A 57671-nucleotide genomic window follows, 5' to 3' on the forward strand; every position below is an offset into this window, starting at 1 on the left:
GACTTCGAGCGGATTAAAGGGTTTGGCAACGTAATCGTCGCCCCCAACAGCGAATCCGGTTAATTTGTCATAATCGGTTGTTTTGGCCGTCAGAAACAGGATGGGCGCATCGGTGACCTGCCGTAGGAAAGGACAGATTTCCAGTCCGCTTTTGCCAGGAAGCATGATGTCGAGCACGATGCAATGATACGTCTTGTTGTTGCAGGCCTCAATGGCAGCTTCGCCTGTTGTAACGGTATCAATATCGAGAAACTGCTCTTTGAGCAGAACGGTTTTGAGCATATGCAGAATAGCCTGTTCATCGTCCACAAGCAGTAATGAGACGTTATCCATAGTTTAAAAATGACCTCCTGATCACTTCCGATGTGTTTATTGTTAATCATACCATCCAAGAGGGCTGTATAGCGTACGAGCTATCTTAACGGAATCTTAATTATGCAGCCTCAGAAGGCATGGCAAGTTTAACTACATGTAAGTTGGGGTTAGACGAAGGATAAGACTCATTCTGTACACTTAACTGGAAAGTATAACGATTAGTAGAAGGGATGTTGAGAATGAACAGAGAAAATCATCTGAAATCAGAACAAAATACACATTCGAAATTACAGCATAGAAGAAGTTGGAAGGTGCTTGCGATTACCCTTGGAGCTTGTGTGATATTGTCTGCTTGCGGCAACAGCAACTCCATTACTTCCGACGAGGCGGAGCAGCAGTCAGCCGAACAGGCGTCCAATAATGAAGCGAGCGAGAACTCCAATCAGGAGCAGAACTCAAGTTCAGAGGTGAGCACGATGGTTACACCCGACAATTTCATAGATACGTTGATGAACGGTTCAAAGGATGCAATCTATAGTCAGTTTTCTCCGGAATTGAAGGGAACGTTAACGTTGGAACAATTCAAGGAAGCTGCTAACCAGTTTCTGGAGGGTGTGGAATCTTGGGAGCTAGTGGTAGATGCCGAAATGAATCAAATAACCGAGCATAGCTGGAAGGATCAAACTGGAACGAAAGGTGTTCAAGTGTATTTTTCTGAAGAAAATCAGATTGAGGGTCTCTTAATTCAGCCATTAGAAACTTATCAGGACACGGATGCCAAATTCACCAAAACAGAGTTCCAATTCCCCATGAAGGGGAAATGGTATGTGTTCTGGGGAGGCAATGATGTGTTGTCCAACTATCACTATGCGCATGAAACCCAGCGCTACGCCCTGGATATTGTTCGAACACAGAATAATTCAAGTTATCAAGGTGAGGCAACGGCAAACGAAAACTACTATGCTTTTGGTGAACCACTCTATGCTGCTGCGGACGGAACAGTCGTCGAAATCAAAAACGATATTCCGGACAATGTACCGGGTGTCATGAATCCGGAAGAGCCGGCGGGTAACTATGTGGTGATTGACCATGGAAATGGTGAATACAGCATCACAGGACATATCAAGGAAGGCAGTGTTTCGGTCAAAAAAGGGGATAAGCTCAAGCAAGGAGACCCTATCGGTGAGCTTGGTAATTCGGGGAACTCCAGTGAAGCCCATCTGCATTTCCAGGTATCGGACGGCCCGGATCTGTTCACATCTCGCTCAATTAACATTCGCTGGGCAGACCAGAGCCAACAGTTCACTCGTGGGAACACAATTCAAGGACTGGCAGAGTAATTTCCTGACAGAATGTTAGGGATGACGAAAACTTCGCTTCTCCGTTATAATATCTTCTATAATTAGAGGTTTGATCTGGAATGATGGAGGAGTAGCGATGAAGCTGGAAGATGTGCAGATTGAATATGCGCGCCTCGAGGACTTGCCGAGGATTGTGGAAATTTATAATTCCACCATTGAGAGCCGCATGGTGACAGCGGATTTGGAGCCGGTAACGGTGGAGCAACGTGTTCCGTGGTTTGAGGAACATTCACCGGATTATCGTCCGCTTTGGGTGATGAAGCAGGCAGGACAGGTAGTAGCTTGGGCAAGTCTCAGCTCGTTCTATGGACGCCCTGCGTATAATGGAACGGTGGAAGTTAGTGTATACGTGGATCGGCAATGCCGCGGGATTGGGGCTGGCGGACGTTTGCTCGAAACTGTATTTGCGGCGTGTCCCGCGCTTGGAATTACGACGATTCTCGGATTTGTCTTTGGGCATAATGAACCGAGTCTGGGGTTATTGCGCAAGCATGGTTTTGAACAGTGGGGGTATTATCCCGAAGTGGCTGTGCTGGATGGTATGAATAGAGATCTGGCGATTTTGGGTAAAAAAATATAAGTGCTGTGCTTATTTGTGAGATAAGAACGCTGAAAACCTCCAACCTAGGTTATAGGATTGGAGGTTTTTGTCGTTCAACTATATTCATCGCTATGTGAACGTGGAGGTTGGGTTTATACGCCAAGCTGATGCTTAATTCCTTGAATCTGTCCCAGATGGCGTTCCTCATGATAACTTGCAAAGTCAATCCATTGGGTAAGATCCATCTCACCGAATACGGGATGAGAAAAGGACTTGCTGCGCAGCAGGTCAGGGTCATGGTCCAATGCAAAGTGGTTAAGCGCTTGGTGGGATTCGTCCAGATCACTGCGTACGTCTGTGAGTGCTTCGGGCGCTGCTGGAGGCTGAAGATGGGGCGGTGCCTCAATGGAGCGGCTACGGTCCAATGTTAGTTCATAAGGTTTTTTGTCCACAGATACGGTCTGTTCCTTCTCTAGCGCAAGACGCGCTTGTTTCCCAATGACATGTTCCATCAGATTCAAATGACGCAGTACTTGCATGATACTCCATTGTTGGGGTGAAGGTTTTCGGTTCAGTTGTTCTTCTTCGAGTCCCGAGACGCTTTCCCAGATTTGGTTGCGTATATCGTCATTGCGAGTAAACATCGTGCAATCCTCTCCTTATATGGGTTCTATGATGCTAATAGTCTGTGTATGTCCATTACCCAAAATGTGGATGCTTATTCTATAAGCATAAAGAATGAGAGGGATGAATGCGAAACGTAGGCATGATTAACCTTGTTAGATGTAATTTGTACAAAATAAAAAAAAGCCGTTCATCTATGAACGGTTCATTTCAATAATTGTCAAATCCAAAAAAAGATTGACGGGCAGACCCCGGCAAACTATAATCGGTAACAAGTAACTTGATATGTGAGGAGTCCTGACATGATATGTTAGTAATCGATGAGGTGTATCACCATACAGCATTGCAAATATCATCGTCCGATTTATTGTACCTTATCGAACGACTGAAGGTCAAAAAAGAAAGTGAGATCCAAACGCTCAAGCAGAAGATCGAACAGTTCGAACAAAAGCGTCGAGCGGAAGAGGTCGCTTATCAATCGTTGTCAACCGTACGCAAATGGTTCGCGGGACGCCCCGCATCCCATCATCAGGCGGTGGAATATATGGTTCAGGTGAAGGAACGTTTTCGCAAGATGGAACAAATTCGTAGACGCATACGTGAATTGGATCAGATCGCAGAACGAATTAAGCATCCGGACAGCATTGAGCGGGACGAGATTGAGCTTGCGCCCGATACAATCCGTGAGCTCATACAGCTTAGTGAAACGGAGGATGTACAAGCATGACTTTGGAGACGTTAAGCACCGGAATCGATACGGTCTGGGTCGTACTGAGTGCAGCGATGATTTTATTGATGGAGGGTGGATTCGCCCTGCTTGAGGCTGGCTTTGTGCGTTATAAAAATAGTGTGAACATTATTATGAAGGTTTTTGCTGATATTACGATCGGAACGTTGCTGTTCTATGCGATCGGTTTTGGACTGATGTATGGTTCGGACGTTAGCGGTTTTGCCGGAGTAACGGGCTTTTTCCTGAACGGGGATTTGTCGCATCTGGATGTACCGGTATCTCTTGAGACATTCTGGTTGTTCCAGGCTGCCTTTACCATTGCCGTTATTTCCATCGTTTCAGGAGCAGTGGCAGAGCGGATCAACTTCCGTGCTTACCTCCTGTATATCATATTGATGACGGCGATCATCTATCCGATTGGTGGACACTGGGCATGGGGCGGCGGCTGGCTTAGTCAGCTGGGAATGCAGGACTTTGCCGGTTCAGCTGTCATCCATGCATTAGGGGGATTCTCGGCACTGGCTGCTGCAATTATCATTGGTCCGCGTAAAGGAAAGTACACGCCACTTGGCGTAAGTGCCATTGCGCTTCCGAGTAATCTGCCGCTCGCATCTGTAGGTGCATTTCTGTTATGGTTCGGCTGGTTTGGCTTTAATGCCGGCAGTACGCTGAGTGCGACGGATGTAAGAATCGGTCACATTGCAATTGTTACGATGCTATCTGCGGCATCGGGGGGTGCGGTTACGTTACTGTACACCTTGTTCCGCTTCAATCGCTCAGATGCGCCATCGGTCATTAACGGTTCGCTTGCGGGACTGGTCGGAATTACAGCGGGCTGTGCTTTTGTTGCTGATGTAGCAGCCATATTCATTGGGGCAGTATCCGGTTTATTGATGATGGCTGCCACCAACTGGCTGGACCGTCGGCAGATTGATGATCCGGTCGGTGCTTTCCCGGTGCATGCCGCATCCGGAATGTGGGGAACGATTGCTGTAGGTTTGTTTGCCACGGATGGTGGATTATTCATGGGCGGCGGCTGGAGATTGCTGGGAGTTCAGGCACTTGGACTTACAGCTCTGGTCATCTGGGGATTCGCCATGACTTGGATCGGATTAAAGCTGATTGGAAAAATTGTACCTGTACGTTCGACGGAAGAAGAGGAAGATTTGGGTCTGGATATTAGCTATCATGGTGTGATGGCAGCCCATCAGGCCCATGAATTCCTGGATGGTGAGGAGCATATGCGCGCTTACCAGGAATAGTCTTCTGATCCAAATCGTTGAAATGGAATAAAGGATAAGGAAGGAGACTGACAGAGCATGTCAGTCTCTTTTTTTGCTAGAAGCAGGGAAAGACGTCCGGACGGAAGAATATACAGGTGTGAACCTGAATATGTCTCAGCATAGGTGTATTGTCAAAAGGGGAGGATCTATATGATTAAGCCAGAACAATGTGAACGTCTAACCAGAAAAGCCCGTAAAACACTTGAGGAATATGGTTTGGGAGTCGCTGCCGATCTGTTGTTATCTTCAAGTCGCTGGGGAATTCGCCTCGATGTATCCACAATGGACGAATATCGCAGAACAGGAAACTCACGTGTAGGTGGACACCCGGATTTGCCGAGTCGCATGGCGTGGCCGGTAACACAAGAAGGAGTTCCGATGACTTTCCTAGCCCAGTTGAACCTGGTGGATTTGTCACCGTATACGCCGAATGATGGACGCGGGACTTTGCCAGAACGGGGAATGTTATACTTTTTCGTTGGTACGGATGAATCGGCCTGTCCCATTGAACATCGTGTGATTTTTGAGCCAAGTGCCCATAACCTGATAAGGCGAGAGCCAGAAGGGGATACCGCGCTGGATGGGGCCCCGTTTGTCGCACATTCGGTGACCGTACTGCCTAATCTTGAGTTTCCTACATATGCATATATTGATGCCAACGCGCTGAACGAGCTCTCGCCTCCGCGGCATGAGACCGATGAGACTGAGTCAGAAGTGGATCTGTATGACCGATACCTTGAATTCGAGTCGAGCTGGAATCATCCGAGTACGCTGAATTGGGGTGGGATGTTTGGATATCCTGACGGGCAGCATCCGGATGCCGAGCATCGGGCCTTGTTACAGATCGCACTGGGAGAAGAGTACAGTTATAACGAGCAGGAATGTGAGAAGAAGCTGACCAAGTATTACGGCGGAGATGAGGATCGGACATGGCAGGAACTATCCGATACACTGCTGCTGTTGAAGATAGATACGCATGATGCCATTGGTTTCCAATGGTGGGATTGCGGAGAACTGCAATTTTTCATTCGTAAATCTGACTTGGAGGCTGGACGATTCGAGCAAACGTATTGTTCGTTATACTCAAGTTGAGCGAAGATTTGAAATTAAATAGGCAACAAAATGTCCTGAATCCCGTCTATATGAAGGAGGAAGGACTTTTTTGTTCGTAAATTGTTATATAAATTGAACTAAAGAATATTTACACTGCACACTCCGATGACAGAACAACCTTCCGATCGCTGTTATCCCCAGATTTTTTTGATACCTTTTATAAAGGGGAAATCCGGGGATAAAGGCGAACGCGTTGCTTCTTCAGGTCCTTTCTGTCTTCTCCGTTTTGTGTAAATGTTTTGTTCAATTTATATAGATTTGGGGTATATATTAAGGAGGGGTATCTTGGTTGATAACCGATCATATGTTCTGTATAATGGGATGAAAAGGAAGTGTATCTGTTGATTCAATCTGCGTTCAAACATATTGATGTGGCAGTAACATCGTTAATTGATATATGTGATCAGCTGTCTGAAGAAGATTTGGCTTTGACGCCAATTGAGGGCAAACGGCCTGTTGGTGAACTATTGTCCCATCTGTCTGTGATCTGCCGAGCGGATGTCTATATTTCCGAAGGTGCATCGGAAGAAGAGATGGCTCAATTCTATGAGGAGAACCAGGTGAATTCGCTCGGTGAGATCAAACAGGCTTTGATTGATAACCAGATGTATCTGTACCAAAGATACAGGCAATATAACACCGAAGAATTGCTGCATGTGACAGACTCGTACTGGGGAGCTTCCTATAGTCGGCTGGAGTGGTTGCTTGAGATTATGGGACATGTGTATCATCATAGGGGACAATTGTATACGATGTTAACCCTGACGGGTAAGGAGCCCAAATCAGTGCTTTTTAAATAGAAAGGTATTATTCAATACGAGACATACGATAATGATAAGAACGGATAGAATACATATAAGTACGTGTTCAAAAAGAACGGTTTTCAGTCCAACAATACTACAAGCTATACTTAAAACATCGGAGAATTCCAGTGTCTTCTGTGGTATGAATTCAGCAGATGAGGCCAAAAGAGATACATGGGATGATGATCAAGTTTGAACGTGTGCTTGAGGATCATGATATTTTCGCAGACGTATACCTCGGTGGTATAATTTGAGCAGGTAAGGAATTGTGGAAGAGAGAGGAATAATGCCGTGGCCCAGCCAGCAACCATTCTGCTTGTGGATGACGAGCAGGAGATTATTAAACTGATGGAAATCTATTTTGGCAACGAGGGTTATCGGATCCTCACTGCGAATGATGGTCTTGAAGCGTTGGAACAATTGAAGAAAGAACCGATTGATCTCATTATTCTGGATGTCATGATGCCGAATATGGACGGAATTGAAGCTTGTATGAAAATTCGGGAAGAGCAGAAAATGCCGATTATCATGCTGTCCGCCAAAAGTATGGATATGGATAAAATCACAGGGCTAAGCATCGGTGCTGATGATTACGTGACCAAGCCGTTTAACCCGCTTGAACTTGTCGCACGGGCGAAATCCCAGCTGCGCAGGTATCATACCTTCAATGAAGGGCGGGAGAATAAAGAGCACGAGTGGGTTATTGATGATCTGATCATTAATACCGATACACATGAAGTTTGGGTAGATGAGCAACCGGTTCGTCTGACTCCGCGTGAATTTGCTGTTCTCGAATTACTGGCTCGTCACCAAGGCTCAGTACTCAGTATGGAACAGATCTATCGTCAAGTCTGGAAAGAAGAATTCATGGAGTCGAACAATACCGTTATGGTGCATATTCGCAAGATTCGTGAGAAGATTGAACTCGACAGCAAACATCCCAAGTTCATTCAGACGGTATGGGGTGTGGGCTACAAGATGATCAAACCGCAATGAGCATGAATCTTCATGCATGCATACTCGTTAGGATTTCATGTGACATGAACAACACAGGCAGGGAGTTTCTACAATGAATGCTAAGTTGATTAATACAGTCCGATGGAAATTTATCTATGCATTTCTGCTGAGTGGCATATTAACTGCAGTTATTTTGTACGGGGGCAGTCAGGTGGGACAGACTATCCTCGAAGCTCAGACGTATCCGGATTATTCAATACCCGCTCAAGGAATCAGGTGGTTGGTAAATAATATCGGTTCGGTGCCTTTGATGATTGTGGTAGGCGTGCTCGGTTTTGTACTGTTTTTTTTCCTGTTCTCTCGCAAGGTGATGCGGGTTCTGGATGAAATTACGGCAGGAATTCAGGAAGTTGCCAAAGGAGAGCTATCCCATCGCATCGAAGTGAAGACCTCGGATGAATTTGGCGTGGTTGCTGCAAGCATTAATCAGATGGCTGAACAATTGCAGTTGTCGCTTCAGGAAGAGCGTAATGCGGTTGCTGCCAAAAATGATCTGATTACCGGCATATCTCATGATCTGAGAACACCGCTCACATCTATTTTGGGATTTCTGGAGTACATCGAGAAGGATCGGTACCAAGATGAGATTGAGATGCGCTATTATGTTAGCATTGCCTATGAGAAATCCCTGACTCTTCGCAAGCTGATTGATGACTTGTTCGAATATACGCGTGTAAGTGGTGGGAGCCTTCCGTTGTCTTTACAAGCGTTGAATTTGAATTCGTTTCTGATGCAACTGGCTGAAGAGTTTGCTCCCATGCTGGAGGAAGCGGGTATGGAGTATAAGATCATCGGTGGGCAAGAACCACTATGGATTCAGGCGGCTCCAGGGGAGCTTGTACGAGCGTATGAGAATCTGTTCAGCAATGCCATCCGGTATGGTTCGCAAGGCAAACTAATGGAGATTGGGCTGGCCCTTGAAGGTAAAGAGGCCGTTGTTCGCATTAGTAATTATGGCGAACCGATTCCGACACAGGATCTGCCGCATTTATTCGATCGATTCTATCGTGTGGATAAATCCCGTTCCCGGGATACGGGTGGCACTGGTCTTGGTCTGGCAATTGCCAAATCGATGATTGAATTGCATCGAGGAAGTATCGTTGCCTACAGTGAAAACGGCAGAACGGATTTTGTTACCCGATTCCCTATGGTTGCTGCTCCGCCAAGTCATTATTCAGAGGAGTAAAAATTAAGAATTTGGTAAGAAGTTAACTACTTCTTCATTAAGAAATATTCGGTATTCTACCTTTATTACCCTATGTATAGAGGAGGATGCCGAATATGAAGTCTCGATTCAATACCTTAAGACTCAGATACATATACATTGGAGGAGCAAGCGCGTTACTCAGCGCAGCGCTCCTTTTTGTCGTTTATCACGTGCTACGCTTTGCCCACAATCACGTCCTTTCAGATGCAGCTTGGATCACTCGTATGATGAACTGGGGAATAAACCACATCGGCACAAGGCCGCTCTTTATCTTCATTGGTGGAGCCTTGTTTGCGATCTTTTTCTGGATTCGATCCCAGAAGATTGCGGAGGATCTCAGTCAACTTACACGCGGATCAGCAGAACTTGCAAAGGGGCAGATTCCTCACCGTATTGATGTATTGAGTGGTGGTGAACTACGACTAATTGCTGACAACCTGAATGGGATTGCGTTTCTTATGAATAAGGAAGGGTTGAATGCATCAGACCCAGAAGATGGGTGGGCAGAGACAGGGAAAGTGTCAACTGAGAATAATCGATCTGGCCTTATAGAACGTATGGAAGAAAATTTGGAAAATGATCCGTCCCAAGTAACATCCACCCGATCCATGTTGCCAATAAAACTTACTCTCTACGGTATTCAATCTTCTCTGGATGAGATCATCCAAGGGCGCTGCCGGGACGAGGTGGAGGTTCAGCACTGGGTCAAGTTGGCGTATGAACAGACAATGCTGCTGGGACATGCCATGGAGATTACAGACCGGAATGAACCAGTACGCGGAGATTCCAGTGAACGGGTTCGTAGGGATGCCGAATGTTGAAGCACGGGAGCAAGCGATGGGTGTATACCGTTTTTGATGCAGCAGTGTTTGTAGTTCTGATGTTGACCGTCTTCTATCTCTATCTGTTTTCTTATGGCGAACGAATGCTTCGCAATCATCCAGAGGCCATGCAGGTGGCCTCTTCCACTATTATTACAAATGCAGAGGGGAGAGAAATATCGAGGTTGCATACGATGACCAAAGGATATTCCGAATATGCAGACCTGAACGCAATGCCGAATTTATTGAAAATGGCTTTTCTGGTTACAGAAGATCGACGTTTTTACAACCATGATGGACTGGATTATATCGGACTCGGGAGAGCCATCGTGCAAGACATCATACATATGGATCTGAGTCAGGGAGGAAGCACCATCACGCAGCAATTGGCAAGAAATCTGTACTTGAACGGGGATAAGACATTAACCCGAAAGGTGAATGAGATATCGATTGCGATGGCTCTGGAGAAAAAGTTCAATAAGGATGAAATTCTGGAAATGTATCTGAATCAGATCTACATGGGACGTCAGCAGTATGGGGTAAAAGCGGCAGCTTGGCGATATTTTGGAATTAAAGATATGCACCAGTTGGAACTATGGCAGATCGCTACATTGGCAGGTATGCCCAAAGGTCCATCCATATACAATCCGGTAGATCATCAGGACCTTTCCAAACAGAGGCGTTCCGTGATCCTTGGCCTCATGCATGAACAGGGAATAATTACGCGAAAACAGATGCTCGAAGCCCGTAACGTCAATTACACGCCTCCTGACACTGTGTTGAGCGTAACAGCTACATCGGGCTTGAGCGAACCCGCATATGTGTCTGCCGTGGATGCTGTGATTCAGGAGGCTTCTCGGCTCACAGGCAAGAGTGAAGCAGAGATTCAAGCGGCAGGCTGGGTTATTCAAACCGGGTTGGATCGGCAGGCGCAACTTGGAATGGAAGAAACATTTGCAGATTCTACACGATTTCCCGATGATCGCCAAGATAAGCAGGTTCAGGCGAGTATGGTCATTATCGACCAGCATAACGGTGAAGTGAAAGCGATGATGGGAGGGCGTAATCCCTTGAAAGGGGGCATCAACCGGGCGATTATGGATGCAAGGCAGCCGGGTTCTTCTTTTAAACCAATTATTGCATTTGGTCCTGCGTTGGAGTCGGGGAAGTTCAAGCCAGAGAGTATACTACCGGATAAACGTATGCAATATGGTAGCTATCAACCTTCCAATCTCGGTGGACGTTACAGCGGTTCAGTATCCCTGTCCCAAGCGCTGCAAAAGTCTATCAATGCCCCAGCCGTATGGCTGCTTCATGAGACCGGACTGAACTACGCACATGAGTTTGCCGCAAGGCTCGGTATAGAACTAGGGAAAGAAGACCTGAATCTCTCGATTGCCTTGGGAGGTGTGCATCAGGGGGTGTCACCAATGAAGATGGCCCAGGCCTACACCGTGTTTGCGAATAACGGTAAGCTGAATACTGCCCATCTGATACGTAAGATTACAGATTCCCATGGACGAACAATATATGCTCGTAAATCAGAAAATAAGCAGGTAATCTCCTCAAGCACGGCGAATGCCATGACCAGAATGCTGCAAAATGTAGTCAGTCAGGGAACCGGAAGTCGGGCACAACTGGGTCAGCACAAGGTAGCGGGCAAAACCGGAACAACGCAGGCTGCATTACCTGGTGTGAGTAGAGAGGCCAATCGGGATATATGGTTTGTTGGCTACACGGGTAACTGGACTGCGGCAGTCTGGATGGGATTTGATCATACGGATGCAGAACATTATATGAGGTCAGGAAGTGGTGTTGCAGCGGAGTTATTCGCATCGGTGATGAAACGTGCTACGCAATAGAATGTAAGCGGGCGAGAGAGACCATAGTCCAGGCGGTAATTTCCTTCTCTTGGATAACACAGAATATAGATTTTAATGTATAATATGTTTTTTTGTATAACTTAAATGTAAAAGGAGGATGAAATGGGCCGTAAATACAGTAACTCGGATACAGATACGGATATGAACTCGCTGCAACCCAAAACTGGGATTAGACCGGAACGGCCTGGTATCTCCGGATTGGGTGGATGGCTTATTTTAATCCAGATCAGTCTTTGGCTTGCGCTGGTGTTTCTCATCTCGGATGTATCGCAGGTGAATGTCATCATGGACCCTGCCAGATGGGAAGAAGGCCGTGGTGTCGATCCTCAGATCTACGCGGAGATGATCCGTCCACTCCTGTGGTTTGGCTTCATAAGCAGCAGCATTCTATTGATGATCGTTATCGTGAATCTCGTTCTTTTATATAAACGGAAGAGACAGTTTCCACGTATGATGATGGTGATGTACCTGATGAATGTGATCATAAGCATCGTGACGTGGATTCTGATTGCGCGCAATGAAATCCCAAGAGAACAGCATGTGCTTGATGCAACTCCGGCTTTTCAGTTGATTGTACGATCCATTCTGACGTGCTGTATCTTCATTCCGTATTTTCTAAAGTCAATTCGGGTAAAGAATACGTTTGTGAAGTAACTTGCTTCGCTAGTGACACGGTAGAAACCAAACGAAAAGGCCCATGGCATACCAAGCATTGAGCTTGTATACCGTGGGCTTTTTTTGCGACTAAGATAGGGAAGGTACTTGGAAGGTTCATTTGGATGATGATTTTGTCCGTAGTGATCCGGGAATTCGGCGTATCATCTGGTTTAATACCTCGGACAACACAAGGCCTACGGCAATAGCGCCGGATAACATGAGTGCCTTGGCGGCCATCTCCATGGCGGAACTGTAGTCATTTTGCACAAAACTTCGCATCGCATTATATGCCAGTCCACCAGGAACCAGAGGAATGATGCCTGCGACGCTGAAGATGATAACGGGTGCACGAAACATGCGAGAGAATACCTGGCTGATGACACCAACGGCGATGGTCGCTGCAAGTGTAGCAGGAACCGCATCCGCTGCATATTCGAGCACGATATAGATAATCCAGCCGATCATACCGACAAATCCACCGTGGAGCAGCATGCGACGTGGTGCGTTGAAGATGATCCCAAACGCGGCTGAAGCGACAAAACTAGTCAAGGCTTGTTCAATAAAATGGAGCATATCCTGTATTCCTCCGTCTTACATAAAAAGTGAAAATACAACTGCAATGCCGGTACCTATGGCAAAAGCAGTCAGAAATGCCTCGGCTCCCTTGGATAATCCGGATACGAGATGCCCTGCCATCAGATCGCGTACAGCATTGGTAATCAGTAGCCCAGGAACCAGCGGCATAACCGAACCAATAATGATTTTGTCCCGTTCATGACCTACTCCCATGTAGATGAGGAAAAAAGCGAGTAGGCCAATGACGAAGGATGCTGTAAGCTCCGCAAAGAATTTGACCCGTACCAATCGGTGAAAGGCAATAACTGCCGCATAACCTATACCACCACAGATCAACGCCGGAAGAAAGTCACTCCAGCCCCCGCCAAACATAATGGTAAAACAACCACTGGACAGCGCTGCAGCCGCAAGCTGCACAGCCGTTGAATAGGAGGAGGGCTTGCCTTCGATCTGTACCAACAGATCATGGGCTTCCTGCACAGTGAGTTCCCCTTGTCCGATGCGGCGGGAGACTGCGTTCACCTCAGATACCTTGTCCAGATCCGTCGTACGCTCGGAAATGCGAATCAGCTTGGCGGGTTCGGTCGCATCGACAGAGAAGAAGATACCTGTTGGTACAACGTAACTGTGCGAATGGGGTAAACCCAGCGCTGCCGCCATGCGTTTCATCGTATCTTCCACACGGTAAGTTTCACCACCGCTTTGCAGCATGATTTTGCCTGCGAGCAGACAGATTGCGATCACGCGGGATTGTTCAGTAGGGTTGTTGCCAATCATACCCGTCTCGGTCTGAGATACGGGTGATGAATCATGACGTATGTATTCCAACCGGATCAAGCTCCGTTTCATTTGAGATAAGGCGTGGTGCCGACACCATTGTATCATATTTCACACGCCCGCAAGGAATCATACCGCACTGACGCTATGACGATAAAAAAGCTTCGTTCCCAAGACCTAAAGGTCACAGGAGCGAAGCTTCTTGAAGCGGGTTCGGATATAGACGCATAATACCAGCTACATTAACAGTGTAATAACTAACAACTCATACAGCACAAGTGGCAAAATCGTTGGTCCAAACAAGGCGCGCGGCTCAGGATATCCATGCATCGGGGTAACCTGAAGATACAAAATTCCCCGGTCTGCACTAATGATGACACCTTCCCATACCTGCCCATCGATATTCTGGACTTGTACCTTCTTGCCTACATGCTGCCGGGCTGTATGATGAAGCATATTCCGCACACTTTGCACGGATTGAAGCATCGGTTGATTGGCTTGATACACGACACGCGTGGACGGCGTGGATGTGGATTCAGACATGATGCACAACCCTTCCTCAAAATAAGTTCATACTTCAAGGTATGCATCTGCCTACAAAAGGTGATTACACAAACGCCATCTCCAGGTTCCCGCGTCCATTTTCATAAGTCACTTTGCCTAGTGCTCCATTCACAAAGGTGAGCTGGGGCGGAATATGGCCGAGATCCACATCGTACAGTACAGGGACATCCAGATCCCCAAGCGCGGAGGATAGGGCATCGGTGAAATTGAAATCCGCTGTATCGGAATAACCCGCAGGTCGACCGATCATGAAACCTTTCACACCTGCAAACCAGCCAGCCTGTTTCATTTGCCACAGATGACGGTAGATATCCCCCGCGTTCATCTCACAGCTCTCCAAGTACCAGATGGTACCTTCGACTGCACAGTATTGCTCCAGATAGGATGCAACAGGTGCATACGGCGTGCCAATCAGACTGGAGATCGTATCCATGCAGCCGCCGATCAGCCGACCGGAGAACGACACAGAGGTATCTGCATCTTCCGAGTGGCCGAGCTGTTTCCAACGCGAAGGTGTATCCAGGTTGAATCCCGGTAGTTCCGGTTTCCAAGCTGATTGATAATGCGTGGAAGACGATTGTGTGATCTGTTCATCGTGTTTCGTCTGTAAAACATCAATCCAGCGCGCAGTCACGGGATCAATGGCGTTTGATCTTAAATCCACATAATTGGTGCCATGCGCTGTCGCTGTTCCTGTGAGCAGGGTGTAGGCAAACAGGAAGGTACTGATATCCGAATAACCCATGACCCATTTGGGCGGCAACGATTTTAAGACTTCCCAATTTATCAGGGGCAGGATATCCATCAGGAATTCTCCACCCCATGGAGGGATAATAGCTTGAATATTTGGATTGCTGAAAAATTGATTCATCTCTTCCGCGCGATCCTCTTTGGAGGCACTCACACATTTGGTGTTGTGGCGGAGCGACGGGCTTTCCTGCACGCCAAAACCAAGGCGCTCCATATTGCGTTTGCTCTCCTCAAGATAATGGTGCAGAGATTCGCCTACACCGCTGGAGGGTGCTGCCACACCGATAAGGTCTCCCGCAGCGAGTGGCTGCGGATAACGGATGGAACGTTGATTCATTGTGGAAACACCCTTTCTTGTGAATATTGCTCATCTTCATGAATATTTCCATTATATAGATTAATCCGATTATTGAAAGCACGTTGTGTTCAGATTAAGGGTTCACAGGAATCTCCAATGAGAATGGTGATTTGATTTTCATCGGATAGGTGGAAATGTGCATTTGGATTTTCCCCTGCATCTTGGCTCCATTTTCGACAGTAGAAGAAACAATCGTGTGACTGTCATCCGTTCCCTCCCCACTACTCCAACTGGAGCCAGGAACCTCATATGATTTCCCTGCACTGTCTGTAACATTTCCGAAAGAGAGAACGAACCCACCGTCCATACTACCAGCAACAGAAAAGTCGATAATTAGATCTTTGCCTTCGACCTTGCTGCCAAGCATCTTCAATCCAAGAGGGCCACCTGTAATCTGGTGTGACTTCAGATCAAGGGAAAGATCCAGATCCTTTTTATCCAATCCGGAGAAGCCAGATCCTTGTAAGGTCAGCTTTTTCGGTATGGAGAAGTACATGCTTTCGAAGTAAATGGAGCGTTCATCCCCACCTGTCGAGGTATCCGTTCTCCACGCGCGACCTTGTTCGTCGACCAGTTGAAGATCGCTCAGGCCAAATACCTTCTTGGTATTCTTTGGATCAAAATTCACATCAAGTACAAGACGGGTTGGATACAGAGTAGCCTCTTTCACATCAATACGCTGCCCATCCACCGTTAACGTCTGATTCACAGGAATGACTTTTTTCATGCCTTTGGTAAGATTTTTGTCTACCGGGAACGTCACTTTCCACTTTTCAGAACCTGCTGTATCTCTTGGCTTAAACACAACACTCAGCTCTTCGGGCGGAGAGGCTCCATCCGAGAAGATCACATCAATCATATTCTCATATACATTCTCGTCTGAAGTAGATTTAGGTGAGGAATAACCAAATGCAACAGGAAGATCTTTACCGTTCTCATCCAGCAAATCAATGTCATAGTTGAATTTCTCTGGATCTTTCATGCCTTTCATCGTGTAAAAAATAACCATACGTGACTCGTCTGTGATAATGCCTTCAACGGTCACGGAAGCACCATCATGCTCGTCGGTTACCCCGACCTTCTGTAAGAGGGACTTATCGATCGCCATCATTAATCCTTTGTCCTGGCGAATCATGCTCACAATGCCTTCCATGCCAGGCAATTGCTCCACGAAGGACGCAAAAGCGGGAGAGACACGGATACATCCCGTAAACAGCAGGATGAGGGCAGCTGCTGAGATGGAGCTCATATACCAACGCAGCCGGGACTTTCGCTTACGAGCCGCCTGGCGGATTCCGGACTGCACAGCCTGATAGGTGGCATCGGGCACAGGCATGGTTTCGTACTCCGTCTTGCGAGCATTCAGACGTTCTTCCAATGCGTCGAATGATTTTTGTTCATCCGTCATGAGGATGCATCTCCTTTCGTTTCAAGTTGATCACGGAGCTGTCCGAGTGCCCGATGTAATCGGGATTTTACGGTTCCGGTCGGGATTTCGAGAATATCGGCGACTTCTGTTAAGGAGAAACCTTCGAAATAACTCAGGATAATAATCTGTTTGCAATCCCGATCAAGGGTGGATACAGCGGCCGCAAGATCGGGATCCGCAGGACGATCCCAGCTGCTGGATTCATGGATCTCGGTGACGGGACTGAACCGACTTTTGCGTTTGCGTTCGTCCGCGCAGTAGTTGAGCAGTATGCGGATGAGCCACGTACCGAAGTAGGAGGGTTCTTTTAATTTTTTGAGTTTGCGGAACGCCCTGAAGGTGGATTCCTGAATTGCTTCCAGCGCATCACCTTCGTTGTGCAGATACGCATAGGCGATACGGTACAGTTGGCTCTGATGCAATTCCATTAAGGCTGCAAAAGCCTCGGCATCCCCTTTTTGTGCGGCGATGGTGAGCTGAGTAGGGGTCACATGGCTCCTCCTTTCATGGATATGTTGAGTATTAGACCGTGTAAGGCATGAAACGGTTCTTATTTTCTGAGAAAAATATGTATGTACCTGATTTCTGATTTCTATAGAAGTTGAACTATATTTACACGAGAACGTAGAGGACTGAAATAACCTGAAGAAGCGGAGCGTTCGCCTTTATCGCCAGATTTTCACCTTTGTAAAAGTGAATAAAAAAAATCTGGGGATAACAGCGATCGGAAGGTTGTTCTGTCATCGAAGTGGCAAGTGTAAATATTCTTTAGCTCAACTTATATAGCCTTCCGATAGAGGTAGTAATCGAACAAGAAATAACCGTCAGACCTTCTTTTTGTACTCCAAAAAGAGTCCTGACGGTTACTCACGGTATTGCTCACGTTATCTAATCATTGTTGCTACTGCGCTGCAACGGCAGCACGCAGGCACGAAGCTGTAAATGTGTTGCCACGTTCAAGTGCAATGTCCAATGCGGTTTGGCCTGATGAGTTCAATGCACTCGGATCGGCACCATGTTGGAGTAACATCTCGATGAGTTCAGTCTGATCCGTATGAAATGCCGCCGAGTGCAGCGCATGTTGTCCATCACTATCCAGAATACTCGTGGATGCCCCGTGTTCGAGCAAAAGGTGAATAACTTCTGGCGAACGTTCTCCCGCAAGTGCGGCATGCAGTGCAGTATTGGATGGAATAAAGGAAATTTTGGAATGAGAAATGGCGTTAACATCGGCACTGTGCTCCAGAAGAACACGAACTGCTCCTGCTTGTCCATAATGAGAGGCATATCCCAGTGGCGTGAGGCCATCTTGATTTTCAGTATTGGCGAGTTCCGGGTCAGCATCAAGCAGTGATTTCAGTTTCTCAACATGGCCGTCCTGTACCGCCTGGAATAGATCATTCATCTGTTCTGCATGAATCATAGCGAATACCTCCATCCGATGGAATATTAGAATTATAGGGATTCATTATATAGCTTCTTTGCAGCCTCCAGCCCAGGTACGGCAAAGCAGGCGAGTGGAGAGGGTAGATCGTTCAATGGGAACCAGCCGATCTCACCAATGGCGCCGCCTTCTTCCAGATTACGAGCATGACCGCCAATCACCTTGGTGGAATAGAGAACAGATATCCAATGTTCCTTCTGCTCTGGCTGGATCGTCTCCGCCGTGCAGAGCAGGCTGTCGATGGCGATATCCAGATTCACTTCCTCCTTGATTTCACGGATAACAGCAGTTTCCAGTGATTCATAGGGATCGACTTTCCCGCCTGGAATACTCCATGTGTGCTGTTCGGGCTGGCGGTTCCGCCAGGCGAGAAGCACTTCGCCCCGTTCATTCAGGATGACCGCACCTACACCGATGCGAGGCGTAATTTCAGATTCACCTTTTGGACCTAAGCGTAACTCCGAGATGGATAGCGCAGCTTGTTCGGTCGCATGACGCTGCGAGAAGCCACCCGCTGTCATTTCCCCAGATTCAGAAGTACGAGTGGACTGGAATGACAATGGCAGCTGAGATTGTACCGACCATTCTTCCGCAAGAATACTCATCGAGATCAGGTCATAGTGCATGCCATCCCGCAAAACTGCAGAACGCTGGCGACCCTCTTCCCGAAATCCGGCTTTTAGGTACGCACGTCTAGCGGCTTCATTGTATTCAATGACTTCCAGCGAAATCCGGTTCAGGTTCAATTCGTGGAAGCCATACCGAAGAATCAGAGCCAGGGCGTCGCTGCCGTATCCTTTACCCCGATCATTTTCTTCGCCGATACCAATAGCCAGACGAGCAGACCGATTGTTCCATTCGATCCGATAGAGCGCGGTGAAGCCAATGAATCGATTCCCATCCAGTGTACGTAAAGCAAATTCAAAACCGTTGTCTCGGCGGACAGACGAAGAACCCGTTTCATCCGGCGTTAACGGAATAGCGATATCAGTATCCATGTTGCGCAAATATTCATAATCGTCTGTGAAGCGGGAGAGACGCATGCAATCTTCCGGGCATGGAGCCGCGAGCCTCACTTTGGAACCTTGAAAACCATTTAAATGACGTGGAGCCATGTTGCACCTCTTTTGTTCGATATGAAATCAATCGTTTCTCCCCATTATACTACGAACAGGAGCGGATACCGAAAAATGGTACCAAACGAGCTACACCCAGGGGGAAAGACCATAAAAAAAAGCAGCCATCGCGGGCTGCTGTACATTCATTATTTCAAATCATTCAGTAAATTTTTCATTTTTTTGTAGTGTCCACTGACCCGATCAACCATGTAGTTATACATGAGCTGATTCTCCGAAAGATTCGCCATTTCCTTGTCAATATCAACGTTATTGTTGTTATTGTTCATGGCTGTTTCGTTGTTCTCGACAATTCGGTACTGTACGATGGAAGAATGGGGATCACTGATAGGAAAGTGTTTGTCATGAGTCCGTTTCATGGCGAGCTGATCTGTTTTGCCATTTTCAACGATACGTCTAAGCTCTTCCTGAAACTCTACCGTTTTCTTTTTGTAGTTAGGCGTGTCTGCATTAGCAATGTTATTGGTGATGGCATTGTGTTGTGCAGTCAGTGCTTGTAACAGTGATTCATTACGTCTTGTCGTATTCGTTTCGATCACGGGCTCAGTCTCCTTCACTGTAGATTGATACAGTTACTTCTATAATAAGAAATAAAGTTGCACACTGTCAACATAACAAAGAAAAAGACAAGCCCATGCCGGAGGTCCCCTGAATAAAAGAACCCTGCCTTCATGATAACTTGTCTTAGACTTTGCCCTCATGGATCAGCCAATGAACAGCTGCTTAAGAGGGACGATTGATGTTTTTGCCGTAATAGATCTCATCCATCTCCAGCTTCAGCCACTCGGTAATCTCCTGTTGTTCCTTCTTGCTCAGCTTATCCTTGGTGTACCCAAACAGATAATTGTCGAGATCGAATTCCCTCAGTTTACACTTGGTATGAAAAATGTTCTCCTGATAGACGTTCACGTCAATCATATCGAAGCTGCTCTTGATCTCGTCCGGAATATAATTCTGAATCGAGCCAATCTCATGGTCAATGAACAACTTGCGTCCGCTCGTATCCCGCGTGAAACCACGTACTCGGTAATCCATCGTCATAATGTCCGTATCGAAGGAGTGGATCAGATAATTCAGCGCCTTGAGCGGTGAGATCTCACCGCAGGTGGAGACATCGATGTCCGCACGGAAGGTACTGATGCCTTCACTGGGGTGGAACTCAGGATAGGTGTGTACGGTGATATGGCTTTTATCCAGCTGCATAACGACGTTATCTGGCAGAGGGCCGGGAGATTCATCGAGTGATTCCTCGGGGATCTCCACGATTGGACCTTCCGAGACCAGCATCGTCACACTCGCACCTTGAGGCACGTAATCCTGCTGCGCAACATTTAACACATGAGCTCCAATGATATCGGAGACGTTGTTCAGAATTTTACTCAGCCGGGCGGCGTTATACTGTTCATCAATATATTCAATGTAAGCTTCGCGTTCGTCTTTGGTTTTGGTATAACAAATATCATACATATTGAAACTCAACGACTTGGTCAGGTTGTTAAATCCATGCAGTTGAATGCGCTGCTCTGGCGTAATTGTCATGGTTGCAGTTCCCCTTATCCCATACGACATATCATCGCAGTTATAATACTACTTATACCCAACCTGCCTCGAAAAAAAACATATGTACGTCATTCAAAATACGTTTACCCTCTGATAAAAGCTATGCATGAATGGACATCAGATGATCTACATTTTTTCAAAATGAAGAATCGTCGAATTCGGCAATATCGTTCATGCGCTCATCCTCAGCTACCGATTGGATATCCTCTGAAGTGACACTGATAATCGTATAGTCCTCGTTCTGCTGTTTCTTCACGGCTTTTTCCTTGATAAAACGGGGACTGCCTTCCCCGGCATCTTCGTCATAGACGAGCAGAAGCCCGTCGCTTTTGCGTAGCAACAGGTCATCCCGTGCAGTGAACTGCCACGGCCCGATATAAGGTTGATTGCTAATCGCACCGTAATAGTCCACACCCGAGAGGATGGAACGGTAATACTCCTGCTTGTCTTCTTTCCATTGTTCCTCCGGGTTCTGAAAGGCGGTGATGATCGACAGTTTCAGATGTGGATACGTCTCCTTCAGATCAATCACCACTTCGCAGGCCCACAGGTCCACACCGTATTGTCCTGGCGTCAGCACCCATTCCAGACCATCCTCGACAAGGGGAGTGAGGCGGGAGGAGATGGCCTTTTTGATAAAAGGAATACCTTCATGCTTCTGTCCAAAAATCTGCAATTCATGTGCTCGGTAACCGGTGATTAACAGGTTTTTCAGTTTCCGTTCCTCCTTTCAGACGTGATCAATCGATTCTATATCAATATGCAGTTATTTCGCGGGTGGCGCATCTGCACGGAACGGATACAGGAATGGTTTCGGAATATCCGTCTCGAATGACATCAGTTCATCGGTTGTGGGATGAATAAATGAGAGTAAACGTGCATGAAGTCCGAGACGGCCGAGGTCTCTTGTGCGTGCGCCGTATTTTCTGTCACCGGCAATTGGATGTCCGAGATCTTCCATGTGCACCCGAATCTGATTTTTACGCCCTGTCTCCAGACGCACTTCCAGCAGGGAGAACTCCCGGTTCGACTTCAGACGTTTATAGTGTGTAATGGCATGTTGTCCATCATTCGGACGCGAGCTGGAGTACATTTTCAGCGTTTTGGTTTCCTTCAGCCAGGAAGAGATGGTACCTTCTTCTTTCGCTACGGTTCCTTCAACAAGGGCAACGTAGACGCGGTCCTGCACGTTTTCTTTCCAGTTGTTTTGCAGCTTCTGTTGTACCTCTTCACTTTTGGCAAACATCATGACACCCGACGTATCCCGATCCAGACGATGGACGACAAAAATCCGATTCAGCGGATTGGTGCGGCGCACATGCTCTGTCAGTTGGCGATAAGCCGTCAGATCATCCGTCTTGTCGGCGGCAATGGACAACAGTCCGGCTTCCTTACGGATCACAATGATATCATCGTCTTCATGCAAAATGTTAATACCCGTCAAGGACGGAGCAGCGACTGCGCCTTCTTTTCTAATATATACAATCTGACCTGGCGTCAGCGCTTCATTAAACTTGGTTACGACCTTCTGATCCACGGATACCTGTCCACGACCCAAAATGGATTTTACCGCATTACGTCCCGACTTCAGATGTTGCAGCAAGAAATTCAGCAATTCGTCCGGTTCGGTTACTTTGTACTGGCGTGGTGGTTCCTGCTTGCGATAATAGGAATTGCCCGGGCGTTTAGAAGCACTGGCGTTTTTGGATTTGTTGCCTCCGGCTTTCTTGGGAGCGGCCGACGATTTCGCGGCTAATGGCTTCTTGTTCTCCTCCGTATTGCGTGATGCGGAAGCACCTGATGTTTTTGCAGATGAGAAGCTAGACTTGCCGGAACGTGCTGTGGATGAACCAGCATATGATTTCCCCTTGGCCGAGGCCGATGTTTTGCCCGTTGGACGTTTGCGTTTATTCATGAATAGTAATCTCCTTCTGAACAGCCTGTACCGCTTGTGTGCATACGATCCGTTCATTTCGTTATGCAGTTCAATATACCACTAACAGTCGACAAATAAAAATAGGTTCATGGAAACTGCTATACATCCAATCCGAAGAGTTGTGAGATTCATAGGATATGGTATCCCATAGCATTGGAGGTGTTACTCATGGGCGTGTTTCTCGATATGAGAACTTCGATGAACTCGGGAACCGTAGGACAGCCCGGTTTATCTTTAGGTCCATCCCCGGAAGCATTCGGCACGATTGGTCTTCAGACCCAGGGTGTGGCGAATCCCATTATTACGTTGAACGGGACGGTAGGCGTTACGGGAGAACTGGGAGATACCTTTGTGGTGGAGCTGGTACGGGGATTCCTATATGATCCCTTCTATATCATCTACCGTGCTGAAGGTACGATTGGACAGAACGGCGGTGCCGAATTTCATTCGTTCACAGCGCAGGATCTGTCTGCACCACCAGCACTGGAAAGTGTGTATACTTCGTTTATCTCGGGAGTGTCCACAGCAGTAAGAACCGGGCCGGAGATATTATACGGTATTGCAGCCACTGGCTAGTTGTGAAAGACCTAATGTGAACTTTGGCAGAGTGCTTTCAGATCGCTTCGCCCAAGGCAGAGTTCGTTTCATACCCCAGAAACCCAGAGGTACAAGGCAACGTAGCGATAGGTTTCGACTAGCGCTCAGCATGAAACCCCCGGCTCAAGAAGTCGGGGGTTTTTGTCATACAAAGCATCTGTACATCTCAATGTAGCTCACTCATCTGAAGGAGATGTCCGTGTGGATCAGTTGGCACGACCCTTCAGAATGATGTTGTTGGCTTTGCCAAAGTCGATGGCGACTTTACCGGCGAGAGCAGCTGTTCGCTCAGCAAGAATAACCGCGTTGACGCCGCAGGAGAAGAGAGCGACATCAAAGGTATCTTGATTCGTCTGAATCCACTCAAGCGTGTCCTGCATCTGATCATAGCTGTCGAAGGGAAGTGCATTCACAAGGTTTAGATGATATGGCTCCCGTTCGAGCGTGGCACGCAGTGCCTCAATCTCTCGGGTAACGAGTAACACGCGCTTGCCTGCAAGCATCTGCCAGAAACGCGGATTCTGCGCCAGCTCCCGATTGACACAGGCATGACAAGTCAGTGGAGGAGAGATGCCAAAGTGAGCAAACACCATATCGGTCAGGGGTCTTTTGAGATAATCCGGAGCGTTAATGGTGCTGTCACCGCGGGGAAGAATGCCGACGATATCGGCCCGTTGCAATGATGCCGCGACTTCATCTCGTAGCTGCGGGTTGGGAAGGCTCAGTCCTTTTTGTCCTAAATTGGCTTTGATGGCCCAACGCTCCTGAAGGACCTGTTCTGTGGGCCATACGGTTTCTTGAGACATGACGATATTCTCGCCATCGCCGACTCGCACGAGAGAGAGAGGACGCTGTTCAAGAAGCGCCGCTTCAAGCTGATCAAGCACACCTTCCATTTCAAGATAGATCGAATTCATTCGAGTGGTTGCCCCCTTTGAAAATTGAACTGCTCTATTCTATGTTGCGGCGCCAGTAACGATATGTACGTTCGACCCGCAGGGCACCATCTTCAGGTGTATATCAATCTATTTCGTTGAAAGGTAGTACATCTGTCGTTACCGCTTCTATCAGCGATTCATATGTTATAGAGTGCTGGGTTGGCAAGCGGGATGTTTCTCGTAAGCAATCAGTCAGGTAGAAGAGGTTTTCGTAGAAGACGGTATCATCACGCTGAAAAAGGTCTGTATCCGGTAACCGGAATTTGCAGCGTTCATGAGGAGGAATGTTATGTCCAGGAAAGTTGTGATTGAGATTAACTTCAACAATTACGGGATGGACCCGCAGCGATTGACGCGGGAATGGCTGGAGCGTCGGGTGAGCATCTTCCGCACGTTCACATTGCATTGCCTGAAGGCACAGACGAATCAGGATTTTCTAACTGTGGTGAAGCTATCCAAGGAATCGGGGGACTTGATGCAGGAGATTCTGGCAGGTCAGGAGCCGCTTCCTTCCAATATTCGTTTTGGAACCAATATCGAGAGTGTGCGTGCCATTCTGGCGTTTGCCAAAGGTGCGGAGCAACTCTATATTGCCCGTCTGGATTCGGATGATCTGTATCATAAGACTTTTGTACAACAGCTCTATGATATTCAGCCACAGCCGCAGACGATGGCCCTAATTAACCAGAACGGATATCTGTGGGATAGCGTGAATAACGAGATGGCGCCAGCATTTCACCGTTCTCCGCAATTCTATGTCTATTTATATCAAACGGCCGAGTATGCAGCGGGGTACCGGGTCAAGCTTCCGGGCAGAGGTACACATGGCAATGTCATCGAACTGCCGCATGAGCTGCTTGCTCCGCGCAATTATGTCAACATCGTGCATTCCAATAATACTTCAGTCAAACGAGTACCGCCCAACGACCGGTTAAACCGGGATGAGATGGCACAGGTATTACGCGACTTTATGATCTGAGTTGGGAGGAATTCATCCATGATTCAAGGACAAACGATTCTAATCACCGGAGGAACAGGCTCCTGGGGTCAAAAGCTGACTGAGGTGCTGCTGGAGCAGGACCCGGCTGAGATTCGTCTTCTGTCACGTAATGAATACGCCCAGATTGCGATGCAGCGTGAGTTCAATCATGACCCGCGTCTGAGATTCATCATTGGGGATATCCGGGATTATCGGGCAGTGGAAGATGCGTGCAAAGGCGTGCATGTACTCTTTCATCTGGCTGCGTTGAAGCATGTTCCAGTCTGTGAGGACCAGCCGGATGAAGCGTTCAAGACCAATGTGATCGGGACGCAGAACATTATTCGGGCTGCGATCCGTATGCAGGTGCCCAAAGTCATTGATGTGTCCACCGATAAGGCGGTAGATCCGATTAACGTATATGGCATGACGAAGGCTTTGGGTGAAAAAATGATGATCCGTGCCAACTGGCTGAGTGAAAGCACCCGGTTTGTCTGCATCCGCGGCGGCAATGTGCTTGGAACCAGCGGCAGTGTCGTGCCTTTGTTTCGTCGCCAGATCGATGAAGGCAAGAGCCCGACTATTACGGACAAAGGCATGACCCGCTTTTTCCTGACGCGTACCGAAGCCATACATCTACTGCTTAAGGCGGCTGAGGCGGCGGTAGGCGGGGAGACGTTTGTGATGAAAATGAAAGCTTGCAAGATGACGGAACTGGCCTCCGTCATGTTGGAACAGGCAGGTCGTCCATCCTTTGACTATAAGGTGACAGGCATACGTCCAGGCGAGAAATTGCATGAAGTGCTCATTTCGCCCTATGAAGCGCCGCGCACGTATCAATACGATGCACAGTATTATGTCATCCTGCCGGAGCATCAGGACAAAGGACTGACTGATCAGTACAGTAGTCTGCCTCGTGTGAACTTCTCCGAGTATCGTTCGGACAGTGCCATGATGAACAAGCCAGCGATTGCCCGCTTCTTGCGTGCAGGCGGCTATATCGACTAGGGCGTGTCTCAAAACTCGTTTGGAGTTTTCAGATACGCCCACCGAAGGGAGGTGGAGCGTTTGGAGGTGGAAGGAATGGGAGAGAATCATCAGCACGAGCAGCACGGGGGAAAAGAAGGGGAGCGGCGACATAATACACTGCAACACATCAATGACCGCTCCCTCAAAGCTGTTGTCGTCGGTCTTGGTTATGTAGGTTTACCCATGGCTGTGGAGATGGCACAGGCAGGTTATCAGGTACACGGTATCGATATCGATACCTCCAAGGTAGCCAAGCTGCGTGCCGGGCATTCGTATGTCATCGGTATAGAAGATGAGGTTGTACAGTCTCTGATGCAGAAAGGGTTGTTCACGGCAAGTACCGATTATGCAGTGATTGCGCAAGCCAATGTCATTGTCATCTGTGTGCCCACTCCGCTGACTGCTGAGCATCAACCGGATATCTCGTATATCTCTGCGGCGGTGGATGGCATGACTCCGTATTTGCAGGAAGGCAGCCTGGTTATTCTGGAAAGCACGACCTATCCGGGCACGACGGAAGAACGCGTGAAACAACCGATTGAAGCGGCAAACGGCTGGCGAGCTGGAGAACAGTTCTACGTCTGTTATTCTCCAGAGCGGGTAGATCCGGGCAGTGTGAATTATGGAGTGAAAAATACCCCGAAGATTATTGGCGGTTCCACACCCGCCTGTTTGAATTATGGTAAACAGTTCTACGGCTCGTTTCTCAACGAGGTTGTTCCGGTCAGTTCAACGACGGTAGCAGAGACGGCAAAGCTGTTCGAAAATACATTTCGCAGTGTGAACATTGCACTGGTGAATGAGTTGACTCCTGCTTGTGAACAGATGGGGGTAAACATCTGGGAGGTGCTGGGTGCGGCGGCCACCAAGCCATTTGGTTACATGCCATTCTATCCCGGTCCCGGCATCGGCGGACATTGTATTCCAATCGATCCGATCTATCTGTCCTGGGCGGCAAACCGCCAGGGATCGGAGCTGCAATTCATCCAGCTGGCGGATGCAACCAATCGGCAAATGCCAGAGAAAGTGGTGAAGCGTGCAGGGGAGCTGCTGAAGCAGAATGGTGTATCTGTTCAGGGAGCGCGTGTTGTTCTGGCGGGTATGGCTTATAAAAAAGACATTGACGACCTGCGCGAATCACCTGCGCTGGACGTTTACCGGCTGCTGAGCGCAGCGGGCGCAGATGTCGTTTTCACCGATCCAATGGTGCCTGTCTTCCGTAAAGATGACGGTACGATGCTCCAGTCTCGGCCTGCTGTGCCGGAATTGTGGACATGGGCTGATCTGGTAATCATCACGACGGATCATACGGGATTCGATTATCAGGAGATGGCGGATCATGCGAAGCTGATTTACGATACACGCAATGCAACCGCCGGATGTCACGGGGGGAATATTGTGGTGCTGGGCCAACCTGTTGAGCGTGAGGCGAAGAGAGTTTACGAGCAACAGGAACGAGTAGAAGGGTCCGGGCAAAAAGAGGAAGTCAAGGTGGCAGTCGAGGGCGCCGTAACTCGCCGTGAAGCTGCGATCGATCCCGACGAGGATCAGGGAGATGCCCATGGCAAATCATGATCGTGTAAGCGAACGCTATTACGGCGAGATTAATTCGGAAGATTCTCATGAAGCGACGAGAACGCGTATTCACTGGATGTGCCGTGAGGCAACAGGCAAACGCATCTTGGACGTCGGGTGCAGTCAGGGCATTACATCCATTCTGCTGGCACGTGAAGGATTTCGTGTCACTGGCATTGATCTGGAGGAAGAGAGTATCCGGTATGCCCAAGGCGAGCTTGCCAAAGAATCCCGGCCGGTTCGAAACAATGTGGATTTTCGGATGCTGGACATTACGCAATGGAAAGTCAGAACTACTTTTGACACGGTGCTGCTTGGAGAAGTGCTGGAGCATTTTGCTCATCCAGAGACGTTATTGATCCAGATTCATCGGCTGTTGCAGGAAGATGGGACGCTGGTTGTGACCGTGCCGTATGGCTATCATCCGTTCTATGATCACAAGCAGACGTTCTATGCAGGAAGCCTGGCGATGTGTCTAATGCCATATTTCGAAGTCTTGAAACTGGAAGTTCATCATAAATATCTATGTTGCGTAGCCCGCAGATGGCGAAGAACTCAGGTGCATATGTCGCCAACGTTGGATCAGCTGATGGAGTGGATGAAGCTGGATCATGCGCATTTTGCTGAGGTGGAACAACAGCATCTACGGGTAATGAAACAGCGCAAGAAGGCGCTGGACAGTGCGGTGGAGCAGGTGAAACGGTTTCGTCGTCAGGAGAGTGGGGGCTCGCTTTAGAGTAGAGGGATGGGGGTCTCGAAAGTCTCCCTTCTACGCGCCTCAGAGCCCTTAACACAAAGCACTTATTAGATCACTTATCAGAATATTTAAATGGAGCATTTCTATTCCAAACTGCTGATAAGTGTGACGACAGAGTAACTCTATGTTCTAACGAATCTCACACGCCTTATTTTGGTGATTTGGGAGAGGGGAAAAATGTAACGAATCTCAGCGACGCTATTTCATCCGAAAGCTGCGATAAACGACGAATGGTTGCCTAAAATGTGAGAATAGCGCGCCTCAGATTCGTTACATTTTCCAATTGGCTGAAATGCACCAAATAGCGTCACCTCAGTTCGTTAGCCACGGTGAAAATGATAAGTATTCTTTACTGAACTTTGAGAATGGTGGTACCTGTACCACTACTAAGTTCCAAATACCAAATGCTAGTACTTTGCTCGAAGTACCTAGTCAAAGAAAGAATAAAACCGTTATGAAAATTCGCAATACGCGTACGACAGGAAGGGGCTCAAAACGTGATCACCATCAGTCTGTGCATGATTGTGAAGAACGAGGAACGCACGCTTGCGCGCTGTCTTGATTCGGTTGCCGGCATCGCGGACGAGATCGTCATTGTGGATACCGGTTCATCAGATCATACGATGGACATCGCTGCGCAGTATACCGACCAGGTCTACACGTATGAATGGAAGGAAGACTTTGCCGCAGCGCGGAGTGAGTCATTCGCCAAAGCCACGCAGGAGTATATCCTGTGGCTGGATGCGGACGATGTGCTGCTGCCATCGGAACGGGCGAAGCTTGCGGTGTTGAAGCAGCAGTTGTCGTCTGAGGGGGAGACGGCGGCTGTGATCTTGAACTACACGCTGGCCGAGGGGCCGGAGGGGAGTCCGCTCGTGACGGACCGACGCCTTCGCCTGGTCAAGCGGGATGCCGGGTGCCGCTGGCATGGCCGACTGCACGAGCAGCTCAGCTTCCCGCCGAGCGGGGTTATTACGGCAGACATTGCCGTCACGCACCGCCGCGAAGCGGGACATCATTCGGCGCGAAACGTGCGCATTCTGCGCAAATGGATCGCCGAAGAGGGCGTAGCCCAAGGTCGCCTGCTATTTTATTATGCAGGCGAATGTTATGACCGCAAGCAGTATGCGGCGGCGGCACGCGGGTACGCAAAGCTGCTGGAACAGCCAAGCGGATACCGCGAGGATCGCCTGATTGCCTGCGCGCGGCTGGCGGAATGTTATGAACGACTGGGTGAGCCGGGCCGTAAGCTCGGTGCATTGCTGCAGTCGTTCCAGTATGATCTGCCACATGCCGACTTCTGCTGTGCCATCGCGGCCTGTTTTCATGAGCGGCAGGAACCCGTCTCGGCGATCTACTGGTATATGCAGGCGGTAGACGTGAGCAGCCGCGATCCGGGTCTGCGCCCAGTACCAGAGGCCTGCCGCACCTGGCTACCACATGCCCGTCTTTCCCTATGCTATGCCCATCTGGGAAACTGGGAGCACGCACTCATGCATAACACCAGAGCACGTGAGTACTTGCCAAACGATCCCGGGTTGCTTGCCAATCGTCAAAAACTCGAAGTGGTGATACGCAAAGAGATGAAGGAGCGGGAAGAACGTGGTGAAGTGTCACCGCGTAAGTAGGGAGACGAACTGGGACAGATGAGGATAGAAGAGTTTGAAGCGGGGTTAGGAAATAGGGGAAATAGATTGAAGTAGAAGTGAAATAACAAAAAAAACTAATTCGTTGCTGGTAGGATGCGATAGGGCAGGTCAGTGAAAATAAGCGTTAGTGGAAATAGAGTGTAAGGCACAATTGCGAGCAGAAGCAGAAGCAATTGTTAGTGTGAACGAGCATGTACAGACCATAATTTATTATAACCAGATAAAGGGAATATGTAGAACAAGAGCAGAGCAGCCCCGCCCCGCTTGCCGAGGAAGTTGGTGAGCGGGGCTTGCTTTATGTTATGTACTTCACACTGCTTGTACCGTGTGAGGCTTCTGAAGCATGAATGCAGTGAGTACGACGCACACATCACAATGATCATCGATGTAGTCAGGGCGTCATTTTAACCGCTAAACTGCTTTAATTTTCGGGTGCCAGACATCGCACAGACTGATCTTTCATCCGTAAACTTTTGCACGCCCAGCCCCGTCCATCATATATTTCCTGATCAATGTTGAGGGTAATGGTCTCATCCGTGTACTCATTCCAGTTTTCAATTCGGAGTGTGTTTTCACTTTCCCATTCGAGATGATTATTTCCGTGGTGCTCGGCACGATAGATCGTTTTTACTGTGGAGTCCTCAGGGGCATTCGTCTTCTTCACATCAACCCACATCGTAACCCCACCTGCCGCACCACCATAGGGCACACCATAAATCTCGGCGGTATATTCACCATTCCGCGAAGTCATGGAATAGCTCAATTCTCCTTTCTCAGAACGGTCAAACGTGGAAAAGTATGGACGGAGCCAGAAATACAAGAATAAGGCAACAAACAATACAAGAATCAACAATGTAAATGTAGTGAGAATTGGGTGTCTACGTATCCAAGGTTTGCGAGAATCTGTATGGGATGAACTTGAATTTGCTTGAGTCTTTAAATCCATAAGGTTGAACCTCCAATGGTAGCTTACAGAGAAGTTTGCTTTGCAGGAATATATATGTCCATTTCTCCGTAGTGGTCCTGAGCCAGACTGCCATCAATTCTTTCAAAATAGTATGGATCGCTCTTCTCATACCCCGAATGGCTCTGCCAATATTCATCAATAAATGTCCAGACACTGTCCAAGTGATCTATGTTGATCAGACTTGGATGGAAATCACAGACGAATTTGAATACAGCATACTGGTTGGCCGGGACCTCAATTCCGTCCAGTTCTTCAGGGATATGATCTAAACTGTTTACTTCTACAGAGGGCTGGTATGTACTGTAATCCTCGTTAATCTCATTGGTAAATCCAATATATACGTTGGGTTGCAACACGTTAGGGATCGAATGAAAGTGTTTTTCAAAAAAGTCGTTGCCTGCTGAATTAGCTTCATAGTGTTCTTCATTGTCTGCATACCGAATATGGGATCGCTGCCCAATGAGTTTTATAGCCGGTTTTCGTACATATGTTGGTTTGAAAATATATCCATACGGAAGCATCGTGATCATGGACGAAGTCATGCGGGCTGTGAATTCAAGGTCTCCAGATCCCTGTTTGCGATATTGCAGGGGGGTGATACCAAAGGTTTGTTTGAAAGCACGTATGTAGGATTGTTCATGTTCGAACCCGTAATGTCCGCTGATATCGATAATCTTCCAATTCAGGTTCACCAATTGTTCCAGGCTGCGTGCCAGCTTGCGTGAACGAATGTATTCTCCAGGCAATTGTCCGCTTACATGTTTGAACATGCGATGCAGGTGGAACTTCGATATATGCGTCACAGATGCCAGATGATCCAGCGTTAACTTGTCTTGGATATGGTCTTCTATGTAGTCGAACAGCTTATCCAATGTGCCTAGCAGATCGTGTTGCATATCAATCTCCCTACTTCTGATAGTACTTACAGCAATAAATGTTCATTTTTTCCTTATCACCGATGATATCATAACCAAGTACATAATTTAATGACAAGATTGGAGAAACCATCCATGTTTGCTGACAAAAGAACTTATACAACGTTAGGCATGTTAACTCGATTATGGATATTAACGGGCAAGTACCGTATGTTCATCATTCTGTTACTTTTCGCCGCATGTATGGTCTCCCTGATTGAGGTCGGTTATTTGGAATCGATCCGAAGACTGGTCAAAGGCGCGACTGAAGCACAGTTTTCGTTACTCTACTCAGGTTTGATTATAGGCGTTAGCATTGTCGTATTACGATTAATTGTAACCGCATTCATGACGAGGGTCGAGACGTTATTTCAGCAAAAGACACTATTGTCTATGCAGTCTCTATTGCTCAAGTCCCTTGGCATCACAGAGACGCGGGATCTGGCAAACTATCATACGGGGGATCTATCTTCCAGGGTTTGGACTTCTGCCAAGGAAGCACAGAAAGGGATAAATCAACACGGCATTGAACTTGCAAAAAATGTGATACAACTTATTCTTGCTTTTGCTTATTTCAGCTGGGTCAACCTGCCATTATCATTGGCTATTATTGCATTCACATTGATCTATCCTCTTGTAACGGTAGGACTGGGTAGACGTCTGCAACGACAACATGATCAGTTGAATGCCAGTACGGCGTCAAGAGATGAGATGCTGACTGAAATCATTCAAGCCCCTGTGGAGATCCGAAGCTACGGACTCGGGGGTTATGTGCACCATCATTTTAAAGATCGAATGGATCGAGTGTTCAGACATACGATGTCTGTATCTATGTTACAACGTCTTTCGGAGGCAGCCGGACGGGTCTCGACGTATGGTGGCATGATTCTGATTCTTTATCTAGGCGGCATGCAGATGTTGAATGGACATATGGATGTGGGAGGTTTGGCGGCTTTTCTGGTGGCGAGCAGTCAGTTAACTCGTCCGATTGAGTCGCTGTCCGGGTTGTGGAATGATTTTATCGGTTCAGCTTCTCATGCGTCCAGAGTCTTTGAAGTTCTGGATCTGGAGAAAAAGAACACGCTTGCTGATACTAGTACCAATGCATATGTACAACGATCCGAACCGGGTTCAGGTGAACTTGTGAAGCAATCTAAACCGACTGGCATTAAGGTACAGCACGTGTCTTACAGGTATGCAGAGCAAGAAGAAGTGCTAACGGATATTTCTTTTGTAGCCACGAAAGGAAAGCTTACTGTAATTACTGGGCCAAGTGGATGTGGAAAGACCACGTTATTGAAATTAATAACCGGATTAGATACACCTGTGACTGGTTCGATCCAGGTAATGAATCAGAAGAATTCATCAAATGATATGCAAGAAGTTAAAGCAGAGCATCTCAATCAGGTGTATGTTCCGCAACAAGCCTTTATTTTCACAGGTACAGTGGAAGAGAATATTGTTTTTGGACAAGAGGGGATATCTGCCGATCAAGTAGAAGTTGCGGCCCACATGACGCATGCACATGACGCGATTATGCGTCAATCGCTCGGCTATGGGACAGAGCTTCAGCCGCAAGGCGGGACGATGTCGGGTGGTGAGCTTCAGCGTATTAGTTTAGCCAGAGCGATGCTGAGGAACCCGGATATTCTATTGTTGGATGAACCGACGTCATCTCAAGACCCGTGGCATGAGCAACGATTGAATGATCTCTTTGCCCGAATCACTGCTGACAAAGGCACAACGGTTATTGCAGTTACTCATCGATTATCGCTGATCAAACGGGCAGATCAGGTCATCTATATTCAGAAGGGACGCGTCGAAGATACGGGGACTCATCGTGAATTGCTGGATCGTCCAAACGGATATCGAAGTTATATTGCGGAGCAGGATACGGAAGTGGAGGAACAGCATGAGTAACAAGATTGAAGATACAGCATATGCCAATGAAGTTAAAATGAAGAGCACTCATGAGAAAAGTGGAGCATATGAGATAAATGAAAATAATGAAAATGAAAAGTCTGAAATAGAAGCTCATCATCAGATGAACGAAAGTGATGTTCCAGATGACCCAAAACAAGCTGTATCATTGACGACGGTATGGTCCGTTATTTTTCGCTGGATGAAGCCTTATGGATTAGCTGTAGCGATCTTGCTCATTTTTATCGCAGCAGATGCGGTCTTTGATTGGGGACTTGCCTTTGTACAAGGATTCTTCGTGGATGCTATTCATGATGGGGGACAGGAGAAGTTAAACGCTACGGCGATGATCTTTATCGCCATTCTGGCAGGGTTTATTGTATTACTCGCGATGCATCGTTACGTGCTGGTATGGCTCAAGGAATCGATGCAACGGGATATGTCCATGGATCTGTTGAAACTGTTAAACCGGATGCCCTATTCCTGGGTGCGCAGACAGAAGTCCGGGGATGTGATGCTTCGCATCAAGGAAGACACCAAGCATGGTGCAGAAGTTGTTGAGGCTATTGCAGAGGGTGTTACGGTTGTATTCATCATTGCTCTATCGCTGGGATACTTGTACAGAGCAGATGCATGGGTTGCGGTTATTGCCTTGGTAAGTGCAGGGGCAATCTGGTTCACGGCGAGGTTGTATGATCAGCGAATTGTACATCTGTCCGTTGAGGTCGAATCCCGGGAAGGCGAGTCCCAAGAACAGATCCAACAGTATGTTGAAGGGATACCGGTGATTCAGATGTATGATGCTTCACCGTGGTTTCTCGCTCGTTTTCGGACACAACAGCAATCACTGAATCGTGTTCAGGCTAAGTTACAGATGACCCTGAGCATGTCGGATAATGTGGCGATGGCGGTGTTTGGTCTGGCTCAATTGGCAGCGTTGTTCCTTATTGCTTTGTCAGCAGCTAGGGGAACTTTATCTCCGGGCATGGTTGTTGCAAGTAGTCTGCTGTTTGAACTGGTGGTGTGGCCAGTACTCGGCTTGTCCAGCCAGTGGAGTCAGATGCAAGCCAGCGTGGGTGCATTTGGACGTATCTCTGCATGGTTGAAATTGGCGGAGAACAAGAAGACAGCATCCAATACTAAGCACGAGGAGTTTGCACAGGGAATTTGTAACCAAGATCAAGGGAGTACACAAAAAGGGGCACATAAAGAGAACGAAATGGCTATGCTACGTCTTCAACAGGTTACGGTAAAAGATGAAGACAGTGGTCGGAAGATTCTGGATCAGATTACGCTTAATCTCGTTCCTGGTGAACTGGTTGCGGTAGTTGGCGCCAGTGGTGCAGGCAAATCTACACTGTGCCAAGTGTGTGCAGGGCTGATCGAGCCAACAAATGGAAACGTATTGCTGGGTGATAAACATGTTGCAGAGTATATAGAGATGGATGATCAATCCAAACTGACGTATATGCCGCAGACACCAACTTTTTTCACAGGAACGATTGAAGACAATATCCGTCTGAGTTCAGACGTTACATTGGACAAGGTAAAGCTTGCGGCAGGGCAGGCAGGTTTGCATGAATATATCGAGGCACAGGAAGGACAATATGCGGCGATGTTGCAAGAGAAAGGGGCCAATCTATCCGGAGGCCAGCAACAGCGACTATCGCTTGCCAGACTCTTTATGAGATCATCCGATCTGTATATTCTGGACGAACCTACGTCATCCCTGGATATTCAGACAGAACAGAACGTAATGAATCACTTGCTGAACTTTATGAAAGGCAGAAAAGGGTTACTCGTCACACATCGGATGGAAGTTGCTCGTCAGTGTTCTCGCATCCTTGTGATGGAGCATGGCCGAATTGCCGAGGATGGAACGCATGAACAGCTGATGCAGAGGAAAGGATTGTATTATCGCATGAATGCAAAAGGCGGTGATACAACATGAATGAATCTGGGGTTAAGAAAATAAGGGATACGCTGGAGTTCTTGAGTCAGGATCGGGAAGCACGTCGTTTGTATGAAGAGCGGCAGAAGTATTTGCATGATGAAGCTTCCATGATTGAATGGGCTACGGAAAAGGGCATAGCAAAGGGGTTAGTGGAAGGGGAAAAAAGAAAGGCGATTGAGATTGCAAAAAACATGCTCTCATTTGGAATTGAAGTTTCAATTATTGCCGAAACAAGTGGTCTAACTGTGTCTGAAGTTGAGGCGTTGAAAGATTAGAAATACCACCAGTGTGAAAAAGTTTTTGTATGACTTAATAGTTTTGTCAAAATTAATGCAATCGTTTTGTCCAACTAGGGCAGGACGGTTGTTTTTATTTTGATGAAGAAGCTTCAAACGTTTTACAGTAAAACGCGGTTGCTCATTCGGGGCTGGGCCGTTAAACTAAAGGGAGCGGCGTTTGCTTGACGGACAAGTCATGAGAACGCCATTTTGTTGTCAAGGATGCGGTATATGTGCCGCTTTCGGATCTCAGAATCGGATCGGACCAAGCTGGTGGAAGAACACCGGTGATAAGTAAGGAGTCTTTACATGAGTGTGCAAACACCTACATTAGAAGAAGCGCAGGGTCTCCTGCAAAAATATTATGGCTACCCCGACTTCCGTGAGGGACAGAAAAAAATTGTAGCCAGCCTGCTCGAACGTGAAGATACGCTCGGCATTATGCCAACTGGGGGCGGTAAGTCGATCTGTTATCAGATCCCCGCTCTGTTATATTCGGGACTGACACTTGTGGTCTCCCCGTTGATCTCATTAATGAAGGACCAGGTCGATGCGTTGACGACCGCCGGAATTGCTGCCGCGTATATTAATAGTACGTTAAGCGGCAAAGAAGTGAATGATCGCATCCGCGCGGCGCAGCGCGGTGAGTTGAAGCTGCTCTATGTCGCGCCTGAGCGACTGGAGCTGGATTGGTTCCGCGAGGAGATGGGCTATTTGCCGATCTCGTGCGTTGCCGTGGATGAGGCCCACTGTGTATCGCAGTGGGGGCATGATTTTCGGACAAGCTACCTGGCGGTAGCGCCGTTTGTGGATAGTTTGCCGGAGCGGCCGGTGGTTGCGGCCTTTACGGCTACAGCGACGCCCGAGGTCATGGGCGATATTCTGCGGCTGCTGCGTTTGCAGGACCCGCAGACATATGTGACCGGACTTGGGCGGGATAATCTGGCGTTTAGCGTGCTGCGTGGCGAGAGCAAAAAGGATTTTGTTCTGAATTATGCTCGCGAGCATGCCAGCGAGCCAGGTATTATATACGCCGCGACCCGTAAGGACGTGGACGATCTGCATCAGCGTTTGTTGCAGGCGGGATTGCCCGCAGGACGCTACCATGCCGGGATGACGGACGATGAACGGTCCCAGAGCCAGGAAGCTTTTTTGTACGATGATATCCGAGTGATGGTGGCGACCAATGCGTTCGGCATGGGGATTGATAAATCGAACGTGCGTTACGTGATTCATAACAGCATGCCGAAGAACATGGAGGCATATGTGCAGGAAGCCGGACGTGCGGGACGGGACGGAGAGCCAAGCCAGTGCATTCTGCTGTTCGGTGCACAGGACATTATCACCCAGAAGTTCCTGATTGAACAGAATCCGATGGACGGCGACCGCAAACAGAACGATTACCGGAAGCTGCAGCAGATGGTGGATTACTGTTACACGACGCGTTGTCTGCGCAGTGCGCAGCTGGATTATTTCGGTGAGGTGCATGACGATACACCGTGCGGTACTTGCAGTTCCTGTACGGACGACCGCGAGTTGGTTGACATGACGATTGATGCACAGAAAATATTCAGCTGCATTCACCGCATGCGTGAACGATACGGTGTATCACTGGTTGCTTCGGTGCTCAAAGGCTCTCGTGCGAAAAAGGTACTCGATTACGGCTTCAACTCTCTGCCAACCTATGGCGTGATGGGCAATCGGACAGAGCGTGAGATCTCGGAGATCATCAACGTGATGGTATCGGAAGGATATCTGATGCTGTCCGAGGGACAGTATCCGGTCGTTCGTTTGCAGCCATTAGCGGTAGAAGTGCTGAAAGGTCAACGTGAAGTGATGCAACGTGTGGTCCGCAAGACAGCGGCAACGGCTTCGGGTACGAACTACGGCGGACGTCGTGGACGCGATGCGATGCCATCTGCGGTCAACGAGACGGTATTCGAACAGCTGCGTCTGATCCGGCGTGATCTGGCGGCGAAAGAGCATGTACCATCGTACATTATTTTCAATGATGCGACCCTGCGTGAGATGAGTGTGGTATGTCCACAGACAGAACGTGACATGCTGGATATCAAAGGGGTCGGTGAGGTCAAGTACCGCAAGTACGGACTGCCGTTCCTGGAGTTTTTCCAGAAGCAATCAGGAGAAGAAGTGGATACGGATGATGATGCGTTTTACGAGTATGAGTAGGTAAATATGAGTGAGTATGAGTTGATTGTGAGCGAGCTTGGCTGGTTGGGATTGAGTGAGAATTTTTTTACATTCGCCATTTCAAGTCTTTGAAGTTCATGACACGTAAAGCTTAATTGATCCAACGTTGATAGTTATCATCATGCAAGTCGATGGTTCGTCCATGATACGGGGGAAGCGTTCGGTAGAGGTTCGAGGCTAAAGCCTAAAGTTTAAAGGCTCAAGGCAGTAAAATGTGGATATCTATTGTGGATGGAATGCAAATGAGGTCTTTTACAGGGTGAAGTTGAGTTTGAAGTTGATTTTTGTGTCTCTGGTATGCGGACAAAAGATGGTGAATTGTCTTTCAAAAGGTGGACATTGGCGTTAGAAAGGGTTGATCGTATCACATACAGCATGTAGTTTTATTGTATGTGTTTTGTGCTATATGTTGTGGTTTTCGTTTGGCGGGGTGTATATGTCGTTTTGAAAAGAGTGTCCACTCTTTGAAAGACAAAAGTTGGATATGTCCATGAGAGATGGAATGGCTAGTTCAAAAGAGGTTTAGATGAACAGCATCCGGGGCAGGATGGCTGTGCAGCTTTCCTTTTACCAAAAAAATATGGTCTGGGTGTCCAGGCAAAGGTTGTGAACCATGAAGGTTATTCTTTCTACATTAAATGCAAAGTACATCCATACCTCCTTGGCCTTGCGGTGTCTGAAGGCGTACAGTGAGAAGGATTTTGATATTGACCTGGCGGAGTATACGATCAAGGACCCGGTGATGAATATTGTGTCTGATCTGTATCAGCGCGGCGCGGACGTGATTGGTTTCTCGTGTTACATCTGGAACATTGAAGAGACGATAAAGGTCATTGATAATCTGAAAAAGGTTATGCCGAACGTGAAAATTCTGCTGGGCGGGCCGGAAGTGTCCTACGACACGGAATATTGGATGAACCGCATTCCAAATGTGGATTTCATCGTGATGGGTGAAGGGGAAGAGACGCTGCATCAGCTCTTGACGGAGCTGGAAGGAAGCAAGAAATTCCACTTTGTCTATGGACTGGCGTATCGCAAAGGGGAAGAGGTCATTCTCATGCCAGGACGCCCGAAAGCGGATCTGAACGATCTGCCGTCACCGCATCGATTTGATGAGGATATCCCGGAGCTTGGGAAACGGGTTGTTTATTTTGAGACCAGTCGGGGCTGTCCGTTCAGTTGTCAGTTCTGTCTGTCCAGTATTGAGGTCGGCGTGCGGTATTACGATATTGAGCGGACGAAGTCGGACATTCTGTACCTGATTGAGAAGGGCGCAAAGCTGATCAAGTTTGTGGACCGGACGTTTAACATCAAGCGGGATTATGCGCTCGAAATGTTCAAATTCCTGATCGAGAATCATCAGGGGACGGTGTTCCAGTTTGAAATTACGGCAGATATTATGCGTCCCGAGGTACTGGACTATCTGGCTGAGAATGCGCCGCCAGGCACATTCCGCTTCGAAATTGGGGTTCAGTCCACGAATGATCCGACAAATGAACTGGTGAAACGTCGCCAGAACTTTACGAAGCTGAGCCGCACGGTAAACAAGGTTAAAGCCAGCGGCAAAATCGACCAGCATCTGGATCTCATTGCCGGACTGCCGGAGGAAGATTACAATACGTTCCGCAAGACGTTTAACGATGTGTTTGCCCTAGGGCCAGAAGAGCTTCAGCTCGGATTCCTCAAAATGCTGCGTGGTACAGGTCTGCGTCTGGATGCGGAGAAGTACAACTATACGTACATGGATCACGCGCCGTATGAGATTCTGGGCAGTGATGTGCTGCCGTTCAGTGACATCGTACGCCTGAAGCGGCTGGAGGATGTACTGGAGAAATACTGGAACGCACACCGGATGGACCACACGCTGAAGTACCTGATGGAGCAGGAGTTCAACTCGCCGTTTGATTTCTTCCAGGCGTTTGGGGATTATTGGGAAGGTCAGGGGTGGCAGAAGATTGGTCACCAACTGGAGGATCTGTTTACCCGTCTGCACAGCTTCCTGGAGTCACGGAACACACCGCATATGGATATCGTGCTCGGCCTGATGAAACTGGACTATTTCCTCGGTCACAAATACAAACCACGCAAAATCTGGTGGGAAGATCCGCTCCAGAAAGACCAGTGGGCGGGTTATATGAAAACGTTGGCTGAACGTCCTGAAGACGTTCGTCTGCCACGTGTTGCCGGTGCCGCTGGCACGGCATGGTTGGAAAGTAGCGGCACGGGTGCGAGTGCCGCTGGGGTAAGTTCGGCTGCTGCCGGGGAAGACTCTGCCGCAGATGCGGCGGGTGTGATTGGCAGCGAAGCCGGGGGTGCAGCGTCACTCACTTCGGGCGACGCAACAGGGTCCGCCGCGGATGGAGCGGCGGACATGGTGGACGGCAACGCTTCGCGTGCGTTGCCGATGACCTCGGCCATGACCGCACAGACGGTCATGGGTGCCCGTGCTTTCGCCGACCTTGGTCTCGGCGAAAAGGAACTGCAGAAGCACACCGTATTGGATGTGCTTCCGTTCCGGCTTGAGCGTGTGCTAGCTGGCGCCAGCCCGCTTGCCGCGAAAGGCCAGACGCTGCTGGTCGTTGTGTACCAGCAGCATGAAGGGCAGCAGGCGCAGTATTACACGCTGCCGCTGGGAGAAGAAGCCGCTGCCATGTAGGTGCAGCGGCCTGACACAAGCTGTATGGCCTATCGGCATCATTCAGCAGGAAGATGTGCCGCGTCTTTACGGTCCGTGGCACGTTTGGGGCAGGCATCACCGCTATGTGCGGGGGATGCCTGACTTGATGAGCACCGCGCTATTGACCGCGGTGCTTCTCCATGAGGTGCTGCCCATTGGGCGCAGCACCTCATCCTTACGCGGCTTGTCATTGCACAAGTCGCGCTCCGTACTACCTTTTACAACAGCATATATGTTCCGAAAGCATCGGAAGGACGTCTGATTCCCTAGGGGATGAAGAAGGGCCTTCCTTTTTGTTTTTCAGAATGATAGCAATAGCATAACCAATCCAATCGAAGGAGAGTTTCCTATGAATGAACATGCTACTACCACAGAGACGATTACCATAACAAAAGGTTCCGCTGAATTACTGCACATCTACATCCCGTATAACCCTGCATATATTGAGCGCATTCGTCGGATCAAGGGCAGAAGGTGGGAATCCCAAAAAAAGTGTGGATTATTTTTTACACCATAGCTGCTATACAGGAGTTCATGAATCAATTTGATCCAGTTGATGTCCAGATTGCCCCGGAGTTGTGGGTGGAAAGCGAAGATTTACAGCATTGGAAAACTAGCAAGGGAAGTAATGTATGGAGTAAAGAGTCACTACAGAAGGCATTAACATTACGAGGATACAGCAGTAAAACAATTAGAGCGTATTCATGTACTCCATCATCCTACAGATATCCAGTATATTCGTCCCAAAAAGCAGATAAAATTACCTAAAGTCATGTCAGAAAAAGAAGTTTCTCAATTGCTTAAATCTGTTGTGCAGGAATACACTACGGAGTATAGACCCAATCGTTGGTTATTTCCGGGACAAGCTTCTGATCGGCATCTTACCGAGCGCAGCGTACAGAAGGTTTTTGAAGAAGCTAGACAACGCGCAGGCATTGTAAAAAAGGTTAGTATTCATGCCTTAAGGCACTCCTTCGCTACGCATTTACTGGAAAACGGAACAGACTTGCGCTACATTCAGGAGCTACTCGGTCATACGAGTGCACGAACAACTCAGCGATATACGCATGTGAGTATGAAAAATATCCAGCGTATTCAGAGTCCGCTGGATCGTTTGGATCTGGGAGAGTGAGTTCTCCTATAAATCTACCTTTTTCACCAAATTCTTCTTCGCAAATACCACAGCATCGGTTATCATAGACGTAGTTCGGATATCAGGCAAGATTTGTGGTATTTACGAAGTGCATAAATTAGATGTTATGTGAAACCACTCGAAAGCAAAGGAATAATAAAATGATAAAAATGAGTGAAAATGAATGTTCAAAGCCTCTTAAAATCATAATAGGAGCATCTTCACAAGCCTATCCAGACTGGATTCAAACTCAAGAAGAAGAATTGAATCTACTGGATCGAGCTGATTGGGAAGAAAGCTTTAAGTCAAGAAAGATTAGAACTATCCTTGCAGAACATGTATGGGAGCATTTGTCTTACGAAGAAGGCGTGGAAGCAGCAAAGATTTGTTATGATTTTCTTGAACCAGAAGGATATATTCGATGTGCAGTACCGGATGCTTTTTTTAGAAATGAAGAGTACCAGAATATTGTTCAGATCGGTGGACCCGGCCCAAAAGAACATCCAGCTGCAAGTCATAAGATTGTACATAATTATAAGACCATTACAAGCATGTTCGAAGAAGCAGGATTCAAGATTAAGTTACTGGAATACTGTGACGAAAGTGGAGAATTTCATTTTAATAACTGGAATCCTGAAGATGGTTTCATTTATAGATCTTTTCAATTTGATCACCGAAACAACAATGATGAATTGGGATTCGTCTCACTGATAGTAGATGCAGTCAAAGAAATGTCGGAGTAAGTCGAAGAAGAAAGTGGCATCACATAACATCATATTCGCGCTGCGGACATTCGTCCTGGGTCTGGCATTCGCCAGACACTCGACATGCGTCGAGTCGTGAATACGGGAACGTTAGCTGAAGTAACTGAGAGAACAAGGAGTGATATTGAATGACAGATAAGGCGATTTTCAATGAATTAATTCAAGAAGGAGAGATGATAAATCCGTACTTTGGACAAATATTAGAAAATGGAATCGATTTTGTACCTTACATAGGAAAGTTAATTCAGACAGTCAAAATTAATCGACTAATTCGCAGATTTAAAGAGCATGACAAAAAAATTAATTTCATATCGCACCTTGCAGCAGATTCTGTATTATCATCGGAATATATAAGTCAAAGGATTTTCCCAATTATCTTTTCAGATTTGTTTGAAGAACATGAAGATGCAAAAATAAATTTAATACTTAATGGCTTTGAAAATGTTTTTATTGAAGAGAATAAGAACGAATCAGTGATAATTAACTTTTATGATATGTTAAGAAATTTAAGATACTTGGATTTGAAGAGGTTATTTTATTTGGCAGGATTGACTGAAGAAACTATTACTTTTGTCCAAGAAAGTGACGTACATGGTTTGATACGAAATATAGATAGAAGACTAGAGAATAATGGATTACTAAATATAAAGAAAACATGGAAAGACATTGGTGATAGTGATTCAGATAAAGATAGAGATGATGTTGAAATTTCACTTTATGGAAATAAATTCTTGAAATTCATACTTGAAGGGGATGGGCTAAAGTAAATTCAATGAAGTCAGTTAAATCAGCTAACATAATATTCAAGCAGCGGCTCCTTTGGAGCCTTGGTCTGCGGGATGGATTCCAGAGAGGGATTTCAGCAGACAACCCCTTCGGGGTTCGTTAATACAGGAACGTTAGGCGAAAGATAACGATCATTAAAAGAGAGGTACTCTTATGACGATAAGATTTGAGAAGAAATTTAAACTTGAAGACGTAATCAATAAAGAGAAAGAGTATCATCTTTGGATAATATCAATGGGTATTGCAAGACAAGATTTGTATTTCGATATCGGACAAATGAAAAGAATCATTGATTCTGGTAATCAAGAAGGATTGTTTTATTTTACGAAGTTATCAATTTCACATGTGAATGAAGTAATCGCGCTATTAAAAAGTGCATCTGAGAAGTACCATGAAGTTTTTTCACAGTTCACTAGAATTGATAACTTTTTAAAAGAATATAATGAGTTGTTAGAATTATGCGAAGGTAATGATAATAATTCTTTTTTTAAGAGAGTATTATCCGAAGCAAGAAATAATTATTTTCATTATAACAAAGGTAATTGGAATGACAGAAAAAAAGAGTATGATTTTGAAAGTACTAAGAAAATTCTTGAGTCGTTATATAGAGAAAAATTTTTTACCGGATTTAAGATTGGAGATTCAATAGGAGAAAATGACTTTTATTTTGCAGATGATATACAAATTAACTGGTTATTTAAACTTGGAAAGGAATATCAATTAAATGAATCAGATCTACTAGAAAAAATTAGTGAAATAACATCGAAGACTATGAGGGTTTTGACAATAGTAATAGATGATTTTTTTATTAATAAGACTAGTAAAGACATTGGATTTAATATTCGCTATCGAAGATAAAATGTTAGATTATTCGAAGAAGTGTTATCCATCGCCTAACATAATATTCACGCTGCGGCTCCTTGTGGAGCCTTGGTCTGCAAGTTGAATTTCGAAGAGGAATTTCAGCAGACAACCCCTTCGGGGTTCATGAATACAACAACGTTAGGCGAAATTCTTTAAATCAAATATGTTAAATCATCAAAATAGAAACTTGGAGGTGCAAGTAAGAAAAATGCCTAATTACTTAGAATATCAAAAGTCAATTGCCAAAGAATTCAAAGCGCACGAGTTACGTGTTCGTCACCTTATCGACGATGCTAATTGGGCAGAAGAAGGACGATATAAAGAAATCATATTAATGAATTATTTAAAAAGGATTCTTCCCAAAAACCTCTCTGTAGGAACTGGATTCGTAAGAAACAAAAATCGCATAACTAAGCAGATAGATCTCATAATTTATGAGAATAATATACCACCTATTTTTTCAGAGGGAGATTTTATTGTTACAACTCCAGAAAATGTGATAGGTATTATTGAAGTTAAGAGTTCTATAGAACCTTCCAAGTTGTTAGAAATAGTCGATAAGGCTAATGAGAACGGTCTTATTATTTCTAATGGCCGTGACATTTCAATATTTAATGGGATTTTTGCATATAGCGAAGTTAAAAGAAAAGATCAAGCTTATCAAAGTTACATAAAAAAGTTTTTTAATAATAAAATCGTACAACGTGATCACTTTAATGAAATTTTTCCGAAAACTCTAAAAGTCTGTGTTAATAATATTTGCTTAGGAGATAGAAGGTTTGTTAAATTGTGGCCGTTTAAAGAGGAATATGATGAGTTCTTTGCAGAATATAGTTTTTATAAATTACCAAGTGGATTAGGTATATCTTATTTTTTATCTAATTTACAAGAGTTTATTTTACGTAGACAACTCGGAAATTATAGTGATCCTTTAGAACCGCATTATAAAGATGTTTATTATCCTCTCCCAGAAGGCAAAGAAGTTCATAAGATCTATTTTGAAAAGTTTAAAGTATTATAAAAATAACTACGAAAATCGCCTAACAAAATATTCACGCTACGGGTATACGCCCTGGGTCCAGCATTCGCTAGACACTCGACATGCGTCGAGTCGTGAATAGGAACGTTATCCGAAAAACTTACAATACTACATTTGAGGATAGAGGTGTAAGTATATTCTTTTTACAGATGTCAGGATTCCCAGGATCAGGAAAGTCGACATTAGCAAGACAGATTAGCCTAGCAACTGGAGCTGTCATTGTCGATCATGACATTTCCAAAACAGCAATTTTAAAATCGTTATCATCATAAGGAAACACGATGGAAGGTAAAATAATAGGACAACTATCCTATGATGTAGATTGGTCGTTGGTGGATTTTCATTTATGGAATGGACACAGTGTCATTATGGATAGTCCTTGTTTGTACAGAAATTTATTAGAAACCGGACTTTAATTAGCGAGAAAACACAAAAAGAGATATAAGTATGTGGAATGTTATATAGAAGACATTGAAATAATAAGAAATCAATTAAAAAATCGAGAAAGACTTCTGAGCCAAATCGAAGCACCATCATCAGAAGAAGGATTTTATAAGACTATAAAAACAGTAAAAAAGTAGATTCATCGAAACCAATCTCAGATTACTTTCCAAAAGTACTTGAATATATAAATGAATGAAAATAAAAGTATAGATAATGAAAGTAAATTCAAGGTGGTAAGTCCATTGGATAACAAAGCATTAACGCATCGGGACATCCGTCCCTTGGTCAGCAGAGGTATTGGCAGAGAAGTAGATCCTGCTGACAACCCTGCGAGCCTAAGTCTGACGACCCGTTGCGCTTCGCTCCACTTAAGGCTTTCGGGTTCGTGAATGCAAGAACGTTAGATGAAATTAGTTACGATTAAGTAATAAATAATAAGGTTCAATTAGAAGAATAAAGGAGAATAAAATGCCAGTGAAACGAGGAAAAAACTTTAGAAGTGGTGATCTTGCGGAACAATTGGGAATATATATGATTCAATCATTGGCTTTGGTAGCTCCAATACCGCGCACGGAAGACGTTGGAATAGACGTTGTAGCAACTTTATTGAGAGATGATAATAAATACTCATATGTTGCTGAGGATTCATTTTATATTCAAATTAAATCATCTACAGTAAACAAAGTTGAATATGAAGAAGAAGGTGTTAAATGGCTGTATGATTTAAAACTTCCCTTTTTTATAGCAACTGTAGATAGAGAAATATCCATGATAAAGTTGTATTCTACAAAAAGGATTTTCGATGCTTTTGCAATTAACAAAGATAGAAGGAAAATAAATATTATTTTAGAAGAAGAAGAAAAAGTTAAAATATATGATTTTGTAGATAGTAATATTGAAGATATATATACTGGCGCACCAATAATTGAATGGTCGGTAAATGAATTAATGACTGATGAAAAGGAAGTTAGAGAACGGTTCTATATAATTCTAAAAGAACATATAAGAATTATACAAGAAAGTATGGAATTGCATGAGATTGGTTTAGGATCAACTTACTTATGGGAAACTAATAAGTTACCTTCATTTTTTAGCTGGAAAGGTAGTACGAATGCAAATATTGATTTTGAGGTAATTGCAGATAGAATGATGAATTATTTAAATAAAGTATTAGATATAAGCACTGTTGTTGGAACTAGAATTGTATTTGATGAAGTCAAGTCGACTTTAGAATTTTATGAATCTATATATGAGAATTATGAAAGTGTTCGACAGCAAAGTGATAAGTTAAATCGTGACTAACATTATCTAACAGAAAATTACCAAAATAGATGAGAAGCGCCACTTCACTGCCGAAACGTTAGGCGAAACCTCATAGTAGATAGTAAATAGAGGAGAATATAATAATGAATTATACTCTTATTCGTATGAATGAAGTTTTTCCACATGATAGCGATGTTGCTAAGTGGATAGTTGGACTGGCAATCATACATAACGACTTTGTATTTCTCAAGAGAAAATTATTTAAAACTTCAGATGACATTTCAGACTGGATTTTTGAAACAACATCTGTTCTTAAAATTTTTACTGCCTCCTTAAGAGAGGCTATCTTCTACTTAGAAGAGTCTGAAAAATTAGAAGAGGTAAGAGTTTATATCAATTCCCTACCCCGGTATATGATTCAGAAATATGAAATTCTCAAGAAGCTATTTAGAACCGGTGAGAAAGCAGAGTTATTGCAAAGATTATCAAATACAAGAAACATAACTTATCATTACACTAAACCTCAAAGAAAAGAGTTGTCAGAAGCATTAGAAGCATCAAGTAATGAGATTTTAGCATATGAAGAGAACAATCAAAAGTTTTTATTTGCAGAACATATAAAGAATACGATTTGATTAAGATCATTGTTTTCATCTAATGAACTTAAGTTAGAAAAAGAGCTACCCATTGAAGAGCTAATTATGAGTATTAGAGAATCGATTGAATTACTCATTGATTTTTCTAGCGAAGTAAGTAAACACTATTTAAAAGCATTTTGTAAGTAATTCATTGAGGCATCGCCTAACATAATATTCACACTGCGGGCATACGCCCTTGATCCGGCATTCGCCGGACACTCAGCATATGCTGAGTCGTGAATACAGGAACGTTATAAGAAATCGGTGCAAAGAGTAAACCCATAATTAATGCAAATACATAGGAGTAAATCTATGAATTACAAATATAGTCTATTCAACGAGGATGGCAGTTTAATTATCGGACATTGCGATAATATTGCTGGATTATTAGAAACGAACATTAGTGAAACTGCGGATGAGGATTACTACGATCTCAGTTTTATTAATTTTCATTTCAGCGCTGACTTTAAACAGATTTGCTCAAACGGAAAGTATCCCATAAGTAATATATACATACTTATTTTAGATCATTGTGGTAATAAGATAGGTGATTATTATTTTGTATTGAATACTCAGATAGTATTTACCTCTTCAGATTTAAAAGATGGGCGAGATGTTAATATTGCTGGTTATCTTCCAATTGCTCTTTCTATGGAAATTCTAAGACTCTGGGATCTTGGTAGAGAGTTAAAACAAAAGAATATTTGGTCTCAATTTACTAACCACCAGCGCGAGATCTGGATGGAGATAATCAGAAATCGCGATAATTGTTGTAAAATCTCCAGTAATATTCAGGACATTAATCAAACGTATTATGTTGATGGCCGACATATCATAGATAAGATTTCTTTTTATTTCGCGCTGGGTGAATCCATCAATGGCCCTGGAGGTTATTTCGGCGGATGTCTGGACAGCTTGTCAGATTGCTTGTGCGGAGATTTTGGTGTGAAACCACCTTTTACGATTGAAATCAATGGATTCGCTGATAAATGCGAAATAATTGAGAATATTTTAGAATTGCTTAACGAACATAATGTTACAATCAAACTTTAAAACAAAAAAAGTGATTTTTTGAAAGTTAATCGAAGAAGACACCGATATCTTATAACATAATATTCACGCTGCGGCTCCGATGGAGCCTTGGTCTGCTTGAAGGAATGCGGAGAAGCAATTTCAGCAGACAACCCCTGTAATACAGAAACGTTAGCTGAAACTCCAAAAAACAATATTAAAAGATGAAGTAGGTGAAGTTTAAGTTGTCTTATATGAAACCAGTAATCCGAGAACCTTATTACGATAAACCTATTTGGATTGAGAATGAAGTGAATCGAAAGGAATTTACTTTTTTATCTTCGAAAAGTAGTGACGCTGAAGTTGAATTTTTTTTACTGCATTTATTTGGCTACAACAACATTGATGTATCGAATTCTTTTGAAGAATCTTTTGAAGAGCTACTTGAGCAAGATGAAGTGGCGATACTAGGTGGGGTAGCTTTTATAAAGGATGATGAGACATGTATCATGCCTAGCTGCTGTTGTGGGCTAGAAGAAATACAATCAATAGAACATTCAATTCAAGCTAAACAAAGTCCATGGCTTGGGCATGACCCATCGCCTGGTATTCAGTATTTTGATGATTACGCCTTAGTATGGTCAGATGACCCGGAACCACTTAAGGAAGAACTAGTAAGCATTAAGTTTACCTATAATGAACTGGCAGAAAGCCTTAAGAAATGTAAAAAGGACTTATTGGAATTTATAGAAGAACCATTATATAAATGGATTAAGGTAAGAAATGGTGACATAGCGAATCGAATGAAGCAAAAGATGTTTCACTGGTTTTTGAAAGACGAGTTTTTATGATCAGAGACATTCAAAGGAGATTTATTTTCAAAGTGATTTAATAGAAGAAATAGAAGTAGTACTAAAACGACTTTTGTAGGTAGTACATAGAAGGAGAGTACTTTTGATAACAGAACATTCGAGCTGGGGCTCCTGATGGAGCCTTGGTCTGCGAGTTGAATTTCTTGTGTAGTACGGGATGTGGAACAAGAGAAATGATAGAAATTAATTATAATGTGCAAGAAATACCTAATCATGATTTTATGCTTACTGTGAATAACTACTTTCAACATTTTGATGATATCCGGAGATGGAGAGACTACACGACAGAAACATATGTGAAAAGCGTATATGCATGGTGTACAGGAGACTATACAGAAGAAGCAACAGTCGATGAGATGGTTAAAGTATATTATCCATTAAACAAGGATTCTCTTAAGTTAGAATCGGTAGATATAAATAACATTGAAGTAAGTGAAAATGATGAGATCTTAATTGAAGTATCTAGAACATGGGAAGATGGTCAAAAAGATGAATCCACGTATTCCATACTCTTCGAAAACGAGGGATGGCAAATTGACGATCGGATGTGAACGTTGATTGGAAAGCACTAACATATGTATGAATGGTTTGAATTAACTGAATGTATACTTGCGAAAACAAAGAAGCTGGGACATCAAATCTCCGGCTTTTTTGTCGATCTTATGTCTCTAAACTCTCACAACAAGAAGACTTTCCCGACACAAAATATGGTGAATAGGGAATCGTGTAATCGTACCCATTGAATAATTGAATTTACATATAGAATAGTTCTATAAGTATACCCGTTGACGATATTCCCACTGGGATGATATTTTTAGATCAATTAATTCCTACTTAACATGTATGAATTGGTGGTTTAAAAATAATATAAAACATAACGGGGGATACAAACATGAAAAAATGGTCTGTTTTAACACTAACTACTGCACTAGTTCTGGCGTTGACAGGATGCAACACCGGGGGAGAAGCGAAGACGGTATCGGGAGCTGAGGGGGCAAACGAACCAACCAAAATTATTGTGGGGACAGGCACACAGTTTCCGAATGTAGCCTTTATTGACGAAAATGATAAGCTGACGGGTTACGATGTAGAACTGGTCAGAGAAATTGATAAACGGCTTGATGATTACGAATTCGAGTTTCAGACGCTGGAGTTCACCAACTTGCTGCTGAGCCTTGAAACGAACAAGATTGACATGGTTGCACATCAAATGGAAAAAAATCCGGAGCGTGAGGAGAAATATTTGTTCAACAAAGAAGCGTACTCCCATTGGAAAAACAAAATTGCCGTTCTTAAAGATGACAACTCCATTCAATCCATTGACGATTTGAAGGGCAAGAAAGTATTTACTACAGCAACCAGTGCACAAGCCATCTTGCTGGAAAACTACAACAAGGAGCATGATAATGCACTTGATATTGTATATTCAAGCGGTGTAGCCAACGATTTCATCTCACAACTCAAGTCCAAACGGGTTGCAGCGTCTATAGCTGCAGACTTTACCCTTCCACTTATCGATCCAAATAATGATCTCAAACTGGTAGGTCCGCCGCTCAGTGAATCAGACACGCTGTTTATGTTCCGCAAAAACGACCCTGAGCAGCAAAAACTCGCTGACCGTGTCGATGAAGTGCTGAAGGAAATTAAGGCTGATGGCACATTGAAGCAACTGAGCGAGCAGTGGCTTGGCTTTGACGCTACACAATCGGAAGCCAAATAACACGTAGAGGAAAGGCAGGTCGCTGCGATGGGTGCACCATTTGAATTCAGTTATGTCATTGACTACTTTGTAAAGCTCCTACCCACCATCAGTACTACGCTTCTAATTGTAGTTAGTGCAATGGTGCTTGGACTTATCATCAGTTCCATCGCGGCACTGCCGCAGATGTATAATATCCCGGTGCTGAAACAGCTGTCTAAGCTGTATGTATCCTTTTTTCGCGGTACACCGATCCTGATTCAGCTGTTTTTGTTCTATTACGGTGTACCGGAAATTTTAGGTTTGTTCGGCATCAATGCCAATCGTGCACCAGCGCTGTATTTTGTCATTTTGACTTACTCGTTGAATAGCGGAGCGTTTATGGTGGAGATGATTCGGGCTTCAGTCGCATCTGTGGATCGGGGGCAGGTCGAGGCTGCTTATGCGCTGGGCATGTCTGGTCCACAAGCCTTTTTCCGGATTGTATTGCCGCAGGCATATGTGACGGCACTGCCTATATTCTCCAATATGGTGATTGGCAGCCTGAAGGATACATCACTTGCTTTCAGTGTGGGTGTCATGGAGATGACCGGTAAATCCTCCACACTGGCAACGATCTCTCGTCATTTTATCGAAGCGTATATTTCACTGGCTCTCATTTATTTTGTTCTAAGCTTTGTGCTGGATCGGGTGTTCCGTGTGCTTGAGCGGAAAGTACAGAAGAGGGGGTTTGCTCCGATATGAGCTTTGATCTTTCCTTTGTATGGACCGCTTTCGTGGAGCTTCTCGGTGTCATCCCGATTACGCTGGCGATTACCGCTGTATCGGTTGTCTTCGGTTTTATCATCGGCACAGCCGTTGCGCTTGTCCGCCAATTTCGGATTCCTGTTTTGAGTCAGCTGGCGGCTGCCTACGTTACATTTATTCGCGGTACGCCAATGATTACGCATTTGCTTCTGATCTATTTCGGTCTGCCCATGGTGATTGACAGTGTGACAGCATCGCTCGGACTTGGATTCAACTCCGCGTCGATTCCGTTGATCGGCTTTGCCTACCTCGCATTTTCGATTACGGCTGGCGCTTATGCGTCAGAGATTGTTAGATCCGGCTTGCTCTCGGTTGATCGCGGGCAGATCGAGGCTGCTTATTCCCTTGGTATGACAGTATCGAAGGCGATGCGCCGAATTGTGTTGCCACAGGCTTTTGCGGCGAGTCTGCCCAATATTTCGAACATGCTGATTGGTATGCTGCATGGTTCAACGCTGGCGTTTGCGGTCTCTGTGGTGGAGATTAACGCCAAGGCGCAAATTGTCGCATCGACCAACTGGAAGTTTTTTGAGGCGTATGTGGCGGCAGCTCTCATTTTCTGGGGTCTGACCATAACTATTGAAAGACTGACCGCGCTGGCAGAGAAGCGGTTCAGGGCGTACAGCCGGGGAGGGGTGTCATGATTGAACTAAAGCAAATACACAAAAGCTTCGGGGATAACAAAGTGCTTTCGGGAATTGACCTGAGCGTAAAGCGCGGAGAGGTTGTTGCCATTTTGGGACCAAGTGGTTCTGGCAAAACAACACTTCTGCGCTGCATCAATTATTTGGAAAAGCCGGATTCCGGGCATATCAGCATCGGAGACTTTACCCTGAATTACAAGCAGCATAACAAAAAGGATATCCATGCTCTGCGCCAAAAGTCAGCGATGGTATTCCAACAATATAATTTATTTCGCCACAAAACGGCGCTGCAAAATGTGATGGAGGGGCTTGTCGCTGTCCGTAAAGTGCCGAAGGAGGAAGCAAAGGCGCGCAGCGCGGCCTTGCTGGAGAAAGTTGGCCTCGGAAACAAGCTTGATTCGTACCCTAGCGAGCTGTCAGGTGGACAGCAGCAGCGCGTCGGCATTGCACGGGCGTTGGCGATGAATCCAGAGGTCATTTTGTTTGACGAGCCGACCTCTGCTCTGGACCCGGAACTTGTAGGCGAGGTGCTGGCTGTCATTCGCCAAATTGCGGAGGAAGGAATAACGATGATCATCGTTACTCACGAAATGGGTTTTGCGCAGGAAGTAGCGAACCATGTTGTATTCATGGATGGCGGTGTCATTGTGGAGGAAGGCGATCCGAAGCAGTTGTTCCGATATCCGAAGGAAGAACGCACGAAGCAATTTCTCAAACGCATTACGCCTGACGCCGCATACTCGATATAAGGAACATTGGAGGGGGACTGTACATGTCATTTACATTAGGAATTTTGGACCAAAGCATCGTGTTTCCCGGCCAGACGGCTGCGGAGGCGCTGAACAATACAGTAGAACTGGCGAAGCTCGCGGAGTCGCTTGGCTATGATCGGTTTTGGGTAGCCGAGCATCATGACTCGGAAGGTGTTGCCGGATCATCGCCAGAAGTGCTCGTATCGTATTTGCTGGCACAGACCCATACCATCCGAGTGGGCTCCGGTGGTGTAATGCTCCAGCATTACAGTCCATATAAGGTAGCGGAAAACTTCAATTTACTTGCGACACTGGCCCCGGGGCGGGTTGAATTGGGTATCGGGCGAGCGCCGGGCGGCTTGCCTCGTTCCACGAAGGCGCTGCAAAAGGGAATCGCAGAGCCGGAAACGCTGGAGGACAAATTGGTGGAGCTTAAGGACTTCCTGCATTCTCCGGCGAGTGAATCCCATGCGCAGCCAGGGCTGACGGCTCATCCGTTACCAGGACAGCCAGCGGGGATTTATATGCTGGGTACAAGCGTTTCCAGTGCAGAGCTGGCAGCAAGGCAGGGGCTTCCTTATGCGTTTGCCCTATTTATTAACAGTGATCCCGAGACGGCTCGTGCTGCGCTAGATGCTTATCGCACACAGTTCAACACTGAGCAGGGCGGGGAGCCCCAAGCCATTTTGGCTTTGTCTGTCATAGCAGCAGATACGGAGGAAGAGGCTAATGCGCTGGCGGGACAGCATAAAAGTGTACGTGTGACGCTGGCCAGTGGCAAAACCGTTAATGTGCAGACGTTAGAGCAGGCAGCGGAATTCGCAAGGCAGGCGGGAGAAACGTATACGGCGGTTGAGCGCGAAGCGGACATTACTCGCGGCACGAAGGAAACGGTGCGAAAGCGGCTGCTCGAACTATCGGAGGAATACGGTGTGAACAGCTTTGTATTCACAACGATTATTCCTGATTTTGATAAGCGGACTCGTTCCTTCCGGTTGCTTAGAGAAGCATTTACAGAGGAACTGGTGCAACCTTAATAATGTTTACAATCGAATTCATTTCATAATACAGATCGGAGAGCGGTAATCATGGGGAACACAACAGAGAAGACAGAATCAATCATATCCGCGTACATAGATGCTTATGACGAGATTGAACAGGAAATCGCGGGACTGACCGAGCGGCAGTTGAAATGGAAATCGTCTCCATCCTCCTGGAGTGTTACCGAAGTGCTGGCGCATCTGGTGGACCACAGCATCGTCGTTTCCTTTCGCATCCGGGAAATACTAGCAGGATCAAAAGCGACGCTACCCGGCTTTAACCAGGATACGTGGGTTGCCGGACAAAAAGCAAATGAGGAGCAAATCTCTCGCCTGATTACGATTGCTCATGGCCTGGTTCAATACAACGCTGGGCTACTGGAGCGCCTGGGAGATGAGGAATGGAGCAAAACCGGCATCAACTTCAAAGGGGAGACGGTATCTCTATCTGCGATCATCCCGGCTTTTGTAGCTCATGTGGAGAACCATCTCAACCAGATTCGCAGAATCAAGCAAGAAGTAGCTGAAAAGCAGGTGCAATGATGGGAAAGTCTGAGGCGCAATCAATGGAAAGGCAACAACCGAATCCGAGCAATGACAGCCGGGAACTGATCATCAGAGAAGCGGCAGCCGATGACGTTCGCTTGCTCGAGGCCATCCTGTTTGAGGCGTACAGCCAATATGAACAAGAGCTTCCTCAGGATGTATGGCTGGCTTATAAAGCAAGCATTGTAGAAGCTATTAATAAATCGTCAACGATAGCCAAGCTTGTAGCAGAACTGGACGGAGAAGTTGTAGGCAGCGTGTTTGTGTATGCTTCATCCGAGACAGCATACGGTAATGCAGAGCTTGGCATCCATTCCCCGATTATCCGTTTGCTGGGCGTGACTGGTAAGGCGCGCGGCAGGGGTGTGGCTAGAGAGCTCATTCGAGCCAGCGCCAAACTAGCTAGAGAGCAAGGTGCGGATCTGTTGTACCTTCACTCCTCCGACATGATGGAGAAAGCGATCCGTCTCTACGAGCGGCTAGGCTTTGAACGAGCCCATGATAAGGAGTTTACAACAGGGAACACGCTGGTCAAAAGCTATCGCTTGCAGTTGGCTGACACTACACTGCTTCAATAAATGGATCAATGCGGGAGGGTGACCATGAGTAAAGCGAAACAGCTTAAATTAGGCAGCATTATTTTGGGTGTTGGTGGAACGATGTCCAGTTGGCGGCATCCCAGTGTGCCGGTGGATGCCAGCGTTAATCTTGAGTTTTACACACAGCAGGCCCAAACAGCGGAACGAGGCAAATTCGACCTTGTGTTTATTGCCGATGGGCTGTTTATCACTGAAAAATCCATTCCTCATTTTCTAAATCGTTTCGAGCCACTTACGATTTTGTCCGCGCTTGCGGCAGTAACCACCCGAATTGGGCTGGTTGGCACGCTATCCAGCTCGTATAGTGAACCCTTTAACGCGGCCCGTCAGTTTGCTTCTCTTGATCACATCAGTAAGGGGCGCGGAGGCTGGAATCTGGTCACATCGCCGTTAGAAGGCTCGGCAACAAACTATAGCAAAGAGTCGCATCCGACCCACGGGGAGCGTTACGAGATTGCCGAGGAGTTTTTGGACGTTGTGCGCGGCTTGTGGGACTCCTGGGAGACGGACGCCTTTGTGCGAAACAAGGAGACGGGCGTCTTTTTTGATCCTGCCAAGCTGCACCGTGTCAATCATGAAGGTAAGCATTTTAAGGTAGCGGGACCACTCAACATTGCACGTACGAAGCAGGGACAACCTGTAGTATTTCAGGCTGGCTCATCTGAGCCTGGTAAACAGCTTGCGGCGAAGGGTGCCGATGCAGTTTTTACAGGGCAAAACTCGATTGAGGACGCAAGAGCATTCTATGAGGATGTGAAGCGGCGTACCGTGGAGGAAGGACGCGCGGCAGATGATCTTTCCATTATGGTAGGCATTGTTCCGATTATTGGGAAAACCGACGAAGAGGCGGAGCAGAGATATCAGGAGGCTGCGAGACAGACTCCGATTGAGGAAGCGCTGGACGTGTTGGGCCGGTTTTTTGACCATCATGATTTTCACCAGTATGCACTGGATGAGCCATTCCCGGAGTTGGGTGATCTCGGTCAGAACTCGTTTCGTAGCGGCACGGACCGAATCAAAGCAAGAGCCCGCGAGCATGGACAGACTTTGCGGCAGGTTGCTCTTGAAGCGGTGGCCCCACGTTCTCCGTTCATCGGCTCGGCCGAGACGGTAGCGGATACGCTGCAGCATTGGTTCGAGACAAAAGCAGCCGACGGCTTCATCGTACACCCGATTACACCGGAGGATCTTAATATTTTTGTTGATGACGTCGTGCCGATTTTGCAGGAGCGCGGTGTGTTTCGCACGGAATATGAATTCGATACGCTACGGGGTCATCTGGGTTTGCCTGTGCCGGAAAATCGTTATGCAAAGCAGCCGACAGCAGCAGAAGCACTTTGAACAAAACGTTTGCAGATAGAACGGACATAAAAATGAGATTACATTAACTGAGAGGGGAACCGTAATGTCGAGAGAGGGTCAATTAAGGCTGGGAACATCA

58 protein-coding genes and 2 pseudogenes (2 of these 60 running past the window's edge) are annotated in these 57671 nt (G+C 46.2%); 42 read left to right on the plus strand and 18 right to left on the minus strand.

Annotated elements, in window-relative coordinates; genetic code table 11:
* Nucleotides 1–333: the 5' end (the start) of a response regulator transcription factor gene (locus MKX75_RS07170; protein ID WP_076330044.1), read on the minus strand. It extends 429 nt beyond the left edge of the window; 333 of the gene's 762 nt are visible here — the first part of the coding sequence; it begins with the start codon at nucleotides 331–333; its stop codon lies off the left edge, out of view.
* A 221-nt stretch (nucleotides 334–554) separates the two neighbouring features.
* Here MKX75_RS07170 and MKX75_RS07175 point away from each other — a divergent pair, with 221 nt between their 5' ends.
* Nucleotides 555–1655 carry a peptidoglycan DD-metalloendopeptidase family protein gene (locus MKX75_RS07175; RefSeq protein ID WP_175623633.1) on the plus strand — a complete coding sequence of 367 codons (1101 nt, stop codon included), beginning with the start codon at nucleotides 555–557 and terminating at the stop codon, nucleotides 1653–1655.
* Nucleotides 1656–1752: 97 nt separating this feature from the next.
* The gene (locus tag MKX75_RS07180; RefSeq protein WP_076330045.1) at nucleotides 1753–2256 is read left to right on the plus strand and encodes a GNAT family N-acetyltransferase; all 504 of its coding nucleotides are present in this window, start codon (nucleotides 1753–1755) and stop codon (nucleotides 2254–2256) included.
* A gap of 113 nt (nucleotides 2257–2369) precedes the next feature.
* Here the strand turns inward: MKX75_RS07180 and MKX75_RS07185 are convergent, their stop codons facing one another.
* Nucleotides 2370–2861 carry a DinB family protein gene (locus MKX75_RS07185; protein WP_339169034.1) on the minus strand — a complete coding sequence of 164 codons (492 nt, stop codon included), beginning with the start codon at nucleotides 2859–2861 and terminating at the stop codon, nucleotides 2370–2372.
* A 287-nt stretch (nucleotides 2862–3148) separates the two neighbouring features.
* Between MKX75_RS07185 and MKX75_RS07190 the strand changes: the two genes are divergently transcribed.
* The 9 genes from MKX75_RS07190 (at nucleotide 3149) to MKX75_RS07230 (ending at nucleotide 12352) form a co-directional block, all read left to right on the plus strand.
* A complete protein-coding gene (locus tag MKX75_RS07190) occupies nucleotides 3149–3568 on the plus strand; it encodes a hypothetical protein (protein WP_076330047.1) in 420 nt (139 codons plus the stop codon).
* Nucleotides 3565–4833, plus strand: coding sequence for an ammonium transporter (locus MKX75_RS07195; RefSeq protein WP_339169035.1), 1269 nt, complete (start codon nucleotides 3565–3567; stop codon nucleotides 4831–4833). The genes MKX75_RS07190 and MKX75_RS07195 overlap by 4 nt, the downstream gene beginning before the upstream one ends.
* A gap of 171 nt (nucleotides 4834–5004) precedes the next feature.
* Nucleotides 5005–5946 carry a YwqG family protein gene (locus tag MKX75_RS07200; RefSeq protein WP_076330048.1) on the plus strand — a complete coding sequence of 314 codons (942 nt, stop codon included), beginning with the start codon at nucleotides 5005–5007 and terminating at the stop codon, nucleotides 5944–5946.
* 353 nt (nucleotides 5947–6299) lie between these two features.
* Nucleotides 6300–6767 carry a DinB family protein gene (locus MKX75_RS07205; protein ID WP_254847776.1) on the plus strand — a complete coding sequence of 156 codons (468 nt, stop codon included), beginning with the start codon at nucleotides 6300–6302 and terminating at the stop codon, nucleotides 6765–6767.
* 294 nt (nucleotides 6768–7061) lie between these two features.
* A complete protein-coding gene (locus MKX75_RS07210; RefSeq protein ID WP_339169038.1) occupies nucleotides 7062–7766 on the plus strand; it encodes a response regulator transcription factor in 705 nt (234 codons plus the stop codon).
* A gap of 73 nt (nucleotides 7767–7839) precedes the next feature.
* A complete protein-coding gene (locus MKX75_RS07215) occupies nucleotides 7840–8973 on the plus strand; it encodes a HAMP domain-containing sensor histidine kinase (RefSeq protein ID WP_339169039.1) in 1134 nt (377 codons plus the stop codon).
* A gap of 95 nt (nucleotides 8974–9068) precedes the next feature.
* Nucleotides 9069–9815, plus strand: coding sequence for a hypothetical protein (locus tag MKX75_RS07220; RefSeq protein ID WP_339169040.1), 747 nt, complete (start codon nucleotides 9069–9071; stop codon nucleotides 9813–9815).
* 20 nt (nucleotides 9816–9835) lie between these two features.
* Nucleotides 9836–11677: a PBP1A family penicillin-binding protein gene (locus MKX75_RS07225; protein WP_339169042.1), complete on the plus strand. Its 1842-nt coding sequence runs from the start codon at nucleotides 9836–9838 to the stop codon at nucleotides 11675–11677.
* Between the two features lie 123 nt (nucleotides 11678–11800).
* Complete coding sequence (locus MKX75_RS07230) at nucleotides 11801–12352, plus strand: DUF2569 domain-containing protein (protein WP_339169043.1); 552 nt, start codon at nucleotides 11801–11803, stop codon at nucleotides 12350–12352.
* Nucleotides 12353–12469: 117 nt separating this feature from the next.
* On the opposite strand, the gene MKX75_RS07235 is transcribed toward MKX75_RS07230, so the two are convergent.
* From MKX75_RS07235 to MKX75_RS07295, 13 genes and pseudogenes are all read right to left on the minus strand, one after another.
* Nucleotides 12470–12928 carry a threonine/serine exporter family protein gene (locus tag MKX75_RS07235; RefSeq protein ID WP_339169044.1) on the minus strand — a complete coding sequence of 153 codons (459 nt, stop codon included), beginning with the start codon at nucleotides 12926–12928 and terminating at the stop codon, nucleotides 12470–12472.
* Between the two features lie 18 nt (nucleotides 12929–12946).
* Nucleotides 12947–13708, minus strand: coding sequence for a threonine/serine exporter family protein (locus MKX75_RS07240; RefSeq protein WP_076331221.1), 762 nt, complete (start codon nucleotides 13706–13708; stop codon nucleotides 12947–12949).
* 237 nt (nucleotides 13709–13945) lie between these two features.
* Entirely contained in the window at nucleotides 13946–14251 is a 306-nt protein-coding gene (locus MKX75_RS07245) for a hypothetical protein (protein WP_047842070.1), read from the minus strand.
* A gap of 64 nt (nucleotides 14252–14315) precedes the next feature.
* The gene (locus MKX75_RS07250) at nucleotides 14316–15359 is read right to left on the minus strand and encodes a S66 peptidase family protein (RefSeq protein ID WP_339169045.1); all 1044 of its coding nucleotides are present in this window, start codon (nucleotides 15357–15359) and stop codon (nucleotides 14316–14318) included.
* Between the two features lie 94 nt (nucleotides 15360–15453).
* On the minus strand, nucleotides 15454–16788 hold the full coding sequence (locus MKX75_RS07255; RefSeq protein WP_339169046.1) for a DUF4179 domain-containing protein: 1335 nt from the start codon (nucleotides 16786–16788) through the stop codon (nucleotides 15454–15456).
* The gene (locus MKX75_RS07260) at nucleotides 16785–17300 is read right to left on the minus strand and encodes a sigma-70 family RNA polymerase sigma factor (protein WP_076330056.1); all 516 of its coding nucleotides are present in this window, start codon (nucleotides 17298–17300) and stop codon (nucleotides 16785–16787) included. Before MKX75_RS07260 ends, MKX75_RS07255 begins: the two co-directional genes overlap by 4 nt.
* A gap of 410 nt (nucleotides 17301–17710) precedes the next feature.
* Nucleotides 17711–18232: an ankyrin repeat domain-containing protein gene (locus tag MKX75_RS07265; RefSeq protein ID WP_339169047.1), complete on the minus strand. Its 522-nt coding sequence runs from the start codon at nucleotides 18230–18232 to the stop codon at nucleotides 17711–17713.
* Between the two features lie 32 nt (nucleotides 18233–18264).
* Complete coding sequence (locus MKX75_RS07270; protein ID WP_254847840.1) at nucleotides 18265–18669, minus strand: NUDIX domain-containing protein; 405 nt, start codon at nucleotides 18667–18669, stop codon at nucleotides 18265–18267.
* A 210-nt stretch (nucleotides 18670–18879) separates the two neighbouring features.
* Nucleotides 18880–19368: pseudogene (locus MKX75_RS07275) on the minus strand (GNAT family protein); the annotation flags it as partial.
* Between the two features lie 149 nt (nucleotides 19369–19517).
* Nucleotides 19518–19928: a flagellar basal body rod protein FlgB gene (flgB, locus tag MKX75_RS07280; RefSeq protein ID WP_145146521.1), complete on the minus strand. Its 411-nt coding sequence runs from the start codon at nucleotides 19926–19928 to the stop codon at nucleotides 19518–19520.
* Nucleotides 19929–20112: 184 nt separating this feature from the next.
* Nucleotides 20113–20928: an adenosylmethionine decarboxylase gene (gene speD / locus MKX75_RS07285; protein ID WP_036610662.1), complete on the minus strand. Its 816-nt coding sequence runs from the start codon at nucleotides 20926–20928 to the stop codon at nucleotides 20113–20115.
* A gap of 157 nt (nucleotides 20929–21085) precedes the next feature.
* Complete coding sequence (locus MKX75_RS07290) at nucleotides 21086–21664, minus strand: DUF1273 domain-containing protein (RefSeq protein ID WP_062833197.1); 579 nt, start codon at nucleotides 21662–21664, stop codon at nucleotides 21086–21088.
* A 51-nt stretch (nucleotides 21665–21715) separates the two neighbouring features.
* A complete protein-coding gene (locus tag MKX75_RS07295) occupies nucleotides 21716–22864 on the minus strand; it encodes an RluA family pseudouridine synthase (RefSeq protein ID WP_339169048.1) in 1149 nt (382 codons plus the stop codon).
* 189 nt (nucleotides 22865–23053) lie between these two features.
* Here MKX75_RS07295 and MKX75_RS07300 point away from each other — a divergent pair, with 189 nt between their 5' ends.
* Complete coding sequence (locus MKX75_RS07300) at nucleotides 23054–23461, plus strand: hypothetical protein (RefSeq protein WP_076330060.1); 408 nt, start codon at nucleotides 23054–23056, stop codon at nucleotides 23459–23461.
* A gap of 227 nt (nucleotides 23462–23688) precedes the next feature.
* On the opposite strand, the gene MKX75_RS07305 is transcribed toward MKX75_RS07300, so the two are convergent.
* The gene (locus MKX75_RS07305) at nucleotides 23689–24399 is read right to left on the minus strand and encodes a GT-D fold domain-containing glycosyltransferase (RefSeq protein WP_339169050.1); all 711 of its coding nucleotides are present in this window, start codon (nucleotides 24397–24399) and stop codon (nucleotides 23689–23691) included.
* A gap of 310 nt (nucleotides 24400–24709) precedes the next feature.
* On the opposite strand from MKX75_RS07305, the gene MKX75_RS07310 reads away from it, so the two are divergent.
* The 5 genes from MKX75_RS07310 to MKX75_RS07330 all read left to right on the plus strand — a co-directional run bounded on the left by MKX75_RS07310 (nucleotide 24710) and on the right by MKX75_RS07330 (nucleotide 30388).
* The gene (locus MKX75_RS07310) at nucleotides 24710–25399 is read left to right on the plus strand and encodes a glycosyltransferase (protein WP_076330062.1); all 690 of its coding nucleotides are present in this window, start codon (nucleotides 24710–24712) and stop codon (nucleotides 25397–25399) included.
* Between the two features lie 18 nt (nucleotides 25400–25417).
* Nucleotides 25418–26407: a polysaccharide biosynthesis protein gene (locus MKX75_RS07315; protein WP_339169051.1), complete on the plus strand. Its 990-nt coding sequence runs from the start codon at nucleotides 25418–25420 to the stop codon at nucleotides 26405–26407.
* 66 nt (nucleotides 26408–26473) lie between these two features.
* Nucleotides 26474–28003, plus strand: a complete 1530-nt coding sequence (locus tag MKX75_RS07320) for a nucleotide sugar dehydrogenase (protein ID WP_339170395.1) — start codon at nucleotides 26474–26476, stop codon at nucleotides 28001–28003.
* On the plus strand, nucleotides 27990–28739 hold the full coding sequence (locus tag MKX75_RS07325; RefSeq protein ID WP_339169052.1) for a methyltransferase domain-containing protein: 750 nt from the start codon (nucleotides 27990–27992) through the stop codon (nucleotides 28737–28739). The genes MKX75_RS07320 and MKX75_RS07325 overlap by 14 nt, the downstream gene beginning before the upstream one ends.
* 518 nt (nucleotides 28740–29257) lie before the next feature.
* A complete protein-coding gene (locus MKX75_RS07330; RefSeq protein WP_339169053.1) occupies nucleotides 29258–30388 on the plus strand; it encodes a glycosyltransferase family 2 protein in 1131 nt (376 codons plus the stop codon).
* 442 nt (nucleotides 30389–30830) lie between these two features.
* Here the strand turns inward: MKX75_RS07330 and MKX75_RS07335 are convergent, their stop codons facing one another.
* Together MKX75_RS07335 and MKX75_RS07340 are read right to left on the minus strand one after the other, a co-directional pair.
* Nucleotides 30831–31355, minus strand: a complete 525-nt coding sequence (locus MKX75_RS07335; protein ID WP_339169054.1) for a DUF5412 family protein — start codon at nucleotides 31353–31355, stop codon at nucleotides 30831–30833.
* A 23-nt stretch (nucleotides 31356–31378) separates the two neighbouring features.
* On the minus strand, nucleotides 31379–32272 hold the full coding sequence (locus tag MKX75_RS07340) for a helix-turn-helix domain-containing protein (RefSeq protein WP_339169055.1): 894 nt from the start codon (nucleotides 32270–32272) through the stop codon (nucleotides 31379–31381).
* 114 nt (nucleotides 32273–32386) lie between these two features.
* On the opposite strand from MKX75_RS07340, the gene MKX75_RS07345 reads away from it, so the two are divergent.
* The 25 genes and pseudogenes from MKX75_RS07345 to MKX75_RS07465 all read left to right on the plus strand — a co-directional run.
* Complete coding sequence (locus MKX75_RS07345) at nucleotides 32387–34210, plus strand: ABC transporter ATP-binding protein (RefSeq protein ID WP_339169057.1); 1824 nt, start codon at nucleotides 32387–32389, stop codon at nucleotides 34208–34210.
* Nucleotides 34203–36161, plus strand: a complete 1959-nt coding sequence (locus MKX75_RS07350) for an ABC transporter ATP-binding protein (RefSeq protein WP_339169058.1) — start codon at nucleotides 34203–34205, stop codon at nucleotides 36159–36161. The genes MKX75_RS07345 and MKX75_RS07350 overlap by 8 nt, the downstream gene beginning before the upstream one ends.
* Nucleotides 36158–36439: an Rpn family recombination-promoting nuclease/putative transposase gene (locus tag MKX75_RS07355; protein ID WP_339169059.1), complete on the plus strand. Its 282-nt coding sequence runs from the start codon at nucleotides 36158–36160 to the stop codon at nucleotides 36437–36439. Before MKX75_RS07350 ends, MKX75_RS07355 begins: the two co-directional genes overlap by 4 nt.
* A gap of 312 nt (nucleotides 36440–36751) precedes the next feature.
* Nucleotides 36752–38632 carry a DNA helicase RecQ gene (gene recQ, locus MKX75_RS07360; RefSeq protein WP_076251653.1) on the plus strand — a complete coding sequence of 627 codons (1881 nt, stop codon included), beginning with the start codon at nucleotides 36752–36754 and terminating at the stop codon, nucleotides 38630–38632.
* A gap of 634 nt (nucleotides 38633–39266) precedes the next feature.
* Nucleotides 39267–41309, plus strand: a complete 2043-nt coding sequence (locus MKX75_RS07365; RefSeq protein WP_339169062.1) for a B12-binding domain-containing radical SAM protein — start codon at nucleotides 39267–39269, stop codon at nucleotides 41307–41309.
* Between the two features lie 793 nt (nucleotides 41310–42102).
* On the plus strand, nucleotides 42103–42462 hold the full coding sequence (locus tag MKX75_RS07370; RefSeq protein ID WP_339169063.1) for a tyrosine-type recombinase/integrase: 360 nt from the start codon (nucleotides 42103–42105) through the stop codon (nucleotides 42460–42462).
* Between the two features lie 161 nt (nucleotides 42463–42623).
* On the plus strand, nucleotides 42624–43205 hold the full coding sequence (locus tag MKX75_RS07375) for an SAM-dependent methyltransferase (RefSeq protein ID WP_339169065.1): 582 nt from the start codon (nucleotides 42624–42626) through the stop codon (nucleotides 43203–43205).
* 149 nt (nucleotides 43206–43354) lie between these two features.
* Nucleotides 43355–43993 (plus strand): hypothetical protein, encoded by a 639-nt coding sequence (locus MKX75_RS07380; protein ID WP_339169066.1) that lies wholly within the window; start codon nucleotides 43355–43357, stop codon nucleotides 43991–43993.
* 172 nt (nucleotides 43994–44165) lie between these two features.
* Nucleotides 44166–44870, plus strand: a complete 705-nt coding sequence (locus tag MKX75_RS07385; protein WP_339169068.1) for a hypothetical protein — start codon at nucleotides 44166–44168, stop codon at nucleotides 44868–44870.
* Nucleotides 44871–45039: 169 nt separating this feature from the next.
* Complete coding sequence (locus tag MKX75_RS07390) at nucleotides 45040–45897, plus strand: DUF6602 domain-containing protein (RefSeq protein ID WP_339169070.1); 858 nt, start codon at nucleotides 45040–45042, stop codon at nucleotides 45895–45897.
* 152 nt (nucleotides 45898–46049) lie between these two features.
* Nucleotides 46050–46555, plus strand: a pseudogene (locus tag MKX75_RS07395) (AAA family ATPase).
* Between the two features lie 272 nt (nucleotides 46556–46827).
* A complete protein-coding gene (locus MKX75_RS07400) occupies nucleotides 46828–47661 on the plus strand; it encodes a hypothetical protein (RefSeq protein WP_339169071.1) in 834 nt (277 codons plus the stop codon).
* A gap of 104 nt (nucleotides 47662–47765) precedes the next feature.
* Nucleotides 47766–48257, plus strand: a complete 492-nt coding sequence (locus MKX75_RS07405) for a hypothetical protein (protein ID WP_339169074.1) — start codon at nucleotides 47766–47768, stop codon at nucleotides 48255–48257.
* A 315-nt stretch (nucleotides 48258–48572) separates the two neighbouring features.
* Nucleotides 48573–49313 carry a hypothetical protein gene (locus MKX75_RS07410; protein WP_339169076.1) on the plus strand — a complete coding sequence of 247 codons (741 nt, stop codon included), beginning with the start codon at nucleotides 48573–48575 and terminating at the stop codon, nucleotides 49311–49313.
* Nucleotides 49314–49525: 212 nt separating this feature from the next.
* The gene (locus MKX75_RS07415) at nucleotides 49526–50122 is read left to right on the plus strand and encodes a hypothetical protein (protein ID WP_339169077.1); all 597 of its coding nucleotides are present in this window, start codon (nucleotides 49526–49528) and stop codon (nucleotides 50120–50122) included.
* Nucleotides 50123–50316: 194 nt separating this feature from the next.
* A complete protein-coding gene (locus MKX75_RS07420; protein WP_339169078.1) occupies nucleotides 50317–50694 on the plus strand; it encodes a hypothetical protein in 378 nt (125 codons plus the stop codon).
* A 341-nt stretch (nucleotides 50695–51035) separates the two neighbouring features.
* Nucleotides 51036–51863 (plus strand): transporter substrate-binding domain-containing protein, encoded by an 828-nt coding sequence (locus MKX75_RS07425; protein WP_339169079.1) that lies wholly within the window; start codon nucleotides 51036–51038, stop codon nucleotides 51861–51863.
* A 27-nt stretch (nucleotides 51864–51890) separates the two neighbouring features.
* A complete protein-coding gene (locus MKX75_RS07430; RefSeq protein ID WP_062833221.1) occupies nucleotides 51891–52586 on the plus strand; it encodes an amino acid ABC transporter permease in 696 nt (231 codons plus the stop codon).
* Nucleotides 52583–53293, plus strand: a complete 711-nt coding sequence (locus MKX75_RS07435; protein WP_076330080.1) for an amino acid ABC transporter permease — start codon at nucleotides 52583–52585, stop codon at nucleotides 53291–53293. Before MKX75_RS07430 ends, MKX75_RS07435 begins: the two co-directional genes overlap by 4 nt.
* Entirely contained in the window at nucleotides 53290–54042 is a 753-nt protein-coding gene (locus tag MKX75_RS07440) for an amino acid ABC transporter ATP-binding protein (RefSeq protein WP_062833223.1), read from the plus strand. Before MKX75_RS07435 ends, MKX75_RS07440 begins: the two co-directional genes overlap by 4 nt.
* A gap of 23 nt (nucleotides 54043–54065) precedes the next feature.
* The gene (locus MKX75_RS07445) at nucleotides 54066–55082 is read left to right on the plus strand and encodes an LLM class flavin-dependent oxidoreductase (protein ID WP_339169080.1); all 1017 of its coding nucleotides are present in this window, start codon (nucleotides 54066–54068) and stop codon (nucleotides 55080–55082) included.
* Between the two features lie 51 nt (nucleotides 55083–55133).
* Nucleotides 55134–55628: a DinB family protein gene (locus MKX75_RS07450; protein WP_339169082.1), complete on the plus strand. Its 495-nt coding sequence runs from the start codon at nucleotides 55134–55136 to the stop codon at nucleotides 55626–55628.
* Between the two features lie 23 nt (nucleotides 55629–55651).
* On the plus strand, nucleotides 55652–56209 hold the full coding sequence (locus tag MKX75_RS07455) for a GNAT family N-acetyltransferase (protein ID WP_339169083.1): 558 nt from the start codon (nucleotides 55652–55654) through the stop codon (nucleotides 56207–56209).
* 24 nt (nucleotides 56210–56233) lie between these two features.
* Entirely contained in the window at nucleotides 56234–57571 is a 1338-nt protein-coding gene (locus MKX75_RS07460; protein ID WP_339169084.1) for an LLM class flavin-dependent oxidoreductase, read from the plus strand.
* Nucleotides 57572–57635: 64 nt separating this feature from the next.
* Nucleotides 57636–57671 carry the 5' portion of an LLM class flavin-dependent oxidoreductase gene (locus tag MKX75_RS07465; protein ID WP_339169085.1) on the plus strand. Its footprint extends 1287 nt past the window's final position, so the window shows 36 of its 1323 coding nt (coding positions 1–36); the start codon lies at nucleotides 57636–57638; its stop codon lies off the right edge, out of view.

This window comes from Paenibacillus sp. FSL R5-0341, assembly GCF_037975235.1.
In the GTDB taxonomy this organism is placed as follows: domain Bacteria; phylum Bacillota; class Bacilli; order Paenibacillales; family Paenibacillaceae; genus Paenibacillus; species Paenibacillus amylolyticus_A.

Coding starts and splice junctions, on each gene's coding strand:
- MKX75_RS07175 (WP_175623633.1), top strand. CDS start 555: ATGAACAGAGAAAATCATCTGAAATCAGAACAAAATACACATTCGAAA.
- MKX75_RS07180 (WP_076330045.1), top strand. CDS start 1,753: ATGAAGCTGGAAGATGTGCAGATTGAATATGCGCGCCTCGAGGACTTG.
- MKX75_RS07185 (WP_339169034.1), bottom strand. CDS start 2,861: ATGTTTACTCGCAATGACGATATACGCAACCAAATCTGGGAAAGCGTC.
- MKX75_RS07190 (WP_076330047.1), top strand. CDS start 3,149: ATGTTAGTAATCGATGAGGTGTATCACCATACAGCATTGCAAATATCA.
- MKX75_RS07195 (WP_339169035.1), top strand. CDS start 3,565: ATGACTTTGGAGACGTTAAGCACCGGAATCGATACGGTCTGGGTCGTA.
- MKX75_RS07200 (WP_076330048.1), top strand. CDS start 5,005: ATGATTAAGCCAGAACAATGTGAACGTCTAACCAGAAAAGCCCGTAAA.
- MKX75_RS07215 (WP_339169039.1), top strand. CDS start 7,840: ATGAATGCTAAGTTGATTAATACAGTCCGATGGAAATTTATCTATGCA.
- MKX75_RS07220 (WP_339169040.1), top strand. CDS start 9,069: ATGAAGTCTCGATTCAATACCTTAAGACTCAGATACATATACATTGGA.
- MKX75_RS07230 (WP_339169043.1), top strand. CDS start 11,801: ATGGGCCGTAAATACAGTAACTCGGATACAGATACGGATATGAACTCG.
- MKX75_RS07235 (WP_339169044.1), bottom strand. CDS start 12,928: ATGCTCCATTTTATTGAACAAGCCTTGACTAGTTTTGTCGCTTCAGCC.
- MKX75_RS07240 (WP_076331221.1), bottom strand. CDS start 13,708: ATGATTGGCAACAACCCTACTGAACAATCCCGCGTGATCGCAATCTGT.
- MKX75_RS07245 (WP_047842070.1), bottom strand. CDS start 14,251: ATGTCTGAATCCACATCCACGCCGTCCACGCGTGTCGTGTATCAAGCC.
- MKX75_RS07250 (WP_339169045.1), bottom strand. CDS start 15,359: ATGAATCAACGTTCCATCCGTTATCCGCAGCCACTCGCTGCGGGAGAC.
- MKX75_RS07255 (WP_339169046.1), bottom strand. CDS start 16,788: ATGACGGATGAACAAAAATCATTCGACGCATTGGAAGAACGTCTGAAT.
- MKX75_RS07265 (WP_339169047.1), bottom strand. CDS start 18,232: ATGATTCATGCAGAACAGATGAATGATCTATTCCAGGCGGTACAGGAC.
- speD (WP_036610662.1), bottom strand. CDS start 20,928: ATGACAATTACGCCAGAGCAGCGCATTCAACTGCATGGATTTAACAAC.
- MKX75_RS07295 (WP_339169048.1), bottom strand. CDS start 22,864: ATGAATAAACGCAAACGTCCAACGGGCAAAACATCGGCCTCGGCCAAG.
- MKX75_RS07300 (WP_076330060.1), top strand. CDS start 23,054: ATGGGCGTGTTTCTCGATATGAGAACTTCGATGAACTCGGGAACCGTA.
- MKX75_RS07305 (WP_339169050.1), bottom strand. CDS start 24,399: ATGAATTCGATCTATCTTGAAATGGAAGGTGTGCTTGATCAGCTTGAA.
- MKX75_RS07310 (WP_076330062.1), top strand. CDS start 24,710: ATGTCCAGGAAAGTTGTGATTGAGATTAACTTCAACAATTACGGGATG.
- MKX75_RS07315 (WP_339169051.1), top strand. CDS start 25,418: ATGATTCAAGGACAAACGATTCTAATCACCGGAGGAACAGGCTCCTGG.
- MKX75_RS07325 (WP_339169052.1), top strand. CDS start 27,990: ATGGCAAATCATGATCGTGTAAGCGAACGCTATTACGGCGAGATTAAT.
- MKX75_RS07335 (WP_339169054.1), bottom strand. CDS start 31,355: ATGGATTTAAAGACTCAAGCAAATTCAAGTTCATCCCATACAGATTCT.
- MKX75_RS07340 (WP_339169055.1), bottom strand. CDS start 32,272: ATGCAACACGATCTGCTAGGCACATTGGATAAGCTGTTCGACTACATA.
- MKX75_RS07345 (WP_339169057.1), top strand. CDS start 32,387: ATGTTTGCTGACAAAAGAACTTATACAACGTTAGGCATGTTAACTCGA.
- MKX75_RS07350 (WP_339169058.1), top strand. CDS start 34,203: ATGAGTAACAAGATTGAAGATACAGCATATGCCAATGAAGTTAAAATG.
- MKX75_RS07355 (WP_339169059.1), top strand. CDS start 36,158: ATGAATGAATCTGGGGTTAAGAAAATAAGGGATACGCTGGAGTTCTTG.
- recQ (WP_076251653.1), top strand. CDS start 36,752: ATGAGTGTGCAAACACCTACATTAGAAGAAGCGCAGGGTCTCCTGCAA.
- MKX75_RS07365 (WP_339169062.1), top strand. CDS start 39,267: ATGAAGGTTATTCTTTCTACATTAAATGCAAAGTACATCCATACCTCC.
- MKX75_RS07370 (WP_339169063.1), top strand. CDS start 42,103: ATGTCAGAAAAAGAAGTTTCTCAATTGCTTAAATCTGTTGTGCAGGAA.
- MKX75_RS07375 (WP_339169065.1), top strand. CDS start 42,624: ATGATAAAAATGAGTGAAAATGAATGTTCAAAGCCTCTTAAAATCATA.
- MKX75_RS07380 (WP_339169066.1), top strand. CDS start 43,355: ATGACAGATAAGGCGATTTTCAATGAATTAATTCAAGAAGGAGAGATG.
- MKX75_RS07385 (WP_339169068.1), top strand. CDS start 44,166: ATGACGATAAGATTTGAGAAGAAATTTAAACTTGAAGACGTAATCAAT.
- MKX75_RS07390 (WP_339169070.1), top strand. CDS start 45,040: ATGTTAAATCATCAAAATAGAAACTTGGAGGTGCAAGTAAGAAAAATG.
- MKX75_RS07400 (WP_339169071.1), top strand. CDS start 46,828: ATGCCAGTGAAACGAGGAAAAAACTTTAGAAGTGGTGATCTTGCGGAA.
- MKX75_RS07405 (WP_339169074.1), top strand. CDS start 47,766: ATGAATTATACTCTTATTCGTATGAATGAAGTTTTTCCACATGATAGC.
- MKX75_RS07410 (WP_339169076.1), top strand. CDS start 48,573: ATGAATTACAAATATAGTCTATTCAACGAGGATGGCAGTTTAATTATC.
- MKX75_RS07415 (WP_339169077.1), top strand. CDS start 49,526: ATGAAACCAGTAATCCGAGAACCTTATTACGATAAACCTATTTGGATT.
- MKX75_RS07420 (WP_339169078.1), top strand. CDS start 50,317: ATGATAGAAATTAATTATAATGTGCAAGAAATACCTAATCATGATTTT.
- MKX75_RS07425 (WP_339169079.1), top strand. CDS start 51,036: ATGAAAAAATGGTCTGTTTTAACACTAACTACTGCACTAGTTCTGGCG.
- MKX75_RS07430 (WP_062833221.1), top strand. CDS start 51,891: ATGGGTGCACCATTTGAATTCAGTTATGTCATTGACTACTTTGTAAAG.
- MKX75_RS07435 (WP_076330080.1), top strand. CDS start 52,583: ATGAGCTTTGATCTTTCCTTTGTATGGACCGCTTTCGTGGAGCTTCTC.
- MKX75_RS07440 (WP_062833223.1), top strand. CDS start 53,290: ATGATTGAACTAAAGCAAATACACAAAAGCTTCGGGGATAACAAAGTG.
- MKX75_RS07445 (WP_339169080.1), top strand. CDS start 54,066: ATGTCATTTACATTAGGAATTTTGGACCAAAGCATCGTGTTTCCCGGC.
- MKX75_RS07450 (WP_339169082.1), top strand. CDS start 55,134: ATGGGGAACACAACAGAGAAGACAGAATCAATCATATCCGCGTACATA.
- MKX75_RS07455 (WP_339169083.1), top strand. CDS start 55,652: ATGGAAAGGCAACAACCGAATCCGAGCAATGACAGCCGGGAACTGATC.
- MKX75_RS07460 (WP_339169084.1), top strand. CDS start 56,234: ATGAGTAAAGCGAAACAGCTTAAATTAGGCAGCATTATTTTGGGTGTT.